Source organism: Paraburkholderia sp. Ac-20342 (assembly GCF_017104985.1).
Lineage (GTDB): Bacteria > Pseudomonadota > Gammaproteobacteria > Burkholderiales > Burkholderiaceae > Paraburkholderia.
Genome location: NZ_JAAGPQ010000063.1, coordinates 1 through 51,101 on the forward strand (window position 1 = coordinate 1; position 51,101 = coordinate 51,101).

At 65.3% G+C, this 51,101-nt stretch carries 48 protein-coding genes; 36 read left to right on the forward strand and 12 right to left on the reverse strand.

Annotated elements, in window-relative coordinates; translation table 11 throughout:
- The coding region (gene lpdA, locus G3N58_RS23160; RefSeq protein WP_206000316.1) for a dihydrolipoyl dehydrogenase at positions 1-1,485 on the forward strand (1,485 nt) is incomplete at its 5' end.
- A gap of 303 nt (positions 1,486-1,788) precedes the next feature.
- On the opposite strand, the gene G3N58_RS23165 is transcribed toward lpdA, so the two are convergent.
- Positions 1,789-2,361, reverse strand: coding sequence for a phasin family protein (locus tag G3N58_RS23165; protein ID WP_085480624.1), 573 nt, complete (start codon positions 2,359-2,361; stop codon positions 1,789-1,791).
- Positions 2,362-3,130: 769 nt separating this feature from the next.
- Here G3N58_RS23165 and pbpG point away from each other — a divergent pair.
- Complete coding sequence (gene pbpG / locus G3N58_RS23170; protein ID WP_206000317.1) at positions 3,131-4,333, forward strand: D-alanyl-D-alanine endopeptidase; 1,203 nt, start codon at positions 3,131-3,133, stop codon at positions 4,331-4,333.
- Between the two features lie 151 nt (positions 4,334-4,484).
- Here pbpG and G3N58_RS23175 read toward each other — a convergent pair whose 3' ends face one another.
- Complete coding sequence (locus tag G3N58_RS23175) at positions 4,485-5,297, reverse strand: IclR family transcriptional regulator (protein WP_167285560.1); 813 nt, start codon at positions 5,295-5,297, stop codon at positions 4,485-4,487.
- A gap of 178 nt (positions 5,298-5,475) precedes the next feature.
- On the opposite strand from G3N58_RS23175, the gene G3N58_RS23180 reads away from it, so the two are divergent.
- Complete coding sequence (locus tag G3N58_RS23180) at positions 5,476-6,201, forward strand: (Fe-S)-binding protein (RefSeq protein WP_206000318.1); 726 nt, start codon at positions 5,476-5,478, stop codon at positions 6,199-6,201.
- 101 nt (positions 6,202-6,302) lie between these two features.
- Positions 6,303-7,718 (forward strand): lactate utilization protein B, encoded by a 1,416-nt coding sequence (locus G3N58_RS23185; RefSeq protein WP_206000319.1) that lies wholly within the window; start codon positions 6,303-6,305, stop codon positions 7,716-7,718.
- Between the two features lie 108 nt (positions 7,719-7,826).
- Here the strand turns inward: G3N58_RS23185 and G3N58_RS23190 are convergent, their stop codons facing one another.
- Positions 7,827-8,348 carry a hypothetical protein gene (locus tag G3N58_RS23190; protein ID WP_206000320.1) on the reverse strand — a complete coding sequence of 174 codons (522 nt, stop codon included), beginning with the start codon at positions 8,346-8,348 and terminating at the stop codon, positions 7,827-7,829.
- A 277-nt stretch (positions 8,349-8,625) separates the two neighbouring features.
- On the opposite strand from G3N58_RS23190, the gene G3N58_RS23195 reads away from it, so the two are divergent.
- The 10 genes from G3N58_RS23195 to iscX all read left to right on the forward strand — a co-directional run bounded on the left by G3N58_RS23195 (position 8,626) and on the right by iscX (position 15,881).
- Positions 8,626-8,865, forward strand: coding sequence for a hypothetical protein (locus G3N58_RS23195; protein ID WP_167049875.1), 240 nt, complete (start codon positions 8,626-8,628; stop codon positions 8,863-8,865).
- A gap of 160 nt (positions 8,866-9,025) precedes the next feature.
- The gene (locus tag G3N58_RS23200) at positions 9,026-9,523 is read left to right on the forward strand and encodes a low molecular weight protein-tyrosine-phosphatase (protein WP_167049877.1); all 498 of its coding nucleotides are present in this window, start codon (positions 9,026-9,028) and stop codon (positions 9,521-9,523) included.
- A 189-nt stretch (positions 9,524-9,712) separates the two neighbouring features.
- Entirely contained in the window at positions 9,713-10,243 is a 531-nt protein-coding gene (gene iscR, locus G3N58_RS23205; protein ID WP_167049879.1) for a Fe-S cluster assembly transcriptional regulator IscR, read from the forward strand.
- Positions 10,244-10,323: 80 nt separating this feature from the next.
- Positions 10,324-11,547, forward strand: a complete 1,224-nt coding sequence (locus G3N58_RS23210) for an IscS subfamily cysteine desulfurase (protein WP_167285565.1) — start codon at positions 10,324-10,326, stop codon at positions 11,545-11,547.
- Between the two features lie 71 nt (positions 11,548-11,618).
- The gene (iscU, locus tag G3N58_RS23215; protein WP_167049883.1) at positions 11,619-12,032 is read left to right on the forward strand and encodes a Fe-S cluster assembly scaffold IscU; all 414 of its coding nucleotides are present in this window, start codon (positions 11,619-11,621) and stop codon (positions 12,030-12,032) included.
- 125 nt (positions 12,033-12,157) lie between these two features.
- A complete protein-coding gene (gene iscA, locus G3N58_RS23220) occupies positions 12,158-12,481 on the forward strand; it encodes an iron-sulfur cluster assembly protein IscA (protein WP_167049885.1) in 324 nt (107 codons plus the stop codon).
- A 129-nt stretch (positions 12,482-12,610) separates the two neighbouring features.
- The gene (gene hscB / locus G3N58_RS23225; RefSeq protein ID WP_167049887.1) at positions 12,611-13,138 is read left to right on the forward strand and encodes a Fe-S protein assembly co-chaperone HscB; all 528 of its coding nucleotides are present in this window, start codon (positions 12,611-12,613) and stop codon (positions 13,136-13,138) included.
- A gap of 106 nt (positions 13,139-13,244) precedes the next feature.
- Entirely contained in the window at positions 13,245-15,116 is a 1,872-nt protein-coding gene (hscA, locus tag G3N58_RS23230) for a Fe-S protein assembly chaperone HscA (protein ID WP_206000321.1), read from the forward strand.
- Between the two features lie 210 nt (positions 15,117-15,326).
- A complete protein-coding gene (gene fdx, locus G3N58_RS23235) occupies positions 15,327-15,668 on the forward strand; it encodes an ISC system 2Fe-2S type ferredoxin (protein ID WP_167049891.1) in 342 nt (113 codons plus the stop codon).
- 15 nt (positions 15,669-15,683) lie between these two features.
- Positions 15,684-15,881: a Fe-S cluster assembly protein IscX gene (iscX, locus tag G3N58_RS23240; protein WP_013588918.1), complete on the forward strand. Its 198-nt coding sequence runs from the start codon at positions 15,684-15,686 to the stop codon at positions 15,879-15,881.
- 162 nt (positions 15,882-16,043) lie between these two features.
- Here iscX and G3N58_RS23245 read toward each other — a convergent pair whose 3' ends face one another.
- The 5 genes from G3N58_RS23245 to G3N58_RS23265 all read right to left on the reverse strand — a co-directional run bounded on the left by G3N58_RS23245 (position 16,044) and on the right by G3N58_RS23265 (position 23,301).
- Positions 16,044-16,787: a glycine zipper 2TM domain-containing protein gene (locus G3N58_RS23245; RefSeq protein WP_206000322.1), complete on the reverse strand. Its 744-nt coding sequence runs from the start codon at positions 16,785-16,787 to the stop codon at positions 16,044-16,046.
- Between the two features lie 398 nt (positions 16,788-17,185).
- On the reverse strand, positions 17,186-18,727 hold the full coding sequence (gene lysS, locus G3N58_RS23250) for a lysine--tRNA ligase (RefSeq protein WP_167285569.1): 1,542 nt from the start codon (positions 18,725-18,727) through the stop codon (positions 17,186-17,188).
- A 184-nt stretch (positions 18,728-18,911) separates the two neighbouring features.
- Positions 18,912-20,016 (reverse strand): peptide chain release factor 2 gene (gene prfB / locus G3N58_RS23255; RefSeq protein ID WP_167049897.1). Its coding sequence is split into 2 segments (ribosomal slippage): positions 18,912-19,934 and positions 19,936-20,016, totalling 1,104 coding nucleotides; the frame shifts between segments, so codons are not numbered across the junction.
- Between the two features lie 191 nt (positions 20,017-20,207).
- Complete coding sequence (gene recJ / locus G3N58_RS23260; protein WP_167049899.1) at positions 20,208-21,914, reverse strand: single-stranded-DNA-specific exonuclease RecJ; 1,707 nt, start codon at positions 21,912-21,914, stop codon at positions 20,208-20,210.
- 112 nt (positions 21,915-22,026) lie between these two features.
- Positions 22,027-23,301, reverse strand: a complete 1,275-nt coding sequence (locus tag G3N58_RS23265; RefSeq protein WP_206000323.1) for a regulator — start codon at positions 23,299-23,301, stop codon at positions 22,027-22,029.
- A gap of 474 nt (positions 23,302-23,775) precedes the next feature.
- Here G3N58_RS23265 and G3N58_RS23270 point away from each other — a divergent pair, with 474 nt between their 5' ends.
- The 9 genes from G3N58_RS23270 to ftsB all read left to right on the forward strand — a co-directional run bounded on the left by G3N58_RS23270 (position 23,776) and on the right by ftsB (position 34,986).
- Positions 23,776-25,029: a lipoprotein-releasing ABC transporter permease subunit gene (locus G3N58_RS23270; protein ID WP_167049903.1), complete on the forward strand. Its 1,254-nt coding sequence runs from the start codon at positions 23,776-23,778 to the stop codon at positions 25,027-25,029.
- Positions 25,022-25,777, forward strand: coding sequence for a lipoprotein-releasing ABC transporter ATP-binding protein LolD (gene lolD / locus G3N58_RS23275; RefSeq protein WP_205193384.1), 756 nt, complete (start codon positions 25,022-25,024; stop codon positions 25,775-25,777). Before G3N58_RS23270 ends, lolD begins: the two co-directional genes overlap by 8 nt.
- Positions 25,778-25,814: 37 nt before the next feature.
- Positions 25,815-26,603 (forward strand): TatD family hydrolase, encoded by a 789-nt coding sequence (locus G3N58_RS23280; RefSeq protein WP_206000324.1) that lies wholly within the window; start codon positions 25,815-25,817, stop codon positions 26,601-26,603.
- A gap of 112 nt (positions 26,604-26,715) precedes the next feature.
- The gene (locus G3N58_RS23285; RefSeq protein WP_206000325.1) at positions 26,716-29,406 is read left to right on the forward strand and encodes a DNA internalization-related competence protein ComEC/Rec2; all 2,691 of its coding nucleotides are present in this window, start codon (positions 26,716-26,718) and stop codon (positions 29,404-29,406) included.
- Positions 29,407-29,463: 57 nt separating this feature from the next.
- Positions 29,464-30,267 (forward strand): alpha/beta hydrolase, encoded by an 804-nt coding sequence (locus G3N58_RS23290; RefSeq protein WP_167049909.1) that lies wholly within the window; start codon positions 29,464-29,466, stop codon positions 30,265-30,267.
- Between the two features lie 143 nt (positions 30,268-30,410).
- Positions 30,411-32,084 (forward strand): CTP synthase, encoded by a 1,674-nt coding sequence (locus G3N58_RS23295; protein ID WP_167049911.1) that lies wholly within the window; start codon positions 30,411-30,413, stop codon positions 32,082-32,084.
- Complete coding sequence (gene kdsA / locus G3N58_RS23300) at positions 32,081-32,935, forward strand: 3-deoxy-8-phosphooctulonate synthase (RefSeq protein WP_167049913.1); 855 nt, start codon at positions 32,081-32,083, stop codon at positions 32,933-32,935. The genes G3N58_RS23295 and kdsA overlap by 4 nt, the downstream gene beginning before the upstream one ends.
- Positions 32,936-33,160: 225 nt before the next feature.
- Positions 33,161-34,444, forward strand: coding sequence for a phosphopyruvate hydratase (eno, locus tag G3N58_RS23305; protein ID WP_075301327.1), 1,284 nt, complete (start codon positions 33,161-33,163; stop codon positions 34,442-34,444).
- A 107-nt stretch (positions 34,445-34,551) separates the two neighbouring features.
- Positions 34,552-34,986 carry a cell division protein FtsB gene (ftsB, locus tag G3N58_RS23310; protein ID WP_206000326.1) on the forward strand — a complete coding sequence of 145 codons (435 nt, stop codon included), beginning with the start codon at positions 34,552-34,554 and terminating at the stop codon, positions 34,984-34,986.
- Positions 34,987-35,139: 153 nt separating this feature from the next.
- Here the strand turns inward: ftsB and G3N58_RS23315 are convergent, their stop codons facing one another.
- From G3N58_RS23315 to G3N58_RS23325, 3 genes are all read right to left on the reverse strand, one after another.
- Positions 35,140-35,529, reverse strand: coding sequence for a hypothetical protein (locus tag G3N58_RS23315; protein ID WP_205193386.1), 390 nt, complete (start codon positions 35,527-35,529; stop codon positions 35,140-35,142).
- A 271-nt stretch (positions 35,530-35,800) separates the two neighbouring features.
- On the reverse strand, positions 35,801-36,751 hold the full coding sequence (hslO, locus tag G3N58_RS23320) for an Hsp33 family molecular chaperone HslO (RefSeq protein ID WP_167049917.1): 951 nt from the start codon (positions 36,749-36,751) through the stop codon (positions 35,801-35,803).
- Positions 36,752-36,816: 65 nt separating this feature from the next.
- Entirely contained in the window at positions 36,817-37,341 is a 525-nt protein-coding gene (locus G3N58_RS23325) for a gamma carbonic anhydrase family protein (protein ID WP_167049920.1), read from the reverse strand.
- Between the two features lie 454 nt (positions 37,342-37,795).
- Here G3N58_RS23325 and G3N58_RS23330 point away from each other — a divergent pair, with 454 nt between their 5' ends.
- From G3N58_RS23330 to G3N58_RS23375, 10 genes are all read left to right on the forward strand, one after another.
- On the forward strand, positions 37,796-38,716 hold the full coding sequence (locus tag G3N58_RS23330) for a ferritin-like domain-containing protein (protein ID WP_241017215.1): 921 nt from the start codon (positions 37,796-37,798) through the stop codon (positions 38,714-38,716).
- A gap of 69 nt (positions 38,717-38,785) precedes the next feature.
- The gene (locus tag G3N58_RS23335) at positions 38,786-39,670 is read left to right on the forward strand and encodes an alpha/beta hydrolase (protein ID WP_206000327.1); all 885 of its coding nucleotides are present in this window, start codon (positions 38,786-38,788) and stop codon (positions 39,668-39,670) included.
- A gap of 306 nt (positions 39,671-39,976) precedes the next feature.
- Positions 39,977-40,807 carry a 3',5'-nucleoside bisphosphate phosphatase gene (locus tag G3N58_RS23340; protein WP_206000328.1) on the forward strand — a complete coding sequence of 277 codons (831 nt, stop codon included), beginning with the start codon at positions 39,977-39,979 and terminating at the stop codon, positions 40,805-40,807.
- Between the two features lie 212 nt (positions 40,808-41,019).
- Positions 41,020-41,655: an L-threonylcarbamoyladenylate synthase gene (locus G3N58_RS23345; RefSeq protein WP_167049926.1), complete on the forward strand. Its 636-nt coding sequence runs from the start codon at positions 41,020-41,022 to the stop codon at positions 41,653-41,655.
- Between the two features lie 47 nt (positions 41,656-41,702).
- The gene (locus G3N58_RS23350; protein WP_167049928.1) at positions 41,703-42,365 is read left to right on the forward strand and encodes a site-2 protease family protein; all 663 of its coding nucleotides are present in this window, start codon (positions 41,703-41,705) and stop codon (positions 42,363-42,365) included.
- Positions 42,366-42,371: 6 nt separating this feature from the next.
- The gene (locus G3N58_RS23355; RefSeq protein ID WP_167049930.1) at positions 42,372-43,574 is read left to right on the forward strand and encodes a tryptophan--tRNA ligase; all 1,203 of its coding nucleotides are present in this window, start codon (positions 42,372-42,374) and stop codon (positions 43,572-43,574) included.
- A gap of 28 nt (positions 43,575-43,602) precedes the next feature.
- Positions 43,603-44,205, forward strand: coding sequence for a class I SAM-dependent methyltransferase (locus G3N58_RS23360; RefSeq protein ID WP_167285660.1), 603 nt, complete (start codon positions 43,603-43,605; stop codon positions 44,203-44,205).
- 43 nt (positions 44,206-44,248) lie between these two features.
- Positions 44,249-45,166: a 4-hydroxy-tetrahydrodipicolinate synthase gene (gene dapA / locus G3N58_RS23365; RefSeq protein WP_167049932.1), complete on the forward strand. Its 918-nt coding sequence runs from the start codon at positions 44,249-44,251 to the stop codon at positions 45,164-45,166.
- 130 nt (positions 45,167-45,296) lie between these two features.
- Entirely contained in the window at positions 45,297-46,436 is a 1,140-nt protein-coding gene (gene bamC / locus G3N58_RS23370) for an outer membrane protein assembly factor BamC (RefSeq protein WP_167049934.1), read from the forward strand.
- A gap of 7 nt (positions 46,437-46,443) precedes the next feature.
- Complete coding sequence (locus G3N58_RS23375) at positions 46,444-47,217, forward strand: MBL fold metallo-hydrolase (RefSeq protein WP_167049936.1); 774 nt, start codon at positions 46,444-46,446, stop codon at positions 47,215-47,217.
- A gap of 134 nt (positions 47,218-47,351) precedes the next feature.
- Here G3N58_RS23375 and G3N58_RS23380 read toward each other — a convergent pair whose 3' ends face one another.
- Positions 47,352-48,050, reverse strand: a complete 699-nt coding sequence (locus tag G3N58_RS23380) for a Bax inhibitor-1/YccA family protein (RefSeq protein WP_205990572.1) — start codon at positions 48,048-48,050, stop codon at positions 47,352-47,354.
- Between the two features lie 298 nt (positions 48,051-48,348).
- On the opposite strand from G3N58_RS23380, the gene ndk reads away from it, so the two are divergent.
- From ndk to G3N58_RS23395, 3 genes are all read left to right on the forward strand, one after another.
- Positions 48,349-48,774: a nucleoside-diphosphate kinase gene (gene ndk / locus G3N58_RS23385; protein WP_042322811.1), complete on the forward strand. Its 426-nt coding sequence runs from the start codon at positions 48,349-48,351 to the stop codon at positions 48,772-48,774.
- Positions 48,775-49,017: 243 nt separating this feature from the next.
- A complete protein-coding gene (gene rlmN, locus G3N58_RS23390) occupies positions 49,018-50,169 on the forward strand; it encodes a 23S rRNA (adenine(2503)-C(2))-methyltransferase RlmN (protein ID WP_167049940.1) in 1,152 nt (383 codons plus the stop codon).
- Positions 50,170-50,384: 215 nt separating this feature from the next.
- The coding region (locus G3N58_RS23395) for a helix-turn-helix transcriptional regulator (RefSeq protein ID WP_206000329.1) at positions 50,385-51,101 on the forward strand (717 nt) is incomplete at its 3' end.

Here is a 51,101-nt window from a genome sequence, read left to right on the forward strand (position 1 = left end):
GCCGCGCCTGCACCCGCTGCCGCACCGAAGGCCGCCGCGCCTGCGCCGCAGGCCGGCAGCTATGCCGGCGGCGCCGACATCGAGTGCGACATGCTCGTGCTCGGCTCGGGCCCGGGCGGCTATTCGGCGGCGTTCCGTTCCGCCGACCTCGGTATGAAGACCGTGCTGGTCGAGCGTTATTCGACGCTCGGCGGCGTGTGTCTGAACGTCGGCTGCATTCCGTCGAAGGCGCTGCTGCACACCGCGCTCGTCATCGACGAAGCGGCTGATCTCGCCTCGCACGGCATCACGTTCGGCAAGCCGCAGATCGATCTCGACAAGCTGCGCGACTTCAAGTCGGGCGTCGTCAAGAAGCTGACCGGCGGCCTCGCAGGCATGGCGAAGGCGCGCAAGGTCGAAGTCGTGACGGGCACCGGCGCGTTCGTCGATCCGTACCACATGGAAGTGCAGACCGAGGGCGGCAAGAAGGTCGTCAAGTTCAGGCAGGCGATCATCGCCGCGGGTTCGGAAGCGGTGAAGCTGCCGTTCATTCCGGAAGACCCGCGGGTGGTCGATTCCACCGGCGCGCTCGAACTGCGCCAGATTCCGCAGCGCATGCTCGTGATCGGCGGCGGCATCATCGGTCTGGAAATGGCGACCGTGTACTCGACGCTCGGCGCGCAGATCGACGTGGTCGAAATGCTCGACGGCCTGATGGCCGGCGCGGACCGCGATCTCGTCAAGGTCTGGGAGAAGTACAACAGCAAGCGTTTCGCGAACGTGATGCTGAAGACCAAGACCACCGCCGCCGAGGCGAAGGACGACGGCATCTACGTGTCGTTCGAAGGCGAGAAGGCACCGGCCGGGCCGCAGCGCTACGACCTCGTGCTGGTGGCCGTCGGCCGTACGCCGAACGGCAAGCGCATCGGCGCGGAGAAGGCCGGCGTGGCGGTGACGGAGCGCGGCTTCATCGAAGTCGACCAGCAGCAGCGCACCAACGTGCCGCACATCTTCGCGATCGGCGATATCGTCGGTCAGCCGATGCTCGCGCACAAGGCGGTGCACGAGGGTCACGTGGCAGCTGAGGTCGCGCATGGCGAGAAGGCGTACTTCGACGCGATGCAGATTCCGTCGGTGGCTTACACCGATCCGGAAGTGGCATGGGCCGGCAAGACGGAAGACCAGCTCAAGGCCGCCGGCGTCAAGTTCGGCAAGGCGGTGTTCCCGTGGGCCGCGTCGGGCCGCGCGATCGCCAACGGCCGCGACGAAGGCTTCACGAAGCTGCTGTTCGATGAAGAGACGCATCGCGTGATCGGCGGCGGTATCGTTGGTCTCAATGCGGGCGATCTGATCAGCGAAGTGTGCCTCGCGATCGAGATGGGCGCGGACGCGACGGATATCGGCAAGACGATCCATCCGCATCCGACGCTCGGCGAATCGGTCGGCATGGCTGCGGAGTTGTATGAAGGCGTCTGTACCGATCTGCCGCCGGTGAAGAAGAAGTAAGACGGTTCGGCTTGCCTCGTCGCGATCGCGCGAGGCGGGTCGAAGCGGTCAATAAAAAAAGCGCGCTCCTTGCGGAGTGCGCTTTTTTTCATGGCTGGGGAATGCGGCAGAGCAGGGCGCAAGCGTTGCGTGAACTGCACGCATGCATCGTTTTCCGCATTCACCCGGCGGCGACGGCGGGAAAAAAAATCCCGGCAGTTGCGCCGGGCAAACGATACGTCATTTCAACGTATCGGAGCGTTCGGCCAATCAAACCGTGAAAGCGACGCCCCGACGAATGCGGGGCGTGGACGGATGTGAAACTTAGACCGTCTTCTTGGCTGCGCGCGAAGCTTGCGCGGCGGCTTGCGAAGCGGCCTTCGACGCGGCCGTTGCAGCTGCGTTGAAGTTGCTTTCAGCGATTTCGACAGCCTGGCGGGTTGCCTTGTGGACCGTTTCGTACGTCGTGTTGGCAGCGGTGATCGCCGACTTCATCACGGCGACAGCGGTTTCCGAACCAGCCGGTGCGTTCTTCGCAACGTTTTCGACGAGTGCCTGGACCTTGCGGTTTTGTTCTTCGAATTGGGCTTCAGCGACGCGGGTGAATTCGCCTTGCGTTGCCGAGACGATTTCGTACACGTGACGGCCATACGACAGCGCCTTTTCAGCCACCGGCTGCGCGAGGCTCGCTTGCAGGGCCAGCAGTTCTTGTGCGTCCTTCACCGACAGCGCGCGCTGGGTGTTTTCCTGGCTTTCCGCGAGCGTCGACTTCACGACTTGCAGGTTCAGTTCAACCAGCTTTTCGACGCCTTCGAATGCTTTGGTCGTCAGGCCGAACAGGGTTTCGAAATTGGCTTTCTGGGCTGCGGCGAATTGCTCGGGGGTCAGCAGAGTCATGGTTTACGCTCCTGGATCGCGGTCTGTCTGTGCGGACCGCATTGGGTTAGTGGCGAGACGCAGGTGATCGTCTGCCTGGACCGCGATGTATTGTGCATCGCAGCAATGGTTCCCATTTTAAGATCGCTTCAAAGATTGTCAAGTATTTTTTGTGCGTCGCACAATATTAAGAAAGTGCTGATAAAACAATACGTTATGCGGTAGGCATGTCATACATGTGACGCAGAATGATTTGATCGTTGCACCGCGTCGATGCGAGATAAAGCACTCCATGCCCTCGTTTCGCGGAATTATTTTTCCTGCGGCCGGTGACGATGCTGGTGGGGGAGCGAGCATGCGCCCGCAAAAACCGGCAAAATTGCGTTCGATGTAAACCACAAACTGCTACGGAACGTTAAGCGTTCATGACAGTCGAACGCGCGTTGTCAGCTTCGGCAGATGCTTAAGAAATATCTGTCGCCAAGCCACAACGCCCTCGCGGCACGGCGCTGCGGTACGCGCCGATGCCTGACCGTATTTCCCCGGATCAAGGTTGTCTCGAAATTGTCGTTATGCTGCAAGAATCTCCTCGATTCTTGCGCATGGCCGCAATGGCGGGACATGGCTAGCGACGATCGTTTTTTTCGATCGAGTCGCGGCACTTATTTGCGTTTTCGCGATCGGAGCTTACAAGCCGGTTTAAGGAGCGCGTATAAGTGCTTCAAATTGCTAATTTTTCGTTGCTTTACTACACTTGCGGAAACCTCTCGCCGCTCCCTATCGAACACCCATGAAAACCGACATGTTTTCGTCGCTGAAAGTGATCCACGGCGCGGCGCGCAGCACCGCTCTGTCGGTGGCCGTCTCCCTGGCCGTCGCAACGGCGTTTGCCGCGCCTGTCAACACTTTTGCAGCTACGACTGCCGCAACCGCAAAAACTTCCAAACACGTCAAAACGGCTAAAACCGCCAAAAAGCCGGCCCCGGCAGCCGCCACCGCGAAGGTGTCGAGCCGCTCGGTCAAGGCAGGCAAGGGCGCGGTCGTCAAGGCGGCCGCCGCCGAGGACGAAGCACCGCGCGCGGGCGCGCACCGCAAGCGCGTGACGTTCGCGGCGAACGGCCGCCATCACTCGGCCGTGCGTCGCGTCGCGTATGAGCCGCGTTCGCCTTCGGTCGGGCAGGCTTTCGGTCTGCACGAAACGCCCGACGCGCTGATGCTGCGCTCGAGCGTCGCCTACGTGATCGACCAGAATAGCGGCGAGCCGCTCTTCGACAAGAACTCGCGGGCCGTTGTGCCGATCGCATCGATCAGCAAGCTGATGACCGCGATGGTCGTGCTCGATTCGAAAGAGCCGATGACCGATCAGATCGAAGTCACCGACGAAGACCGCGACTACGTGAAGAACACCGGCTCGCGTCTGTCGGTGGGCTCGGTGCTGTCGCGCGAAGACATGCTGCATATCGCGCTGATGGCGTCGGAAAACCGTGCCGCGGCCGCGCTGTCGCGCTATTACCCGGGCGGCCGCCCGGCGTTCCTCGCCGCGATGAACGCGAAGGCGAAGCAGCTCGGCATGACCGACACGCATTTCGAGAGCCCGACCGGCCTGACGAGCATGAATGTGTCGACCGCGCGCGATCTCGTGAAGATGGTCAACGCGGCGTATCAGTACCCGCTGATCCGCAAGTTCTCGACCGATCACAGCTACGAGGTGTACACGGGCAAGCGCACGCTCGCCTACAACAGCACGAACGCGCTCGTGCGCAACCCGACGTGGGACATCGGTCTGCAGAAGACCGGTTTCATCAACGAGGCGGGTGAGTGCCTCGTGATGCAGGCGACCATTCATGGCCGTCCGATGGTGATGGTACTGCTCGACTCGTCGGGCAAATACTCGCGTTTCGCGGACGCGGCACGTCTGCGCACGTGGATCGACAACGGCGGCGGCGAGCAGCCGCGCATTACGAGCGCCGATGCCGGCGGTTCGGGTATCTGATGTCTGAACGATTGCCGTAGCCGGTTTTCGGACCGGCAGCGCGTACCGGTAGCGGTGATCCTGCAAGAAAAAAGCCTCGCGAATGCGAGGCTTTTTGCATGGCGCCGGGAAAGGTGCCGCGGACGGCGCGGCCGCGTTTCGTCGACTCCCGCTACGTATGCTGGCCGTGCGAGTGCGAATGACCCTGCTGCGGGTGCGGCCGATAACCCAGCGCTTCCGAAATCATCAGTGCGGTCTGACTCAGTTGCCCGAGCCACGAGTCCTGCAGGCGATCCGCCGGCGCCGATAGCGACAGCCCCGCGACGAGCTTGCCGGTATCGTCGTAAATGCCGGCTGCGATGCAGCGCACGCCGAGCTCCAGCTCCTCGTTATCGCGCGCGCAGGCCTGCTGGCGCACATGCGACAACTCGCGTTCGAGTTTCGCCAGATCGGTGATGCTGTTCTGCGTATGGCCGGAGAGGCCGGTACGCGTGGCATACGCGCGCACGCGGGTCGCTTCGTCGGCAGCGAGGAACAGCTTGCCGACCGAGGTCAGATGCAGCGGCGCGCGTCCGCCGATGGCCCGCACCACCTGCATGCCCGAACGTTCCGAATACGCACGCTCGATATAGACGATCTCGTCGCCCTGACGCACCGACAGATTCACGGTCTGCCCGGTCTGCCGATGCAGTTCGCGCATCGGCGTGAGCGCCGCGTCGCGCACCGAGAGGCGCGCCTTCACCAGATTGCCCAGTTCGAGCAGGCGCATGCCGAGGCGGTAGGTGCCGGGGTCCGACCGGTCGACGAGGCGGCACATCACCATGTCGTTCAGGATGCGGTGCGCCGTGGACGGGTGCAGCTCCGTGCGGATGGCGAGTTCTTTCAGGCTGACCGGGTCGCTATGCGCCGCGAGTGCATCGAGCAGGCGCATCATGCGTTCGATCACCTGGATCGAAGTTTTGGGATCCGGGTTCGTATCGCTCATATGAGAATCGGTAGATGCGTCAAACAGCGAAAGCCGATTGTATCTCGTATGGTGAAAAAAGCGAACGCGCTTCGAAGCGCTCCTCGAATCCGCCGCGCGCCGCGTCCTATGCCTTCTGGCCGTTGGTGTTGCGCGGCAAACAGCGGATAATCAGGGACGTTTCCCCGAAGGAGGGTCCATGCGAGTCGGATTGTTCGTCACCTGTCTGATCGACCTGATGCGTCCCGAAATCGGTTTTTCGGTCATCAAGCTGATCGAAGGCGCCGGTTTCGAGGTCGCGGTGCCGCCCGCGCAAACCTGCTGCGGCCAGCCCGCGTATAACTCGGGCGACCGCCGTCTCGCGCGCGATCTCGCCGAGAAGACCCTGCGCGAATTCGAGCAGTTCGACTACGTGGTGGTGCCGTCGGGCTCGTGCGGCGGCATGATCCGCGCGCACTACGGCGACCTGTTCGGCGACGATCCCGAACTGATGAACCGCTTCGGCCGGCTGCGTGCGAAGGTGTTCGAGCTGACCGATTTTCTCGCCAACGTGGCGAAGGTGCAGTTGCAGCCGGGCCGGTTCGAGGGGCAGGTGACCTATCACGACTCGTGCTCGGGCCTGCGCGAACTCGGCGTGAAAGCGCAGCCGCGCGAGCTGCTCGCGCAGGTGGGCGTCGCGGTGACGGAGATGCAGGGCTGCGAACATTGCTGCGGCTTCGGCGGCACCTTCGCGGTCAAGTACGGCGACATCTCGACGGCGATCGTCGACGAAAAATGCGCGAACATCGCCGCGAGCGGCGCAGGCACCGTGGTGCTCGGCGACCTCGGCTGCATGCTCAATATCGAAGGGCGCCTGCGTCGCAACGGGGATTCGACGACGCGCGTGCTGCATATCGCGCAGGTGCTGGCCGGCGACGTGCAATGAGCCGCGGGCCGCGGCGCGCCGCCCGCCATGTGCCGCTTACGCTTCTTTTTGGCGCGCGTGTTTGAGGCGTGCGCCTCGCTCCGATTCCGTCCAAGGCTGCCATGCAAGTTCAATCGATGCAGTTCAAGGCTCGCGCCGGTCAGAAACTTGCCGACCAGCGCCTGCAGCAGAACCTGACCAAGCTGTCCACGAAGTTCGTGTCGGCGCGCGCCAGCGCGATGACCGAGATCGACTTTTCCTCGACCCGCGCCGCGCTCAAGGAGCGCCGCAATCGCGCGCTCGATAATCTCGACGTGTGGCTCGAAACCTTCGAGCGCGAGGCGGCCCGCCGCGGCGTGACGGTGCTGTTCGCCGAGACGACGCAGGAGGCCGCGCGGCTCGTCGGAGATATCGCGCGCCAGCATGACGTGAAGAAGGTGATCAAGACCAAGTCGATGGTCACAGAAGAAATGCGCCTGAACGAAGTGCTCGGGCAGATGGGCGTGCAGTCGATCGAAACCGATCTCGGCGAATACATCCTGCAGATCAACGACAACGAGCCGCCGAGCCACATCATCGCGCCGGTCGTCCACAAGGATAAGGACGAGATCGCCGACCTGTTCGCGAAAACGCACGGCCGCCCGCGTCTGACCGAGATTCCCGACATGACGCGCGAAGCGCGCGAGATGCTGCGCCCGCACTTCCTGAGCGCGGACATGGGCGTGACGGGCGGCAACTTTATCGTCGCCGAAACGGGCTCGGTCGTCGTCGTCACGAACGAGGGCAACGAAGGCATGTGCACGGTGATGCCGCGCGTCCATGTGGCCGTCACCGGTATCGAAAAAGTGCTGCCGACGCTCGAAGACCTGGCGACCGCGATGCGTCTGCTGCCGCGCTCGGCGACGGGGCAAACCACGTCGAACTATTTTTCGATGCTGACGGGGCCGCGCGGAGCAGGCGATCAGGACGGGCCCGAGCATATGTCCGTGGTGCTTGTCGACGGCGGGCGCACGGGGCTCATCGGCGGCGACTTTCAGGAGATGCTCCGCTGCATCCGCTGCGGGGCGTGCATGAACCATTGCCCGGTTTATCAGAAGGTCGGCGGCCATGCCTATGGCTGGGTCTATCCGGGGCCGATGGGCTCGGTATTGACGCCGAGCTATGTCGGCATCGACAAGGCGCTCGATTTGCCGCAGGCGGCGACGCTATGCGGGGAGTGCAATAGCGTGTGCCCGGTCGGCATTCCGCTCTCCGACCTGTTGCGCAAGTTGCGCGAGAAACAGACGGAGCGGCGTCTGCGGCCGTGGAAGGAGCGAGCGGGGCTGGCCGTGTGGGGTTGGCTGGCGTTGCATCCCGATGTCTATGCGCTCGTCACCAGGCTTGCGGTGCGCGTGCTCGAACGCATGGGTGGACGCAAGCGCTCGATTGCCAAACTGCCGCTCGGCGGCGCGGGCTGGACCGATACGCGCGATATGCCGGCGCCGGTGGGACGTACGTTCAGGGAGTTGTATGCGGCGCAGCGCAGCCATATCGGCTGAGCGGGCTGTCGTGATGGGCCGGGAGTTTGCCTGACGCTTGTTCTGTTCTGGCCGTTCAGCCGTTGCGGCGGCGCTGGCGCGCATAAGCGCCAGCCGCCGGCCTGACCTTCAGTGGTCGTTCATCTGCCCGGAGTGACGCGGGGAGTTTCTGCCCCACGAGCCGCCGCCATGTCCGCCGCCGTTGCCGCCTTGCTGCTGGGCTTGCGGTTGCCCCGGCGGCGGGCCGCCCGCGCCCGGACGGGGGCCATTCCATCCACCTGGTCCGCGGGGGCCGCCAGCCGCGCCTTGCGGCGGCGGTCCGCCGTGCGGCTGGCCCGGGCCGCCACCATGGTCGCCATGGTCGCCATGATCGCCATGGTGCCAGTCGTTGTCGTTCGGTCGGCCTCGGTCCGGATATCCGTGATAGCCCGGGCCCGGCCCATAGTAGCGTTCCGGTCCCGGGTAATTGCCATATCCCATGTAGACATTGGTTTGCGGCACGACGGCTGCGCCGGGCGCGTAGCCGTCATAGCCTTCGTAGCCGCTATAGCCGTATCCGTTGCCGTACATCGGCGTGCCGTCCGGATAGACCGCGCAGCCGCCGAGCAGGGCGGCCACCACGAGGCCGGCGAGAGGTGCAAGACGTTTCATTGGTTGGATCACGTGCAAGGTACCAGGAAATGCTGATGTAAGAATGAGACCCGTATTATCGCCGCCTGTCACGCGAGCTTTGTATGTATTTGTAAGGTCTTCTTTTTCATGCCTTTATGTTCGATCGTGGGGCGAAAGAACCAGCAACTGACTGTTCTATTTCAAGCAACGATCTATCTCGCCAGATCCGGTTTTTCCCGATTGTGAATTTCTATAGCATTTGGGCTGGGAATAGTGGGTCACGAGCCCATGTGTCCCTTAATCGGAAAACGACATCATGAAAAAGACAATATCGGTGTACTGGCCCCTCGTCATTGTTGTGTCTCTCGCCGCGCTCGCCTATCTGCACATTTGCAGCAACGCCGCCTCGCGTGCGTCGCAGTCTCCGCTCGATGCGAACCATCTGACGGCGGAACTCGCGCGCGCGGTTTCGTACGGCATGATCGACGCTGCGTCGGCGTTGCCGGTCAAGCCTGTGCCTGCCGCGACGGCGATACCGCTCTCCGAGGCATCGTAAGCGCGCACCGTCGCAAGCGCTGCGGCTCGCAGCAGGGCGCATGGCTTGCATGGCATGTATCACGCCCGGCGCGATTGTGTCGAGGTTTGTATAATCGCGACGCAATTTGCTCAACGCTATCGGCCCCGCGCGTGGCGCAGTCGCACTTGAATATCCGCAGATGAAAACTGTGTCCGTGTGTTTCGTTTGTCTCGGCAATATCTGCCGTTCGCCGACGGCGGAAGGCGTGATGCGTCACCTCGTCGACGAAATGAAGCTCGCGGACCGGATCCTGGTCGACTCGGCCGGCACCGGCGACTGGCATATCGGCGAGGCGCCCGACGAACGCGCTCAGCAGGCAGCGCGCCAGCGTGGCTACGAGTTGGCGACATTGCGCGGCCGGCAGATCACGGTCGCGGACTTCGAGCGCTTCGATCTGCTGATCGCCATGGACGAGCGCAACGTCGCCGCGCTGCATCAGCTTTGTCCCCCGGCGCAGCGCGACAAAATCCGTCTGCTGCTGGAATTCGTGCCGCAGACCGAGAGCCGCTGGGCCGGCGCGCGCGAAGTCGTCGATCCCTACTTCGGTGGCGCGGCAGGTTTCGAGCAGGTGCTCGATCAGTGCGAGGCGGCCTGCCGCGGCTTGATCGCCGCGCTGCGCCCGCAACTGCTCGCCTAGGAATTGCCAGCGTAAGTCGGGCAGCGCCCGCCGCGCACCTTGGCGCAAGCCGGCAAAGACCGCACCGGGCGGCAAAAAATACGTCGCTCAATTAAGCAAACGACACAAATCGCGTCAGCCATACTTGACTAAATCGCTCATGTATTTATACTTGACAAAACTTGTCGAGAATCGCGGTTCCCACATCATATGAGACTCACCACGAAAGGCCGTTTCGCCGTCACGGCGATGATCGACCTGGCGTTGCGCCAGGAGCAGGGCCCGGTGACGCTTGCGGGTATCAGCCAGCGCCAGCACATCTCCCTGTCTTATCTCGAGCAGCTGTTTGGCAAGCTGCGCCGTCACGAAATCGTCGAGTCCGTGCGCGGGCCGGGCGGCGGCTACAATCTCGCGCGCCGTGCCGAAAACGTCACGGTGGCCGACATCATCATCGCGGTCGACGAACCGCTCGACGCCACCCAGTGCGGCGGCAAGGGCACGTGCGAAGGCACCAAGCAGCACGACGGCCATTGCATGACGCATGAGCTGTGGTCGACGCTGAACCAGAAAATGGTCGAGTACCTCGATTCGGTTTCGCTGAAGGATCTGGTCGACCAGCAGCGCTCGCGCGAAGGCGCGCCGGCGGTGCTGCGCGACAGGCGTACCGATGCGCCGGCGGTCGAGCCGGTCCGCGTGGCGCCGAAAGGGCCTAATTCCGTTTTCAACATGGCCGGTTCCTGAAGGCGCGGCAGCGAAATACGACACCCGCCGTCCCATAGAGAACCCAGAAGCCAGAGCACATGACGTCCCCGGAGCAATTGATGAACAACGACTCTCTCCATCTGCCCATTTACATGGACTACAGCGCCACGACGCCGATCGATCCGCGCGTCGTGGACAAGATGATTCCGTATCTGCGCGAGCAGTTTGGCAACCCGGCATCGCGCAGCCACTCGTACGGCTGGGACGCGGAGCGTGCGGTCGAGGAAGCGCGCGAGCAGGTCGCCGCGCTCGTGAACGCCGACCCGCGCGAGATCATCTGGACCTCGGGCGCGACGGAGTCGGACAACCTCGCGATCAAGGGTGCCGCACACTTCTACAAGAGCAAGGGCAAGCACATCATCACGGTGAAGACCGAGCACAAGGCCGTGCTCGACACCTGCCGCGAACTCGAGCGCGAAGGCTTCGAAGTCACGTATCTGGACGTGAAGCCCGACGGTCTGATCGACCTCGACGTGTTCAAGGCCGCGCTGCGCCCGGACACGATTCTCGTCTCGGTGATGTCGGTGAACAACGAGATCGGCGTGGTCCAGGACGTCGAGGCGATCGGCGAGATCACGCGCGAGAAGGGCATCATTTTCCACGTCGACGCGGCGCAGGCCACCGGCAAGATCGAGATCGACCTGCAAAAGCTCAAGATCGATCTGATGTCGTTCTCGGCGCACAAGACGTACGGCCCGAAGGGCATCGGCGCGCTCTACGTGCGCCGCAAGCCGCGCGTGCGCATCGAGGCGCAGATCCACGGCGGCGGCCACGAGCGCGGCATGCGCTCGGGCACGCTCGCGCCGCACCAGATCGTCGGCATGGGCGAGGCGTTCCGTCTCGCGCGCGAAGAGATGGCGACCGAAAACGAGCGCGTGCGCATGCTGCGCGACCGGCTGCTGAAAGGCCTCTCGGAAATCGAGGAAGTGTATGTGAACGGCGACATGGAAAAGCGTATCGCGCACAACCTGAACATCAGCTTCAATTTCGTCGAAGGCGAATCGCTGATTATGGCGGTGAAGGACGTCGCGGTGTCGTCGGGTTCGGCGTGCACGTCGGCTTCGCTGGAACCGTCGTATGTGCTGCGCGCGCTCGGCCGCAACGACGAACTCGCGCACAGCTCGATCCGCTTCACGGTGGGCCGCTTCACGACCGAGCAGGATGTCGACTACGTGATCAACCTGCTGAAGACGAAGATTTCCAAGCTGCGCGACCTGTCGCCGCTGTGGGAAATGCACAAGGACGGGATCGATCTGTCGACCATTCAATGGGCCGCGCATTGACGCGCCAGTTGGGCGATGTGGGATACCCCGTTCATCGGATTGCAGGTTGAAACGAATCAAGGAGTGTAATCATGGCTTATAGCGACAAGGTCCTCGACCACTACGAAAACCCGCGCAACGTCGGTTCCTTCGCGAAGGACGACGACGCGGTCGGTACCGGCATGGTCGGCGCGCCGGCCTGCGGCGACGTAATGAAGCTGCAGATCCGCGTCGGCGCGGACGGCATCATCGAAGACGCGAAGTTCAAGACCTACGGCTGCGGCTCGGCAATCGCATCGAGCTCGCTCGTCACCGAATGGGTGAAGGGCAAGACGCTCGATCAGGCCATGTCGATCAAGAACACGCAGATCGCCGAAGAACTGGCGCTGCCGCCGGTGAAGATCCACTGCTCGATCCTCGCGGAAGACGCGATCAAGGCCGCGGTCGCCGACTACAAGCAGCGTCACGGCGAAGCAGCGGTTGCCGAAGACGGCAAGGCTGCCTGAGTCTCGCGAGAGTCGTTGAACCGCTGAGTCACCGTGTGTCAGGCGCGCGTTGCATGCGCGCCTGACACACGGTGCGCGCGGCGCGGCACCCGCGTCGCGCACGCATTGCGCAATTGAGAAACGCTATGGCAATTACGTTGACCGAAAAGGCAGCACAGCACGTCCAGAAGTATCTGATCCGGCGCGGTAAGGGCATCGGGTTGCGCGTCGGCGTGCGCACGACCGGTTGCTCGGGCCTCGCCTACAAGCTCGAGTACGTGGACGAACTCGCGCCCGAAGATCAGGTGTTCGAGACGAGCGGCGTGAAGGTCGTGGTCGACCCGAAGAGCCTCGCCTATATCGACGGCACCGAACTCGACTTCGCGCGCGAAGGGCTGAACGAAGGCTTCAGGTTCAACAACCCGAACGTGAAGGACGAATGCGGTTGCGGCGAGTCGTTCCGCGTGTAGGTTCGGCGGTTTTCCGCGTGCAGCGGATGAAAGGCGGCGCGGGCCGCCTTTTTAGTTTGATCCGCGTACTTCCCGAGCGTGTTTTCAGATCGCACTCCGGTGCGCTTTCATCAACGGACTTTTAATCCGATGGCCTCGCTGAACGACAGCCACTTCGACCTGTTCGATCTGCCCGCGCAATTCGCGCTCGATGCCGCCGCGCTCGATCACGCGTATCGCACCGTGCAGGCGCAGGTGCATCCGGACCGCTTCGCGGCGGCCGGCGACGCGCAAAAGCGCATCGCCATGCAATGGGCGACCCGCACGAACGAGGCGTATCAGACGCTGCGTGATCCGCTTAAGCGCGCGACTTATCTGCTGTCGCTGCGCGGCATCGACGTCGGCGCGGAGAACAACACGGCGATGGAGCCGGCCTTCCTGATGCAGCAGATGGAATGGCGCGAGAACATCGAGGACGCGGCCGCGGCGAAGAACGTCGACGCGCTCGACGCGCTGCTCGCCGAGCTGCGCGACGAAGAGCGCCGGCGCCTCGACAAGCTCGGCGCGTCGCTCGACAGCGGCGCCAATCAGGCGGCGGGCGAAGCCGTGCGGCAGTTGATGTTCATCGAGCGCGTCGCGTCGGAAATCGGCGCGCAGATCGAGCGGCTCGAGGGATAGCGCGGTTTCGCGCACCACAGAAAAACCAGAGCGGCCGCGAGCCGCGGTATCACACCCCAGCAACGCGAAATTCAGGACGGGGCACCACGTCCCCGAGAAGATCCAGATGGCCTTACTGCAAATCTCCGAACCCGGCATGGCGCCGGCGCCCCACCAGCGGCGTCTCGCAGTCGGTATCGATCTCGGCACCACCAACTCCCTCGTCGCCGCTGTGCGCAGCGGCGTGCCCGATGTGCTGCCCGACGAAGACGGGCATGCGCTGCTGCCCTCGGTGGTGCGCTATCTCGAACAGGGCGGCCGTCGCATCGGCCGCAAGGCGAAGGCCGAGGCGGCGAGCGATCCGCGCAACACGATCGTCTCGGTCAAGCGCTTCATGGGCCGCGGCAAAGCGGAAGTGGAGGGCGCCGAAAACGCGCCGTACGATTTCGTCGACGCACCCGGCATGGTGCAGATCCGCACCGTCGACGGCGTGAAGAGCCCGGTCGAAGTGTCGGCCGAAATTCTCGCGACGCTGCGCCAGCGCGCCGAAGACACGCTCGGCGACGAGCTGGTCGGCGCGGTCATCACGGTGCCCGCGTATTTCGACGACGCGCAGCGCCAGGCCACCAAGGACGCTGCGCGTCTCGCGGGCCTGAACGTGCTGCGGCTGCTCAACGAGCCGACCGCGGCCGCGATCGCCTATGGTCTCGACAACGGCTCCGAAGGCCTCTACGCCGTGTACGACCTCGGCGGCGGCACCTTCGACCTGTCGATCCTCAAGCTCACGAAAGGCGTGTTCGAAGTGCTCGCGGCCGGCGGCGATTCCGCGCTCGGCGGCGACGATTTCGACCACGCGCTCTATCGCCACGTGCTCGCGCAGGCGGGCATCGCGCCGCAAACGCTCGCGCCGCAGGACGTGCGTCTGCTGCTCGACGGCGTGCGCGACGCCAAGGAGGCGTTGTCGAGCGCGCCGCAGGCCAGCCTCAAGGCAACGCTTGCGAACGGCACCGCGCTCGATCTGACGATCGACGAGGCCATCTTCGAGACGATCACGCAGGAGCTGGTTCAGCGCACCTTCGGTCCGACGAAGAAGGCGCTGCGCGACGCGAAGGTTGCGACGAAAGACATCAAGGGCGTCGTGCTGGTCGGCGGCGCGACGCGCATGCCGGTGATCCGCCGCGCGGTCGAAGCGTTCTTCGGCCAGCCGCCGCTCGTCAATCTCGACCCGGACCAGGTCGTCGCGCTCGGCGCGGCGATCCAGGCCGATCTGCTGGCCGGCAATCGCGGCGCGGAAGGCGACGAGTGGCTGCTGCTCGACGTGACCCCGCTGTCGCTCGGCGTCGAGACGATGGGTGGCCTGACCGAGAAGATCATCCCGCGCAACTCGACGATTCCGGTCGCGCGCGCGCAGGATTTCACGACCTTCAAGGACGGACAGACCGCGATGGCGATTCACATCGTGCAGGGCGAGCGCGAACTCGTGAGCGACTGCCGCTCGCTCGCGCGCTTCGAATTGCGCGGCATCCCGCCGATGGCGGCCGGTGCGGCGCGCATTCGCGTCACGTATCAGGTCGATGCGGACGGCCTCCTGTCCGTGTTCGCGCGCGAGCAGACCTCGGGCGTGGAGGCATCGGTCGTGGTCAAGCCATCCTACGGTCTCGCCGATGACGACATCGCGCGCATGCTCGAAGACAGCTTCTCGACCGCCGAGGTCGACATGCGCGCGCGCGCGTTGCGCGAGGCGCAGGTCGAAGCGCAGCGTCTTGTCGAGGCGACCGACGCGGCGCTTGCCGCCGACGCCGAACTGCTCGACGACAGCGAACGTGCGGCGCTCGACGCGCTGCTCGCCGCCTTGCGCAACGTCGCGCAAAGCGACGACGTGAATGCGGTCGAAGCGGCCACCAAGGCGCTCGCCGAAGGCACGGACGAATTCGCCGCGCGCCGCATGAACAAGGGCATCCGCCGCGCACTGTCGGGTCGCAAGCTCGACGAGATCTGAGCGCGGCGTGAGCGGTGTGAATGGCGGCACGCGGCGGGCGAGCCCGTCATGCGCCGCACCCGCGAAGTCCCGTGGAACCATCCTCGGGCGACTGGAACAACCGAAGCGCGCCTTGCGGACTTAAAAAGTCCGCAAGGCGCCAGTAGAATGGCACGGAGCCTGCACGGCATCGCTGGCAGCCACCGTGCCTCAGACCCAAACGGAAACCGTATGCCTCAAATCGTTGTGCTGCCTCACGTCGAACTGTGTCCGGATGGCGCCGTGATCGACGCCGTTCCCGGCAAGAGCATCTGCGACAACCTGCTCGATCACGGCATCGAAATCGAGCACGCGTGCGAGAAGTCCTGCGCGTGCACGACCTGTCACGTGATCGTGCGTGAGGGTTTCGCCGCCTTGACGCCGTCCGAGGAAGACGAGGACGATCTGCTGGACAAGGCGTGGGGGCTCGAACCGGCTTCGCGTCTGTCGTGCCAGGCGATCGTGCCGGACGAGCAGGATCTGGTCGTCGAAATTCCGCGTTACTCGATCAATCACGCGAAGGAAAACCACTAACAGGAGGACGCAGCCATGAAGTGGACCGATACGCAAGACATCGCGATGGCCCTGACGGACAAGCACCAGGACGTCGATCCTCAGCAGGTGCGCTTCACCGATCTGCACCGCTGGGTGACCGAGCTCGAAGGCTTCGACGACGATCCGAACCGTTCGAACGAAAAGATTCTCGAGGCGATCCAGGCGGCATGGATCGAAGACGCGGATTATTGAGCGCGTTGAATGCGTTAAGTGCTTGTGAGGGGGCGCGGTTCCGTACCCGCTTCCGTGCACTGTGGCGATGATGTTGCGATTAGCCGAAAAAGGCGATTCCAGTCGGAATCGCCTTTTTCGTTGCCGCGGCGGAAAAATAGCCTCGAACCCTAGCTGCGGCCATCAGCCCGCGACCAGCGCGCCGTTTTCGATCCGCACGCGTTGACCTTGCTGGAACGGCGGCGCTTCGTGATACGTGAAGTAGCGCGTCTTGCCGTTCTCCATCCGCACGCGCACCGAATACGCGGTCGAGCTGCGCAGATGCTTTTCGACGGAGTTGCCCGCGAACCCGCCACCGAGCGCGCCGAGCACCGTCATCGCGGCGCGGCCGCCGCCGGCGCCGAACTGGTTGCCGATCACGCCGCCGGCCACCGCGCCGCCGACCGCGCCGATCCCGGTGCCATGGCCCTCATGACGAACGGCCGAAATTGCGACGACCGTGCCGCAGGTCGAGCAATAGGCGGGCTGCGGCGCCGGCTGCTGGGCGTACTGTGGCGCGGCCTGCGCCTGCTGCGCCTGCTGCGGCTGCGCATATTGCGGCTGCTGTGCCGGGACGGCCGGCACAGGCTGCGGGATCTGTGCTGCCTGAGGCGCTTGTCGTTGAGCCGGCGCGTCGACCGGCGCCGCCGAATCGACGATGCCCGGTTGTTGACCTTCCTGCTGCGCTTGCTGTTGAGCTTGCGCTGTGACCTGCGCGGCTTGCGTCTGATCGCTCTGCGCGCCGTTGCTCGACGCTTTCGGGAATACGCCGGTAATCGCCGCCGTGGCGACCAGACTTGCGACGAGCACCGCGCCCGCGGCGGTCGCAATCAGCGGATGAAGACGACGCGGTTGCGTCGGTTGCGTCGGTTGAGTGGGGTTGTCCATATTGGCCTCCGTTTCTGACAGAGCCGGCTTTTCTTGATGCTCGCTCTCGGGTGCTTTCGTTGCTGCGCTTGATGAGATCGAGTGTCAGGCAATTCGCTCGAGGCGGCGTTTCAATTTGTAACCCGGGCGGCGCGGGCAGCGCGCGAGGGCAAGTGGCTGGCGCACGGCGGGCCTTGGGCTGCGCAAGTTTCGAAAACCGGCCTCGCCCGAACTGCCGGGGCGGCATCGCGCAGCTTTTACTACTGGTTACAAACCATCGGTAGCAGAAAACGGTCCTGTTCCCTTTCGAGCGGATGCGAGTGAGTAATACAAAACGCCCGGCAGGGCCGGGCGTTTTCGGAGACGTCTGCGCGGGTCGCATGCCACGAACGGCAACGACCCGCAACCCGCAACGGCAATCAGTCCTCGCGGCGCAGATGCGGGAACAGGATTACGTCGCGGATGCTCGGGCTGTCCGTCAGCATCATCACGAGACGGTCGATGCCGATACCGCAGCCGCCGGTCGGCGGCATGCCGTATTCGAGCGCGCGGATGTAGTCGGCGTCGTAGTACATCGCTTCTTCGTCGCCGGCGTCTTTCTGGTCGACCTGCTTCCTGAAGCGCGCGGCCTGGTCTTCCGGATCGTTCAGTTCCGAGAAGCCGTTGGCGATCTCGCGGCCGGTGATGAACAGCTCGAAACGCTCGGTGATGCCTTCCACCTTGTCCGACGCGCGCGCGAGCGGCGACACCTCGATCGGGTAGTCGATGATGTAGGTCGGCTCCCACAGTTGCGACTCGGCGGTCTCTTCGAACAGCGCCAGTTGCAGCGCGCCGACGCCCGCATTGAGGAACTGCGGCTGCGACGCGTCGACGCCGAACTTCTTCAGCTCGGTGCGCAGGAACGCGCTGTCGGCGAGTTGCTCGCTCGTGTATTGAGGCGCGTATTTCTGGATCGCCTGCGTGATCGTGAGCCGATGAAACGGCTTGCTCAGATCGAGCTCGCGGCCCTGATACGTGATCGTGGCCGTGCCGAGCGCGTCGATCGCGGCCTGGCGGATCAGGCGTTCGGTGAAGTCCATCAGCCACGTGTAGTCGGTGTAGGCCGCGTAGAACTCGATCATCGTGAATTCCGGGTTGTGGCGCACGGAGACGCCCTCGTTGCGGAAATTACGGTTGATCTCGAACACGCGCTCGAAGCCGCCGACCACGAGCCGCTTCAGATACAGCTCGGGCGCGATGCGCAGGAACATCTGCATGTCGAGCGCGTTGTGGTGCGTCGAGAACGGCTTGGCCGCCGCGCCGCCCGGAATCGGGTGCAGCATCGGCGTTTCGACTTCCATGAAGTTCGCATCGGCCATGTACTTGCGGATCGACGAAATCGCCCTGGTGCGCGCGATGAAGGTCTTGCGCGTTTCCGGCGTGACGATCAGATCGACGTAGCGCTGGCGGTACTTCATTTCCTGGTCGGCGAGACCGTGGAATTTGTCGGGCAGCGGACGCAGCGACTTCGACAGCAGACGCAGCTCCGTGCAGCGCACCGACAGCTCGCCCTTGTTGGTGCGGAACAGCACGCCGCGCGCGGCGACGATGTCGCCCATGTCCCACTTCTTGAACGCGTCGTAGGTCTCCTGGCCGACGTCGGCCGGGGTGATGAAGAACTGGATCTGACCCGAGCCGTCGCGCACGGTCGCGAAGCTCGCCTTGCCCATCACGCGCTTGAGCATCATGCGGCCGGCGATCGCGACTTCGAGCGGATTCGCTTCGAGCGCGTCCTTGTCGCTGTGCTCGTATTGCCGCTGCAGGTCGTCGGCGTGATGGGTGGGGCGGAAGTCGTTCGGATAGGCGACGCCGTGCTCACGCAGCTCGCGCAGCTTTTCGCGGCGCTCGGCGATGATCTTGTTGTCGTCCACCTCGGGCGCGGTGTTCGGCTGGGCCGAATTAGGCTGGGTCGGTTCGGTCATGATGATGTGGTGTTCGGTGGCCCGCGGCGGAGTGCTCCGCGCGGGAGGCCAGTCAGTGTAAAAACCTCAGGCGGTACTGGGAAAACGGGGCAAGCAAACGGACTGCGAGCAAAGACGGCAATCGGGGACCGCAGGCCGGCGGCGAGCCAGCGGCGCAGGCCATGCCATGCCATGCCGCCCGCGCTTAGACGCCCTGTTTCAGGCTCGCGCTGATGAACGGATCGAGGTCGCCGTCGAGCACGCTCTTCGTGTTGCTGATTTCGACGTTGGTGCGCAAATCCTTGATGCGGCTGTTGTCGAGCACGTACGAGCGGATCTGGTGACCCCAGCCCACGTCGGTCTTGCCGGCTTCGAGCTTGTCCTGCTCGGCCTGACGCTTGCGGATTTCCGCTTCGTACAGGCGCGATTTCAGCATCGCCATCGCTTCGGCGCGGTTGCGGTGCTGCGAGCGGTCGTTCTGGCATTGCACGACGATGCCCGACGGCATGTGCGTGATCCGCACCGCGGAGTCGGTCTTGTTGATGTGCTGACCGCCCGCGCCCGAGGCGCGATACGTGTCGATGCGCAGATCGGCCGGGTTGATGTCGACTTCGATCGAGTCGTCGATTTCCGGGTACACGAACACCGACGAGAACGACGTATGGCGGCCGCCCGACGAGTCGAACGGCGACTTGCGCACGAGCCGGTGCACGCCGGTTTCGGTGCGCAGGAAGCCGTAGGCGTATTCGCCTTCGATCTTGATCGTCGCGTTCTTGATGCCGGCCACGTCGCCTTCGGTCTGTTCGAGCACTTCGGTCTTGAAGCCCTTGCGCTCGCAGTAGCGCAGATACTGGCGCAGCAGCATCGAGGCCCAGTCGCACGCCTCGGTGCCGCCGGCGCCGGCCTGGATGTCGAGAAACGCGTTGTTGGGGTCAGCCGGGTTCGCGAACATCCGGCGAAATTCCATGTCGGCGACGCGCGCCTCGATGGCTTGGGCATCGCCCTCGCAGGCGGCGAGCGTGTCGTCGTCGCCTTCCTCGCGCGCCATCTCGAACAGGTCCTGGGCGTCGCGCACGTCGTTCGTGATCGACGTGAGCTTGCCGACCGTGTCGTCGAGCAGCTTCTTTTCCTTACCGAGTGCCTGGGCGTGCTTCGAGTCGTTCCAGACGTCCGGGTCTTCGAGTTCGCGGTTGACTTCGATTAGACGCAGTGCTTTGTCGTCGTAGTCAAAGATACCCCCGTAGGTCGTCCGCGCGCTTGCGCAGGTCGGCCAGAGAGGCTTCGATCGCGTTGAGACGTTCCGCTTCCATGTCGATCTTTTATAGCTTCGTAAAAAAGGTGAAATTATAGCCGATCGGCACGCCGCGCCGGAGCCTTCGGGGCAATCCGGCGCGTGTTCGCAGTTGATTTTGCGGAGATTTTTCGCGGTTTCGCGAAGGACGGCGTGATCTGCCGGGGCGAGCGCGCCATGGGCGGCGGTGGCCGGCGTGCGCTGGCGGCGTCAGCTTGCCGCATGCTCGACGATCAGCTGCACGCGCGACACGCCGTTCCACGTATCGCTTGCGAGCCGGTAGGCGACGGTCGTGCGCGCGGGCAGCGTATCGGTATGGTTGAACCAGATCGCGTTGAAGCGCTGGCGGCCGCGCAACAGCTGCAGCTTCAGGTGCTTGTCCTTCACGAGCGCCTGCGAGGCGACCTCGAACTCGCCCGAAAACACCGGCGCCGGGAAGCCCTGGCCCCACACGGCCGCGTCGAGCATCTCGACGAATTGCGGCGTGAAGTACGCGTCTTCGAGCTCGCCGTCGGTTTCGACGGTGCGCGCGAGCGCCTCTTCGGACAGCCATTCGCGGCCGACCGCTTCGAACGCGGCCGTGAAGCGCGGCACGTCGGCGGCGGCGAGCGTCAGGCCCGCGGCCATCGCGTGGCCGCCGAACTTGACGAGCAGGTCCGGCTCGCGCTTCGAGATCAGATCGAGCGCGTCGCGCAGGTGAAAGCCCGCGATCGAGCGGCCCGAGCCCTTGACGGTGAGGCCGCTGTCGTCGGCGGGCGCGAACGTGAACGAGGGGCGGTGGAACTTCTCCTTGAGCCGCCCCGCGACGATGCCGATCACGCCCTGATGCCAGCCCGGATTGAACAGCGTGATCGTGGCCGTGCCCTCGGGGTTGACCGTCGAGAGATCGTCGAGCGCCTGCTGCTGCATGCCGGCTTCGATCTCGCGGCGCTCGCGGTTCATCGTGTCGAGTTGCTGGGCGAGTTCCCAGGCGCGGCCGACGTCGTCGGTGGTCAGGCATTCGATGCCGAGCGACATGTCCGACAGCCGGCCCGCCGCGTTCAGGCGCGGCCCGAGCGCGAAGCCGAGGTCGAAGCCCGAGGCGCTGCGCGCATCGCGCGCGGCGGCGCGAAAGAGCGCCGCGATGCCGGGCTGCATGCGGCTTTTGCGGATGCGCTGCAAACCCTGCGCGACCAGCACGCGGTTGTTGCCGTCGAGCTTCACGACGTCGGCGACGGTGCCGAGCGCGACCAGATCGAGCAGGCCGTCGAGGCGCGGTTCGGGCAATGCCTCGCCGAACGCGCCGCGGCGGCGCAACTCCGCGCGCAGCGCGAGCAGCACGTAGAACATCACGCCGACGCCGGCAAGGCACTTGCTCGGGAACGTGCAGCCCGGCTGGTTCGGATTGACGATTGCGCGCGCGGCGGGCAGTTCGTCGCCGGGCAGGTGGTGGTCGGTGACGAGCACGTCGATGCCGAGCGCGTTGGCGGCCGCGACGCCGTCGACGCTCGCGATGCCGTTGTCGACCGTGATCAGCAGATCGGGCTTGCCGGCCGCGCCGCACGTTGCCAGATCGACGATCTCCGGCGTGAGTCCGTAGCCGTGCTCCATGCGGTTCGGCACGAGATAGTCGATGCGGCCGCCGAACATGCGCAGCCCGCGCACCGCGACCGCGCAGGCGGTTGCGCCGTCGCAGTCGTAATCGGCGACGACGAGCATGCGGCGCTGTTGCTGGATCGCGTCGGCGAGCAGCGCGGCGGCCGCTTCGCAGCCCTTCAGTTCGGCGGGCGGCACGAGCCGCGCGAGGCCGGTTTCGACGTCCTCGGGCAGGCATACGCCGCGTGACGCGTAGAGGCGTGCGAGCACCGGATGCAGGCCGTGGCGGGTGAGGACTTCGGCGTCGACGGGAGAGCAGGCGCGCGTAACGATTCGGGTCATGCGAAAGGGCCGTAGGGGATTCGAAGGGGCTGGCGGTGGGGCGTGTGCCGGGTCAGGCGGGGGCTTATCCGGTGGCGCATGGCATGGTTCAGGGGATGGCTCATGCGGTGGCTCACTCGATGAACAGCGAGGCCAGCACGCGCCGTCGCCAGAATTTGCGCAGATCGCCGCGCGTGACCGTCAGCGTCACGGAGCCGGTGTCGCCGCACAGCGTGAGGCCGAGTTCGGCGAGTTCGCCCGCCTGCAAGGCCGCGAGCGCGGGCTCGAACCAGTCGGTCTGCAGCGCGGCGAAGGCCTGGTTCCAGCGCGCCCAGTCCTGTTCGATGTAGGGCGCGGAGAACGGATCGAGTTCGACGAGCGTGGCGCCTTGGCCCGGGCTGCCGGTGCCGCCGACTTTGTCGTTGGCGCTGGCGCCGCCATCATTGCCAGGATTGCCGCCTGAACCGCCTGAACCGCCTGAACCGCCTGAACCGCCTGAACCGCCTGAACCGCCGGTCGACGCGGCGTCAGCGGCGTTTGCCATGTCCGCATGCTTGCCTCTCGTCGCACCGCACCGCGCCGCCGTCAATTCGCCGAACGAAGCGGGCGGTGTGCCCGTCGCCGCGCCCGCGCTTAGCGCGAGGCCGCGCGTGGCCGTGGCATCGGACAACACCTGCGCGAACGGACTGCGCACCGGCCGCGCCGCGCCCTGCGCGTGAAACCAGATCGAATTGACGGCCGGCAGCCCGCGCGCCTCGCGCGCTTCGTTGACCGGATGCTCGAACCATGCCATCTGCACTTCGTTCTGCAGCTTCATCCACGCGCGCGAGCGCTCGCCCGAATGCGCTTCGTGCGGCAGCCAGATTTCGATGTTGCGGCCGCTCGCGCGCAGCGGCGAGGCGCCCGCGAGCGTACCGAACGCGTCGCTCGACAGATACCAGCGCGCCGGCTTCGGCGCCTCGATGCGCACGCCGAGTTCCTCGATCAGTGGACGCGCGACCGCGAGCAGCGCGCTCGCTTCGTCGTCGGACAGGTCGAGCGAAGCGGGATCGATCAGCACGAGGTGGTCATGCGCGATGCGCACGTGCACCGGCTGCACGCAGGCCCATGTCGCGTTGCCGGGTTCGCCGCCGTCGGCGCGCAGCATGTAGGGCGCGAGCGGCGCTTCATCGGCGGCGGACGTCGCGCCGTCGGGCAGCGCGCCGAATTGCCGGGCGACCCAGCGCTCGTGCGGCAGCGTGCGCTGAAAATCCTCGCCGACCATGCGTTCGACGAGCGTCGCGCGCGCGATCAGCTTGTCGAGCGCCGGGCAGCGGATGTCGTGGAGGGCGGTGGAGGCGTCGGCCGCGGCGGGCAGCGCGAACGGCAGCAGAAGGTGGAGGCGGTCGGCAGGCATGATGTTGCGCATTGTAGGGTAAAGAGTGCGAATATTTCGACCGGAACGCTCACCGCGAGGCGGCCACGGGGCAGGTTGTAAGGCAGGACGATGCCGGATCGGATCGATATCGGACGGGCATGCCGGACGCACATAAGCGGGGTCAGTCAGCCGGGCGGTCCGGGCGCCTCGCGTGAGCCGGGCGAACCGGAGCGAACCCCGGCCCGCCCGTGCCGCGCTTGCAGGACTAGCAGGACAGGCGCGCGCCATACGGTTCTGCGCCACGGGACACGACCGGCACGGCCGTTGCGGGCCGTTGCATTATCCGGCGCCATTTGTATGGCAAACTTCGCGCTTGATCGCAGAAGGCGGTGGCCGCGCTTCGCACCCCACGCGGAACGATCCGCGCCGCCGCGAGCCCAACGATCACGACGCCCGGGCCGCACGGCGGGCGCCACGCGCCGGTGGTGCACAGCACTCAGTCGAAGAACGCAGAAAAGGATTCGCTTGAAATTTCCCTACGAATGGCAGATTGGCTGGCGCTACACGCGCGCCGGCAAACGCACGACCGGTAACGGCTTCATCTCGTTCATCGCGCTGGTGTCGATGTCGGGCATTGCGCTCGGCGTCGCGGCGCTGATCGTCGTGTTGTCGGTGATGAACGGCTTTCAGAAAGAGGTGCGCGACCGCATGCTGTCGGTGCTCGCGCACGTCGAGATCTTTTCGCCGACCGGCTCGATGCCCGACTGGCAACTGACCGCGAAGGAAGCGCGGCAGAACAAGGAAGTGATCGGCGCGGCGCCGTACGTCGAGGCGCAGGCGCTGCTCACGCGCCAGGACGCGGTGAGCGGCGTCGCGCTGCGCGGCGTCGAGCCGACGCTCGAACCGGAAGTGTCCGACATCGGCAAGGAAATGAAAGGCGGCAAGCTGACCGACCTCGTGCCGGGCGACTTCGGCATCGTGCTCGGCGCGGACCTCGCCGCCAATCTCGGCGTGCAGGTCAACGACAAGATCACGCTGGTCGCGCCCGAGGGCACGATCACGCCGGCCGGCATGCTGCCGCGCCTGAAGCAGTTCACGGTGGTCGGCATCTTCGAGTCGGGGCATTACGAATACGACAGCACGCTCGCGCTGATCAACATCAAGGACGCGCAGGCGCTGTTCCGGCTGCCCGCGCCGAGCGGCGTGCGGCTGCGCCTGACCGACATGCAGCGCGCGCCCGAGGTCGCGCATCAGCTCGCGCGCACCCTGTCGGGCGATCTCTACATTCGCGACTGGACGCAGCAGAACAAGACCTGGTTCTCGGCCGTGCAGATCGAAAAGCGCATGATGTTCATCATCCTCACGCTGATCATCGCGGTCGCGGCGTTCAACCTCGTGTCGTCGCTCGTGATGACCGTGACCAACAAGCAGGCCGACATCGCGATCCTGCGCACGCTCGGCGCGCAGCCCCGCTCGATCATGAAGATTTTCGTCGTGCAGGGCGTGACGATCGGCTTCATCGGCACGGCGACGGGCGTCGCGCTCGGCTGCCTGATCGCGTGGAGCATTCCGTGGCTCGTGCCGATGATCGAGCATCTGTTCGGCGTGCAGTTCCTGCCGCCGTCGGTGTACTTCATCAGCGAGCTGCCGTCCGAGCTGATTCCGGCCGACGTCGCGCGCATCGGCATCATCGCGTTCGTGCTCTCGGCGCTGGCCACGCTCTACCCGAGCTGGCGCGGCGCGAAGGTCCGTCCGGCGGAGGCGCTGCGCTATGAATGACCGCCTTGCCCATTCTTCAACCGAATCGTCCATGACCGCTCAGGCCCCCGCGTCGTATCCGTACGTGCTCGAAGCAACCGGCATTTCCAAATCGTTCGTGCAGGGCGGGCTGAACGTGCGGGTGCTCGACAATACGCAGCTTTCCGTGCGGCGCGGCGAGAAGCTCGCGATCGTCGGCGCGTCGGGCTCCGGCAAGAGCACGCTGCTGCACGTGCTCGGCGGTCTCGACGATCCGAGCGCGGGCCAGGTGTCGGTGCTCGGCAAGCCGTTCACGAAGCTCTCCGAGCGCGAGCGCAACGATCTGCGCAATCGCGCGCTTGGCTTTGTCTATCAGTTTCACCATCTGCTGCCGGAATTTTCCGCGCTCGACAATGTCGCGATGCCGCTGCGGATTCGCCGCGAGACGACCGAGGCCGCGCGCCGCGAGGCGCTTGCCGTGCTCGAACAGGTCGGCATGGGACATCGCGCCAAGCATCGGCCGGGCGAGCTGTCGGGCGGCGAGCGCCAGCGCGTCGCGATCGCGCGGGCGCTGGTCACGAAGCCCGCCTGCGTGCTCGCCGACGAACCGACCGGCAACCTCGACGGCGGTACCGCCGACACGGTCTTCAACCTGATGCTCGAACTGTCGCGCACGCTCGAAACGAGCTTCGTGATCGTCACGCACGACCCGGAACTGGCCGGGCGCTGCGACCGCATCATGCGGCTGCGCGACGGCGTGCTGCACGAGGAGCCGCCGGTACCGGTTTGAGTGCGCGGGGGCGCGCCCGCCGCTTGCGAGACGACTCATGTGGATCGATACGCACTGCCATCTCGATGCTGCCGAATTCGACGCCGATCGCGACGCGGTCGCGGCGGCCGCGCGAGGCGCGGGCGTCTCGCGCATCGTGATTCCGGCGATCGGGCGGCAGAATTTCGCGGCGGTGCGCAAACTCGCGCATCGCGTCGAGGGCGGGGCGTACGCGCTCGGCATTCATCCGCTCTGCACGCCCGGCGCCGACGATGCCGACCTCGACCTGCTGCGCATGGAGATCGAGGCGAGTCTCGACGATCCGCGCTTCGTCGGCATCGGCGAGATCGGGCTCGACTATTTCGTCGAAGGTCTCGACGACGCGCGCCAGCAATTCTTCTACAACGGCCAGTTGCAGCTCGCGCGCGAATTCGATCTGCCGGTGATCTGCCACGTGCGCAAATCGCAGGATCAGGTCATCAAGGGGCTGCGGCGGCATCAGATCCATCGTGGCATCGCCCACGCATTCAACGGCAGTTTCCAGCAGGCTCAGGCGTATCTCGACCAGGGGCTGCATCTCGGCTTCGGCGGCAATCTGACGTTCGAGCGCGCGCGGCAAATCCGGCGTCTCGCCGAGCAACTGCCGTTCGATGCGCTCGTCGTCGAGACCGACGCGCCGGACATCGCGCCGTCGTGGATGTACAGGCAGCGCAACTCGCCCGAGCAGATTCCGGCAATCGGCGCGAGCCTCGCGCAGCTGCGCCATGTCACACCCGACTCAGCCGCCCTAGGCACAACGGCTAACGCGCTCGCCGCGCTGCCGCGACTCGCGCTTTCCTCTGCATAATCGATTCCATTGATCGAAGGGTTCGCGCCGGGCGACACCCCCGCCCGGCGGGCTTGCTGTCGCCTGTTCGCCGCGCGTGGGTTCGCCTCGCGTGGGGCGGAGCGGAGGGCGGATGCGAGCAGTGTGGTGTGGTTTTGCGTTGGGTGTGATCGGCTTGCAGCGGCAGGCGGCATTGCCGCGGATGGCCGGCTGGTGGACGCTGGTTTTGCTGGGTGGCGCGGCGCTGGGTGTGGCGATTTGGGGCTTGCGGGAACGCGCCGCGACGCCCCTTGCGTACAGGTGCGCGTTGCCGCTCGCACACGGGTGTGCGTTGCCGGATTCGCCGGCGTGGCGGTGGGCGTGTTGCGTGTGCCGCATGTACGACGAGGCGCGCGTGCGGCGGGTGATCGGCTGGAGCGCCGTGTGGTGCGCGGCAATCTGCGCGGGCTTCGGTTATGCCGCCGTGCGCGCGCACACGCGGCTCGCGGTGAGCCTGCCGCACGCGTGGGAAGGGCGCGATATCGAGGTCGCCGGCAGCATCAAGGGTTTGCCGTCGCATGACGAGAAAGGCGCGCGATTTCTGTTCGAAGTCGAGACGAACGATGCCGGGCTCGCCGCTTTTCCGCAGGTGATTCAACTCTCGTGGATCGCTCGCGACACACCGGCGCCGCCGCTCGAACCCGGTCAACGCTGGCGTCTGCCCGTGCGGTTGAAGCGTCCGCACGGCAATGCGAACTTCGGCGTGCGCGATGCCGAAGCGAGTCTGCTCGCGCGCAACGTGCGGGCGGTTGGTTACGTGAGCGCGGCGGATCGCGCGGTGCGTTTGCCGGGCTATGCGCGCGGGCTTGCGGTGTGGGTCGACCGTTCGCGTGCCGCGTTGCGTGCGCGGATCGACACGGTGCTCGCCGATGCGCCGCATCGCGGGATCGTCGTCGCGCTCGCGACCGGCGCGCAGGACGAAGTGAGCACCGCCGACTGGCAATTGATGCGCGGCACCGGCACGAGTCATCTGGTGGCGATTTCGGGGCTGCATATCGGCTTCGTCGCGGGACTGGCCGGCTGGCTGGCGGCCGCGGTATGGCGGCGCTCGGGCTGGCTCGGGCGCGGCTGGCCGTTGCGGCTGCCCGCGCAAATCGTCGGCGTGACGGCCGGTGCGCTGTTTGCCGCCCTGCATGCGGCGCTCGCAGGCTTCAACGTGCCGGCGCAGCGCACGCTGTGGATGGCGGCGGTCGTCGCGCTGGCATTCGTCGGCGGGCGCAATCTGGCGCGCTCGACGGTGCTTGCGTGGGCGCTCGGGCTCGTGCTGCTGATCGATCCGTGGGCGGTCGTGTCGGCGGGATTCTGGCTGTCGTTCTGCGCGGTCGGCGCGATTCTGTTTGCGATGTCGGGGCGGCCGCGCGTGCGCAGCCGTCTGCGCGGGCGGGGCGATGAACGTTGGGGCGAACGCGGCGATGAATGCGGCGGTGAATGCAACGAGGCCGCCCCCGGAACCGGCCTGCGGGCGCTGCGCGCCGCTTCGAGTCGGCGTTTGCGCGCGCTCGTCGAACGCCTGCGCGGCGCCGCGCACGTGCAGATCGCGGTGACACTCGCGCTCGCGCCGCTCACCGTCTACTGGTTCGCGCAGATTCCGCTCGTCGGGCCGCTGGCGAACGCGTTCGCGATTCCGTGGGTGAGTCTGCTCGTCACGCCGGCGGTGCTCACGGGCGTTGCGTTGCCCGCGCCGCTCGACGCATTCGCGTGGCACGTCGCCCATACGTTGCTCGACGTGCTCGCGCTCGGCCTGCAGGGGTTGACGGGGCCGCGCTGGACGCTCTGGTGGTTGCCGCAACCCGCTGCATGGGCGCTTGCCGCGGCGGCGGTCGGCGTGCTCTGGTGCCTCGCGCCACGCGGCTGGCCGCTGCGCTGGGCCGCGCCGCTGACGTGGCTGCCGTTGCTGATGCCCAGCGCGGACGGCGCGCTTGCCGCGCCGGCGGGCGCGTTCCGTCTGACGGCGCTCGACGTGGGGCAGGGCGCGTCGATCCTCGTGCAAACCGCGCATCACGCATTGCTGTTCGATGCCGGGCCGGGCGCGGAATCGACGCACGCGGGCGAGCGCGTGGTCGTGCCGTTCCTGCAGGCGCAGGGCGTGACGACGCTCGACACGCTGATCGTCAGCCACGCCGATTCCGATCATGCGGGCGGCGTGCCTGCCGTGCTCGATGCGATCGAGGTGCGTCAGATGGTGGGCTCGCTCGCGCCGGACAATGCGCTGTGGCCGTACGCGCAGCGGCACGGCGCGCGGACGCTGCCGTGCGCGGCCGGGCAGCGCTGGCAATGGGACGGCGTCGAATTCGCGATACTGTGGCCGGATGCCGGGCCCGCGAGCGGCAAGAACAACGATCGTTGCTGCGTGCTCAGGGTCAGCACGCTGCCGCGCGCGGGGCTCGCCGCGACATCGCGTGCTCGCACAGAGACGACGCGTTTCGCGGCCCTGCTGACCGCCGACATCGAGGCGCCGGTCGAGCGCACGCTGCTCGCGCGCGATCGCGGCGCCTTGCGCGCCCAGGTGCTGATGGCGCCGCATCATGGCAGCAGGACCTCGTCGACCGAGCCGTTCCTCGACTCTATCGAGCCGTCCATCGCGCTATTTCAGGTAGGCTACGAAAATCGTTTTCATCATCCGAATGCGGGCGTGTTCGAGCGCTACGAGGCTCGCCATATCGAACTCGGGCGCAGCGATCGGGACGGCGCGGTGCGGGTGGACGTCGATCCCGGCGCGGACGGCCCCGCGCTCACGCTCGAGCGCTATCGCGAGACGCGGCGGCGCTACTGGATGGCGCGTTGAGCGCGCGAGACGCCTGTCAAAGGCGCACGCAAAAAACAGAAACGGAGATAGCCGCAGTTGAAAAACATCATTCATTTCTCTCATGCGAACGGCTTTCCGGCTTCCACCTACCGGACGATCTTCGCCGAACTTTCCGACGACTACGAGGTGCGCTTCATCGAGCGTATCGGCCATGACACGCGCTTTCCGGTCACGCAGGACTGGCCGCATCTGGTCGAGCAGTTGCTCGAAGACATCGGCCGCGCGTACGAGCAGCCGGTATGGCTCGTCGGACATTCGCTGGGCGGCTATCTGTCGCTGATGGCCGCGCTGAAAAAGCCGCAGTGGGTGAGGGGCGTGGTGATGCTCGACTCGCCGGTGATCGCCGGTTGGCGCAGCAGCATGCTACGCGTCTCGCAATGGACCGGGCTCGACGAACGGCTCTCGCCGGCCGCCGCGACGCGCACCCGGCGCACGCAGTGGGCAAGCCGCGACGAAGCGTGGCGGCACTTCCATTCGAAGCCGGCGTTCGCGCGCTGGGACGAGCGCATGCTGTCCGACTACATCGACTTTGGCATTCCGCAGAGCGCGCCGGACGGCACGCGCGCGCTCGCGTTCGACCGCCGCACCGAATACCGGATCTACCGCACGCTGCCGCACACGCTCGGCGCGCGGCTCGCGCACGGCGCGCCGGTGCCGGTCGGTTTCATCGCCGGCACGCGCTCGAAGGAAATCCGCCAGGCCGGTCTCGATGCGACGCGCCGCGCGACCGGCGGCCACCTTGAGTGGATCGAAGGCAGCCATCTGTATCCGATGGAGCGGCCGATCGAAACGGCGCGCGCGGTGCAGCGGATGTTGCGCGAACTTGAGCGGCTTGCCTGAGGCGCTGCGCGTGCGACTTGCGTGGCAAATGGCGGCGCCGGGTTGCACGCGAGGAGGGGGCGGCGCGCGCCGGGCCGGTCGTTTTTTGCTGGGTCGGGACCATCCTTTACGGTATAATCCGTTTTTCCCGCGAGCATCCAGCGATGACCAAATATGTTTTCGTCACCGGCGGCGTAGTTTCTTCCCTCGGCAAGGGTATTGCCGCCGCTTCCCTCGCCGCGATCCTCGAATCGCGCGGTCTCAAAGTCACCCTCCTCAAACTCGATCCGTACATCAACGTCGACCCCGGCACGATGAGCCCGTTTCAGCACGGCGAAGTGTTCGTGACGGAAGACGGAGCGGAAACCGACCTCGACCTCGGCCACTACGAGCGCTTCATCAGCACGAAGATGCGCAAGGCCAACAACTTCACCACGGGCCAGATTTACGAATCGGTGATCCGCAAGGAACGCCGCGGCGATTATCTCGGCAAGACGGTGCAGGTCATCCCGCACATCACGAACGAAATCCAGGCATTCGTCGAGCGCGGCGCGGCTTCCGCGACGTGCGGCGAGCCCGATGTCGCGATCGTCGAAGTGGGCGGCACGGTGGGCGACATCGAATCGCTGCCGTTCCTCGAAGCCGCGCGTCAGATGAGCTTGCGCCTCGGCCGCAACAGCGCGTGCTTCGTGCACCTGACGCTCGTGCCCTGGGTTGCCACGGCGGGCGAACTGAAGACCAAGCCCACCCAGCACAGCGTGCAGAAGCTGCGCGAAATCGGCATCTCGCCGCACGTGCTGCTGTGTCGCGCCGACCGTCCGATTCCGGACGATGAGCGCGCGAAGATCTCGCTGTTCTCGAACGTGCCCGAAGACGCGGTGATTTCGGTGTGGGACGCGGACAGCATCTACAAGATTCCGCAGATGCTGCACGACCAGGGGCTCGACGCGATCATTTGCGAAGAGCTCAGGCTCACGCCGAAGGCCGCGGACCTCGCGATGTGGTCCGACCTCGTCGAGAAGCTGCAGAATCCGAAGCACGAAGTGACGATCGGCATGGTCGGCAAGTACGTCGATCTGACCGAGTCGTACAAGTCGCTGATCGAAGCGCTGCGCCATGCGTCGATGCACACGTCGACGCGCGTGAACATCGAGTACATCGACTCCGAAGAGATCGAGACGCAAGGCGTCGAGAGCCTCAGGCATCTCGACGCGGTGCTCGTGCCGGGCGGCTTCGGCCGTCGCGGCACCGAGGGCAAGATCGCCGCGATCCGCTATGCGCGCGAAGCGAAGGTGCCGTATCTCGGCATCTGCCTCGGCATGCAGCTTGCCGTGATCGAATTCGCCCGCGACGTGGTCGGCCTGAAGGACGCGAACAGCACCGAGTTCGATCAGGAAACGAAGAACCGCGTGGTCGCGCTGATCACCGAGTGGTACGACCGCGAAGGCCGCGTCGAGAAGCGCACCGAAGAGTCGGACCTCGGCGGCACCATGCGCCTCGGTTCGCAGCGCTGCCCGATCAAGCCCGGCACGATGGCCGAGGAAATCTACGGCCGCGACGTGAACGAGCGCCATCGTCACCGTTATGAAGTCAATAACCGTTTCGTGCCCCAACTCGAAGCCGGCGGCCTCATCATTAGCGCCCGTACGCCGAGCGAGGACCTGCCGGAAATGATGGAACTGCCGCGCAGCATGCACCCGTGGTTCGTCGGCGTGCAGTTCCACCCGGAATTCACGTCCACGCCGCGCGATGGCCATCCGCTGTTCAAGTCGTTCGTCGAGGCGGCGCTGGCGCATCAGCAGTCGCGCACCGCGAACGCAGTCAGGGAGAAAGCATGAAGCTGGGCGATTTCGAAATCGGTCTCGACAAGCCGTTTTTCCTGATCGCCGGTACCTGTGTCGTCGAATCGGAACAGATGACGATCGACACGGCCGGCCGGCTCAAGGAAATCTGCGCGAAGCTGAACATTCCGTTCATCTATAAATCGTCGTACGACAAGGCCAACCGCAGCAGCGGCAAGTCGTTCCGCGGTCTGGGCATGGACGAAGGTTTGCGCATCCTGTCGGAAGTGAAGCGTCAGCTCGGCCTGCCGGTGCTGACCGACGTTCACGCCGAACACGAAATCGAACAGGTCGCGTCGGTCGTCGACGTGCTGCAAACGCCGGCGTTCCTGTGCCGGCAAACGGACTTCATTCACGCCTGCGCGCGCTCGGGCAAGCCGGTCAATATCAAGAAGGGCCAGTTTCTCGCGCCGCACGACATGAAGAACGTGATCGACAAGGCGCGCGATGCCGCGCGCGAAGCGGGTCTGTCGGAAGACCGCTTCATGGCGTGCGAGCGCGGCGTGTCGTTCGGCTATAACAACCTCGTGTCGGACATGCGTTCGCTCGCGATCATGCGCGAGACCAACGCGCCGGTCGTGTTCGACGCGACGCACTCGGTGCAGTTGCCGGGCGGCCAGGGCACGAGCTCGGGCGGCCAGCGCGAATTCGTGCCGGTGCTCGCGCGTGCCGCGGTCGCGGTGGGCGTTGCGGGTCTCTTCATGGAAACGCATCCGAACCCGGCGCAGGCGAAGTCGGACGGGCCGAACGCGGTGCCGCTCAAGCGCATGGCCGATCTGCTCGAGACGCTCGTCACGCTCGACCAGGCCGTCAAGCGCGGGCCGTTCCTCGAAAGCGATTTCAACTGATTCAAGCATGCGCCGCGTGTCGCGATTTTCACGATCCACCTCGATAATCGGCGCGCGGCGTTTTCGCATAATGGCCGTCGAACGTATCGGCGCGCGAGTTGTCTGTCGGGGAGACCGGCGGGTGCTTTGCAGGGGACAGGAGTCGGCACTTAAGCGCCAACTCCGGATCGGCAGCGCGATACAGTGTCACAGTAAAGAATTCAACGTCATTTCTTTGAGGAAACCATGAGTGCTATCGTAGACATCATCGGTCGAGAGATTCTCGATTCGCGAGGCAACCCCACCGTCGAATGCGACGTGCTGCTCGAATCGGGCACGATGGGCCGCGCAGCGGTGCCGTCGGGCGCGTCGACCGGCTCGCGCGAAGCGATCGAACTGCGCGACGGCGAAGCCGGCCGTTACGGCGGCAAGGGCGTGCTGAAGGCCGTCGAGCACATCAACACTGAAATCTCCGAAGCGATCATGGGCCTCGACGCTTCCGAACAGGCTTTCCTCGACAAGACGCTGCTCGAACTCGACGGCACCGACAACAAGTCGCGCCTCGGCGCGAACGCGATGCTGGCCGTGTCGATGGCCGTCGCGAAGGCCGCCGCTGAAGAAGCCGGCCTGCCGCTGTATCGCTACTTCGGCGGCTCGGGCGCGATGCAACTGCCGGTGCCGATGATGAACATCGTCAACGGCGGCGCGCACGCGAACAACAGCCTCGACATCCAGGAATTCATGATCGTGCCGGTCAGCCAGCCGACCTTCCGCGAAGCACTGCGCTGCGGCGCCGAAGTGTTCCACGCGCTGAAGAAGATCCTGTCGGATCGCGGCATGAGCACGGCCGTCGGCGACGAAGGCGGCTTCGCACCGAACTTCGGCAGTAACGAGGAATGCTTGTCCACGATCCTGCAGGCGATCGAGAAAGCAGGCTATCGCGCCGGTGAAGACGTGCTGCTCGCGCTCGACTGCGCGGCGAGCGAGTTCTACCACGACGGCAAGTACCAGCTGGCGGGCGAAGGCCTGCAACTGTCGTCGACGGAATTCGCGGACTACCTCGCGAACCTCGCCGACAAGTTCCCGATCGTGTCGATCGAAGACGGCATGCACGAAGGCGACTGGGAAGGCTGGAAGGTGCTGACCGACAAGCTCGGCAAGAAGGTGCAGCTGGTCGGCGACGACCTGTTCGTAACCAACACGCGCATCCTCAAGGAAGGCATCGAGAAGGGCATCGCGAACTCGATCCTGATCAAGATCAACCAGATCGGCACGCTGACGGAAACCTTTGCGGCGATCGAGATGGCGAAGCGCGCGGGCTACACGGCCGTGATCTCGCACCGCTCGGGCGAAACCGAAGATTCGACGATCGCCGATATCGCCGTGGGTCTCAACGCTGGCCAGATCAAGACCGGTTCGCTGTCGCGTTCGGACCGTATCTCGAAGTACAACCAGCTGCTGCGCATCGAGGAAGATCTCGGCGATATCGCGAGCTACCCGGGCAAGTCGGCGTTCTACAATCTGCGCTAAACAGCAGTTTGTTCGCGCTGATCGATGAGACGGTTATCCTTCGTTTCTGATTGACCTCGCCGCCCTGCGTATAGCGCAGGGCGGCGCGTATTTATTGTGCTTACTTCATGCGGCTTGTCACTGCTGTCCTGATCGTTCTGCTGGCGCTGATCCAGTACCCGCTCTGGTGGGGGCATGGCGGCTGGCTGCGCGTGCATGAGTTGCAAGGGCAACTCGCGCAGCAACTGCAAAAGAATGCCGACGCGAAGGTGCGCAACGAGCGCATTCAGGGCGAGGTGCAGGATCTGCAGAACGGCACGGCCGCGGTCGAAGAGCGGGCGCGCTACGAGATGGGCATGGTCAAGGACGGCGAGGTGTTCGTGCAGTTCGTGTCGCCGAACCAGCCGTTGCCGGCGTCGAACGGTCCGTCGGTGAATACGTCGACGCGCGGCGAGGTATCGGCCGCGCCGCTGCACGTGGTGCCGAATCCGGAGTCGCGCGCGAAGCCGGATCGCAAGCGTGGCGGGAAGGCGGTAGCGAAGGAGAAGAAGCCGGCGCATTGAAGTTGGATGCGTTGTCCCGGCCTGGTGGGCTCTCAACGGGCTCAATGGGCTCGGCTGAGTCAGTCACGAAGGACGCAAAAAAAGCGCGGTTCATTTTGAACCGCGCTTTTTTATTGCCCTGTTCCTTTGTACTTTGTACTGTCGCCGTCGATCCTACCAACCCCAGTACGGCCCGAAGCCGACGCCAATGCCTGTGCCCCATCCGCGCCGTCCCCAACTGCCGGTCGAAAAGCCGCCGGTCACGGTGATGGGCGGCGCTGGCGAGCCATAGCGCGACCACGCCTGAGCGGCGGCTTCTGCGGCCATCGACTGATTCTGCTCGTACATGACCTGGCGATCGATCGCGTCATAGCGCGCACGCTCTTCCGGTGTCAGCGTTTGACCGGTGCCGGCCGCTGGGGCCTGATCGGACGGCAGGCGGCTCAGAATCGGCATTGGGCCAGGCGGGTCGATCGTGCAGCCGGCGAGTGCGGCGCTACCCGCGACCACGGCCAGTACGGTCAACGTGCGCGCATGACGTATCAGCAAAAGAGGGGGCTTCATGTTCGAATCTCCATCGGTTCGACGCGTTGGCGGGCGAGGCCGACATGTGCCGTGAGCGGCGCGAATGGTTCAACGCACATTCACCACGGCGATCAGGCTCGGCGGTCAGAAAGGCCGCGGCCGGAGAAAGCCAGTGCGCCGCCCGAGCCATGACGGCAGTGGGCGGCGCGGTGGCGGCTGCCGTTATGAAAAGCGACGAAGCACCTATCACGCACGGCAGCCAGGGCAAGCTCGGACGTTCACGCAACCTGCCCAGGCACGCGTTGGCGCCTCAGTGCCGCTGATCGGTAGCCGGCGTCACGCCTTGTGAAAGTCCGCTTGCCACGAAAAGTTGTGCGACGTCGACCGGGTCGAACTCGTAGCGCTGGTTGCAGAACTCGCAGTGAATCTCGACGTGGCCGCGTTCTTCGATCACGCCGTCCACTTCGTCGCGGCCGAGCATCTTCAGCATCGCGCCGACCTTTTCGCGCGAGCACGTGCATTCGAAGCGCGTTGTGACCGGCTCGAAATGCAGCACGTTTTCCTGCCAGAAGAGCCGGCGGAAAACCGTCTCCGGTTCTTCCTTCAGCAGTTCGTCCTGCGACAGCGTGCCGCCGAGCGTGCAGACGCGCTCCCACGTGTCCGCATCGAGCTGGCCCGGATGCGGGACGATGCCGCCGTCGCCGGGCAGCTTCTGCAACAGCATGCCGACCGCGCGCTCGGTGTTCGCCGCGAGCCACATGCGCGTGTCGAGCTGCTCCGAGTGATGCATGTAGTGTTCGAGCACCTCGGCGATCGACTTGAGCGGCCCGTCGACGCCCGAGAGCGGCACGATGCTCTGGTACGGCTGCTGGCCGGGCTGTTTGTCGGCCGGGTCGAGCGTGATGACGCAGCGGCCGTGGCCGCTCGCGTTGACGAGATCGACGAGCGAGGTCGTGTCTTCGAGCGCCGGGCCGTTCTCGCCCGAGAGCTTCGCGGTGGCGCGCATCGTCAGGTTCGAACTGCACTGCACGACCAGCATCTTGACCGGGCCATCGCCGAAAATCTGCATGACGAGCGTGCCGTCGAACTTCAGGTTCGCCGACAGCAGCGCGCACGCGGCCATCATTTCGCCCAGGATCGTTCGCACGGGCGCCGGATAATCGCGCCGCGTCAATACTTCCTGCCACGTATTGCGCAACGAAACGATCTCGCCGCGCACCGGCGCCGCGCTGAACATGAATTTTTGCAACTGGTCGCTCACAACTTTTCCTCGATGGAGTGACGCGGCGCGATGCCGCGTCATTGCGCACCGCGCGCGCCGGCCGTCTAGCCGATGCGCACGAGCTGCGCCTTGAAATACTCGCGGCGCTCGACATAACTTGCCGCGCCGCGCCGCATGTTGGCGATATCCGCTTCCGTCAGTTCGCGCACGACCTTGGCGGGCGCGCCGAGAATCAGCGTATTGTCGGGAAACACCTTGCCCTCGGTGACGACGGCACCCGCTCCGACCAGACAGTTGCGGCCGATCACCGCGCCATTCAAGACCACGGCCTGAATGCCGATCAGCGAACCTTCCTTGATCGTGCAGCCGTGCAGCATGACCTGGTGGCCGATCGTCACGTTCGGCTCGACCGTCAGCGGATAGCCGGGGTCGGTGTGCAGCACCGCGCTTTCCTGCACGTTGCTGCCGGCGCCGATCGTGATCGGCTCGTTGTCGCCGCGCAGCGTCGCGCCGAACCACACGCTCGCGTTTTCCTCGAGCGTCACGTTGCCGATGATGTTCGCCGAATCCGCGACGAACACGCTTTCATGGATGTTCGGGGCGGCTTCGCCCAGCTTGTAAATCGTCACAATGTCTCCTGTTGATCGGTCGCCGCATGCGGCGCCTGGCCGCTGTCGCGCGTTGCCGGCCTGACTTCGCGGGCCTGACGGACGCGCCCGCAGGCGCGCCGGATGGTCGAATCGGGTATTGTAAACGGTTGTGTGGCCGGGCCGCTCGGCGCGCGCGCCAAGGTGCGCGCTTGCGATTTCGCGGTGATTGCCGGCGAGAACGTGAGAGAAGCAGCGCCGTGGTGTCCGGTTCGTCGCCGCATGGGCTTGTTGTGCGTAGCGGTTACGCATGGCCACTCGTCGCGTGGGCCGCATGCCGTGGCGCTTCTGCGCGTTTTGTCGCGCGTTGGCGGTACGAGCGGGGCTCGACTCGGCCACGTTTACCGCAGCGTCTCCGGCCGCTTTATCCGTTGCCTCAGTTGATTTCGTTGCCGATCCGCTTCCCATGACGTCCGCCGCTTCGCCTGTTTCATCCATGTCCTGCGCATCGGATTCCCGCGACGAGCCTTCGTGCGCGCGCCGTGCCGCGCTCGCCGCCTTGCGCGACAGCGATCCGGCCATCAAGGCGGATGCGGCTCGCGCACTGTATGCCGCCGTGCTCGACGGTCGCGCCGTCTGTCACGCCGATCTCGAACTGGCCGAGCCGGCCGGCCTGCCGGGCCGTCCCGTGCGGCCCGAACTCGTCGAGCCGCGCCAGCTCGGCCGGCGCAGCATGCAGTCGCCGCAGGGCCGCGCGGTGTTGCTGCATGCGCTCGCGCACATCGAGTTCAACGCGATCAATCTCGCGCTCGACGCCGTATGGCGCTTCTCCGGCATGCCCGCCGGGTTCTATGCCGACTGGCTCAAGGTCGCCGCCGAAGAGGCCTATCACTACTCGCTGCTCGCCGCGCGGCTCGCCGAATACGGCCATGCCTACGGCGACTTCCCGGCGCACGGCGGCCTGTGGGACATGTGCGAGCGCACCCGCGGCGACGTGCTCGCGCGCATGGCGCTGGTGCCGCGCACGCTCGAAGCGCGCGGCCTCGACGCCTCGCCGCCGATTCGCGCGCGTTTGCAGCAGGCGGGCGATCAGGCGTCGGCGGCGATTCTCGACGTGATCCTGCGCGACGAGATCGGCCACGTGCTGATCGGCAACCGCTGGTTCCGCCACCTGTGCGGGGCGCACGGGCTCGATCCGCACGAGACCTATCAGCGTCTCGCCGATCAGTACCACGCGCCGAAGTTACGCGGTCCGTTCAATTTCGAAGCGCGTCGCGACGCCGGTTTCGACGAAGCCGAACTCGCCGCGCTCGCGGGGCTCGACGCGCAGCCGCAGCCGCAGCCGCAGGGGCAGGGGCAGGGGGCGGAGTCGGCGCCGGACCCGACCGACGCGGACGACCGAACACCGCTTCGATAATCGCTCTCCCCGTATCAGCCGGCGGTCTCTATAATCGAACGATCATTCTTTTTTGTGGGTGCGCCGCTCATGAATACTTCCCGCTCCGAGTTCGTCGCCGTGCGCGGCGTCCGTCTGCACGTGCGGCGTTGGGGCCGTCCCGACGCGCCGATCCTGTTCATGCTGCATGGCTGGATGGACGTGGGGGCCTCGTTCCAGTTCGTCGTCGAGGCGCTCGGCGGCGACTGGCAGGTGATCGCGCCCGACATGCGCGGCTTCGGCCTGTCCGACTGGCCGGTTGCCGAGCGCGGCGGCGGCAGCTACTGGATTCAGGACTATCTCGGCGATCTCGACGCGCTCGTCGACCACTACGCGCCAAAAGGCGAGGTCAATCTGGTCGGCCACAGCATGGGCGCGAACATCGTGTGCGTGTACGCGGGCGTGCGGCCGGAGCGGGTGCGGTGCGTGGTCGATCTCGAAGGTTTCGGGCTCGCGCCGTCGCATCCGGCGCAGGCGCCCAGGCGCTTGCTCAACTGGCTCGACGAATTGCGCGATCCGCCGCAGCTGAGGCGCTATGCGTCGCTCGACGAGGTGGCCGCGCGCCTCACCAAAACCAATCCGCGGCTCGATCTGCGGCGCGCGAAGTTTCTCGCGCAGCACTGGTCGAAGCCGGATGGCGAAGGGCGCTTCATGCTGCTCGCCGACCCCGCGCACAAGGTGCGCGGGCCGACGCTGTATCGCCTCGACGAGGTGATGGCCGTATGGCGCAAGGTGAGGGCGAGGGTGCTGCACGTCGAGGCTGCCGGGTCGCCGACGCTCGCGCAGATCGCCGGCGAGATTCCGCTCGACGAATTCAAGGCGCGTTTTCAGGCGTTTCCCGACTGGCGCGAGAAGATCATCGACGAGGCCGGGCACATGGTGCATCACGACCAGCCGGAGCAGATCGCGGCGCTGATCGAGGGGTTTTGCGCTTAGGCGGCTTTATTAGGCGGCTTCATTGCGAAGGTCTGGAGAGGTTTTAGGGGGCGGCGTTTGTTGCCAGTGTTGGGCCGTCTGCGCGCAGGCGCGCTTGCCTGTATTCGAGCTTCTATCCGCGCCCGCAACCGAGCCCGCGGCCCGTATCCGCCGTGACGCGGCGCGGCACGCGTCCGGCGCCGGCGCATGCAGCAAGTGCCGGCAGCAAGCGTGCACAGCAAGCGCCCGCAGCCGCCACCGCAAGATAGCCCTGCGGGCCCTTACTGCGTTGCAGTAAAATGGCTGGAGAATCTCTCCAGGACCACGATGAACGCCGATCTTCACTGCCACTCCACCGTTTCCGACGGCCAGTTCGCGCCGGCCGACGTCGCGCGCCGCGCGCACGCGAACGGCGTGACGCTGTGGGCGCTCACCGATCACGACGAAGTCGGCGGTCAGCACGAAGCGCGCGCCACCTCCGAAGCGCTCGGTATGCGCTATCTGAGCGGCGTCGAGATTTCGGTCACATGGGCGGGGCGCACCGTGCATATCGTCGGGCTCGGTATCGATCCGACCAGCCGGATTCTGATCGACGGTCTCGCGCGCACGCGCGACGGCCGTGCCGCGCGCGCCGAGGCGATCGGCGAGCAGCTGGCCGTGCTCGGCATTCCCGGCGCGTACGAGGGCGCGCTCGAATACGTCTCGAATCCCGACATGATGTCGCGCACGCACTTCGCGCGCTTCATGGTCGAGCACGGCCACTGCGGCACTACGCAGGAAGTGTTCGACCGCTATCTCGGCGACGGCAAGCCGGCCTACGTCGCGCACCGCTGGGCGAAACTCGCCGACGCGGTGGGCTGGATCCAGGCCGCGGGCGGCGAGGCGATCGTCGCGCATCCGGGTCGCTACGCGTATTCACCGCTCGAATTCGACGCGTTTTTCGGCGAATTCATCGACCTCGGCGGCAAGGCGATCGAGGTGGTGACGGGCAGCCACACACCCGACCAGTATCGCGAATACGCGGACGTCGCGCGCCGCTTCGGCTTCGAGGCCTCGCGCGGGTCCGATTTCCACGCGCCCGGCGAGGGCCGCATCGAACTCGGCGCGCTGCCGCCGCTGCCCGCCGATCTCAAGCCCGTCTGGGAACGCTGGCTGTGACCGCGCGCCGTGCCATGACGGCACGTCACGCGCGCGGGCTGGCCCGATCAGGCGAGCGCGTGCGCACCAGCCCCCTGGCGGCGCCGTGCCATGCGGATGCCTCTTCGAGGCATTGCATTCCGCGGGCCAGCCGTCCTCCATTCGCAGGGCACGTGCGATCCGTTTGCCGCATGCCAGCCGCAGCCGTTCATCCGCCGTCATCGTGAACCACCATGTCCCAATACTTCCGGCTTCATCCCGACAATCCGCAGCCGCGCCTCGTCAAGCAGGCCGTGCAGATCATCAACGACGGCGGCGTGGTCGCGTTGCCGACCGATTCGACCTATGCGCTCGCCTGCCATCTCGACGACAAGGATGCGGTCGAGCGTCTGCGGCGCATTCGCGGGCTCGATGAAAAGCAGCTGCTGTCGCTGCTCGTGCGCGATCTGTCGGAGCTCGCCAATTTCGCGATGGTGGACAACCGGCAGTACCGGCTGCTCAAATCGGTGACGCCGGGCCCGTACGTGTTCGTGCTGCAGGCGACGAAGGAAGTGCCGCGGCGCGTCTCGCATCCGTCGCGCAAGACGATCGGCCTGCGCGTGCCGGATCATGCGATCACGCTCGCGATTCTCGAGGAACTCGGTCAGCCGCTGCTCGGCTCGACGCTGATCATGCCCGACGAAACCGAGCCGCTGAACGATCCCGAGGACATTCGCGCGCGGCTCGAAAAGCAGCTTGATCTCGTGATCGACGGCGGCCCTTGCGTATGCGAGCCGTCCACCGTGATCGACCTGACCGGCGCGGAGCCCGTACTGGTGCGGGCAGGGCGGGGTTCGCTCGCGCCGTTCGGCCTCGCGGAAGCGGCATGAGCGAAAGCGGGCAGACGCGCGCAAGCGCATTGTTACAATAACGGCATATGGATTCTTCCCTGATACAGACCGTCGCGGTCTACGCGCTTCCGGTTATTTTCGCGATCACGCTGCACGAAGCGGCGCACGGCTACGTCGCGCGCTGGCTCGGCGACAACACCGCCTACGTGCTCGGCCGCGTGTCGCTGAACCCGATGCGCCATATCGATCCGCTCGGCACGATCGCGATTCCGCTCCTGCTCTATTTCGCGACGAGCGGCGCGTTCATGTTCGGCTACGCGAAGCCGGTGCCGGTCGCGTTCGGCAATCTGCGCAATCCGCGCTGGGGCAGCCTGTGGGTCGCGGCGGCCGGTCCCGTGTGCAACTTCATCCAGGCGCTGGCGTGGGGCGTGTTCGGCGTCGTGCTCGCGGTGCTCAATATCGACGAACCGTTTTTCACGCGCATGGCCGGCGCGGGCGTCGGCGTGAATCTGGTGCTCGGCGTGCTGAACCTCTTTCCGCTGCCGCCGCTCGACGGCGGCCGCGTGCTGATGGCGCTGTTGCCGCCGAAGCAGGCGATTTCGCTCGCGCGGCTCGAACCGTACGGCTTTTTCATCGTCATGGCGCTCGTCATGACGGGCACGCTCACGCGTTTCTGGTTAAAGCCGCTCGTCACGCTCGGCTATAGCGCGATTACCGCAATTCTGACTCCACTTGTTTCGCTTTTCTAGATAACCATGTTCCCAGACCGTATCTTCTCTGGCATGCGGCCCACCGGGTCGCTGCACCTCGGCCACTATCACGGCGTACTGAAAAACTGGGTGCGGCTGCAGTCCGAGTACCCGTGCTTCTTCTGCGTGGTCGACTGGCACGCACTGACGACGCACTACGAAACGCCCGAAGTGATCGAAAAGAACGTCTGGGACGTGCTGGTCGACTGGCTTGCTTCCGGCATCGATCCGGCCCAGGCGACGCTGTTCATCCAGAGCAAGGTGCCCGAGCATGCCGAGCTCGCGCTGCTGCTCGGCATGAGCACGCCACTCGGCTGGCTCGAACGCGTGCCGACCTACAAGGAGCAGATGGAAAAGCTCAAGGACAAGGACCTGTCTACCTACGGCTTCCTTGGCTACCCGGTGCTGATGGCGGCCGACATCCTGCTGTATCGCGGCTCGCTCGTGCCGGTCGGCGAAGACCAGGTGCCGCACGTCGAAATGACGCGCGAAATCGCGCGCCGCTTCAACTACCTGTACGGCCGCGAGCCGGGTTTCGAGGAAAAGGCCAACGAGGCCGCGAAGAAGCTCGGCGGCAAGCGCTCGAAGCTCTATCACGAGCTGCGCAACGCGTATCAGCAGGAAGGCGACGACGAGGCGCTCGAACGCGCGCGGGCGCTGCTGCAGGAATCGCAGAGCCTGTCGATGAGCGATCGCGAGCGTCTGTTCGGCTATCTCGAAGGCTCGCGCAAGATCATCCTCGTCGAGCCGCAGGCCATGCTGACCGAAGCGTCGCGCATGCCGGGTCTCGACGGCCAGAAGATGTCGAAGTCGTACGGCAACACGATCGGCCTGCGCGAAGACGCGGAAACGATCACGAAGAAAGTCCGCACGATGCCGACCGACCCGGCGCGCGTGCGCCGCACCGATCCAGGCGATCCGGACAAATGCCCGGTGTGGCAACTGCACCAGGTCTACACCGACGAAGCGACGCACGAGTGGGTGCAGAAGGGCTGCCGCTCGGCGGGCATCGGCTGTCTCGACTGCAAGCAGCCGGTTATCGAAGGCATTCTGCGCGAGCAGCAGCCGATGCTCGAGCGCGCGCAGAAGTACATGGACGACCCCTCGCTGCTGCGTGCGATCGTCGCCGACGGTTGCGACAAGGCGCGCCGCTTCGCGACGGAAACGATGCGCGACGTCCGCGAGGCGATGGGGCTGTCGTACAACTGATGGGCCATCGAGCTACCGCCGCGCAGCAATGAGCACACCCACTGCCGCCGGCATGCACGGCCTCGGTGAAGCGTCGCGCTGGGTGCGCGACTGGGCGCATCTGGTCGCGCCGGGTGGCGCGGTGCTCGACGTCGCCTCGGGCGCGGGGCGTCATGCGCGGTTTTTCGCGTCGCGCGGGCATCCGGTGACGGCGCTCGACCGCGACGCGGCCGCGCTCGGCATGTTGCGCGACGCGCCGCTCGTCACCCCGCTCGTGGCCGACCTCGAAGGCGCGCCGTGGCCGCTTGCCGACACCGCCGGATTTGCTGCGGTCGTCGTGACGAACTATCTGCACCGGCCGCTTTTCCCATCCCTTCTGCGCGCGCTCGCGCCGGGCGGCGTACTGGTTTACGAGACCTTCGCGCAAGGCAACGAAAGCGTCGGCAAACCGTCCAACCCGGCGTTTCTACTGGCGCCGGGCGAGCTTCTCGAGAGGGTGCGCGGCCAGTTGCGGGTAGTCGCATTTCAGGATGGATTTCTCGCGGAACCGCGCCCGGCCTACGTTCAGCGCATCTGCGCGATTCGCGAGCCGGCGCCCGCGCATGATCCCCCCCAGGCAACAGCCCCGCCTTGTTACGAGTTGGCGGGCTAATCCGCTACAATCGCGGTTTACCTGATCATATTCATGGCTTTTCATGACTAACGGCAACCAGAGCGGCGCCAACGGCGGCGTGCAGATTCGCGGCAGCATTCCTGCCATCATCACCCCGATGTTCGAAGACGGCAGCCTCGATCTGCCGGCGTTCCGAAAACTGGTCGACTGGCACGTCGCGGAAGGGACGGACGCGCTCGTCGTGGTCGGCACGAGCGGCGAATCGGCCACACTGTCGGTCGAAGAGCACGTGCTCATGGTCAAGACCGCGGTCGAGCACTGCGCGGGCCGCATTCCGGTGATCGCTGGCGCGGGTGCCAATTCGACGTCCGAGGCGATCGAACTGACGCGGCATGCGAAGGACGTCGGTGCCGACGCGACGCTGCAGGTCGTGCCGTATTACAACAAGCCGACGCAGGAAGGCATCTACCGCCATTTCGCGAAGATCGCCGAAACCGTCGACCTGCCGGTGATCCTCTACAACGTGCCGGGCCGCACCGTTGCCGACATGAGCAACGAGACCATCCTGCGCTGTGCGCAGGTGCCGGGCATCGTCGGCGTGAAGGAAGCGACCGGCAACATCGACCGCGCCGCGCATCTGATCAAGGCGGCGCCGGCCCACTTCGGCATCTATAGCGGCGACGATCCCACCGCGATCGCGCTGATGCTGCTCGGCGGCCACGGCAATATCTCGGTCACGGCCAACGTCGCGCCGCGCGCCATGAGCGATCTGTGCAAGGCCGCGCTCGCCGCGGATGCGAAGACCGCGCGCGAAATTCATCTGAAACTGCTGTCGCTGCACAAGTATCTGTTCGCCGAGGCGAATCCGATTCCGACGAAATGGGCGCTGCAGCAACTCGGGCGTGTGCAGGGCGGTATCCGTTTGCCGCTTACGCCGCTCGACGCGCAATACCACGATGTGGTGCGCGGCGCGCTGCGCGAAGCGGGCCTGCTAGGTTAAGCGGGCCGGCCCGACAGTTCGCCCGTATCTACGCCAGGCCGCCACCGGCATTTCCTTAACCGACGTCGCTTCAGCCCACGTTCCCGGCAGATCGAACGAGGCATCGCGTTCCAGCATCACGAAGGACCTCATGAAACGTTCCGCACTTTCCCTCCACGCAACCCGCATGGCGGCGCTGGCGCTTGCCCTGACGACGCTCGCCGGCTGTGACACGCTGAACGACTGGTTCGCTTCCGATCGCGTCAACTACAAGACGACGTCGAGTGCGCCGCCGCTCGCCGTGCCGAGCGATCTGAGCAGCACGCCGACCGACCAGCGCTATGTGGCGCCGCCCGCCAATCTGGCGCTGGGCGGCGCGACCGCACGCGCGGTGACGGCGGCTGGCAATACGACCGAAGGCCAGCCGAATGCGCAGGACCCGCTCGGCATGCACATCGAGCGCGACGGTGACCGCCGCTGGCTGGTCGTCGACGGCCGCTCGCCGGAGCAGCTGTGGCCGCAACTGCAGGAGTTCTGGCAGGAAAACGGCTTCGTGCTGAAGACCGACGCGCCGGCAACCGGCATCATGGCGACCGACTGGGCTGAAAACCGCGCAAACATTCCCGACGACTGGTTCCGCCGCACGGTGGGCAAGGTCATCGACTTCGCGTATTCGTCGGGCACCCGCGACAGCTTCCGTACGCTCGTCTCGCGCGGGCCGGGCGGTGCCACCGATATCTCGATCACGCATAGCGCGATGGAAGAAGTGCTGACGGGGCAGGACAAGACGTCGTCGCGCTGGGAAGAGCGTCCGCGCGATCCGGCGCTCGAAGCGATGTTTCTCGCCAAGCTGATGCAGAAGTTCGGCCTGACCGAGGCGCAGTCGAAGCAACTGCTGACCGACGCGCACCCGGCCGTGGCGCCGGCTACGATCGAGCAGAGCGCGGGCGCGTCGACGCTCGATCTGCAGGAGTCGTTCGACCGTGCATGGTTGCGCGTGGGCCTGGCGCTCGACCGCACCAACTTCACCGTCGACAACCGCGATCGCGAAAAGGGCATCTACTACGTGCGCTACGCGGATTCGATGCAGGAGCTGAAGCGGGAAGGGCTGTTCGGCAAGCTGTTCTATAGCGGCAATTCGGCGCGCAAGCCGGGTCAGGAATTCCTCGTCAACGTGCGCGCGAAGGGCGATACGGTGACGCAGGTCGCGGTGGTGGACGCGAACGGGCAGATCGACACCTCGTCGGACGCGCAGCGCATCGTGTCGCTGCTGCACGCGCAGTTGAACTAGGCGGGCCGTGCGGTTCGCCAGTCTTGGCAGCGGCAGTGAGGGCAACGCGCTGCTGGTGGAAGCGCAAAGCGGCGTGACCACTACGCGCGTGTTGCTCGATTGCGGTTTTTCCGCGCGTGAAGTCGAACGGCGTCTGACGCGGCTCGGCGCGAGCGTCGAAGGTCTCGACGCGATTCTTATCACGCATGAGCATAGCGACCATATCGGCAGCGCGCTGACGCTGGCCCGCAAGTGGTCGATTCCGTTGTACATGAGCTGGGGCACCGCGCGCGCGGTCGGTGCCGACGAAGCCGATGTCGATCTGCAGGTGCTGTGGGGCGATGAGGCGGTGACGATCGGCGACCTCAGCGTTCTTCCTTATACCGTTCCTCACGACGCCCGCGAGCCGCTGCAATACGTGTTCTCGAATGGTGCGAGCCGGCTCGGCGTGCTGACCGACGTCGGGACGTCCACGCCGCATATCAGCGCGGTGCTGAGCGGCTGCGACGCGCTCGTGCTCGAATGCAATCACGATGTGCAGATGCTGGCGGGCAGCCGCTACCCGGCGTCACTGAAGGCGCGTATCGGCGGCAATCATGGGCATCTGAACAATGACGCGGCGGCCGACATCCTGGCCTCGCTCGATCGTTCCCGCCTGCGGCACCTCGTTGCCGCGCACCTGAGTCAGCAGAACAATCTGCCGGAGTTGGCGCAGGCCGCGCTGGCTGGCGTGCTCGGCGCGGTGTCCACTGACGTGGTCGTCGCCTCGCAAAGTGATGGCTTTGCGTGGCTTTCGGTTTGACGCGATTCCGTTTGCCTTGACGCGTACACTTATTGTCGCGTGCGACGCAATGAAAAAAGCCCATAACGAGCAAACGTCATGGGCTTTTCTTTTGAGCGCGGCACCTGAAGAGCGCGCCGCGCGATCAGTCGGACTTAATTGCGGTTGCCGCCGAAAATGCCGAGCAGCGCGAGCAGGTTGACGAACACGTTGTACAGATCCAGGTAGATCGCGAGCGTGGCGGTGATGTAGTTCGTTTCGCCGCCGTTCACGACGCGCTGCACGTCGAACATGATGTAGGCGGAGAAGATCACGATGGCCATGACCGAAACCGTCAGCATCAGCGCCGGCAGTTGCAGGAACATGTTCGCGACCGACGCGAGCAGGATCACGATCACGCCCATGAAGAGCCACTTGCCGAGCCCGGAGAAGTCGCGCTTGCTGACTGTTGCGATGGTTGCCATCGCCGCGAAGATCACACCAGTGCCACCGAACGCGAGCATGATCAGCGACGGGCCGTTCGAGAAACCGAGCACGAACGCGAGGATGCGCGACAGCATCAGGCCCATGAAGAACGTGAAGCCGAGCAGCACGAACACGCCGGCGGCGCTGTCCTTGGTGCGCTGGATCGCGAACATGAAGCCGAAGGCGATCGCGAAGAACGCCAGCATGCTCATCGCGGGGCTGGTGGCGGCGAACAGCGAGAAGCCCGTGGCGAGACCGACCCATGCGCCGAGTACGGTCGGAATCATCGACAGCGCGAGCAGCCAGTAGGTGTTCCGTAGCACGCGGTTGCGCGTTTCGGCCGTGGTCACCGCGCCGTTGCGGCCAAACATATACGGATGTTCGTTCATGGTCTCTCCTTACCTCAGAAGCGTGTTGCGTAATGGGCGATGCGGGATGATGCGGCAATTCGCGAAGCGCCGGCGGACATCCGTTGCGCGGGGCGCGCCGCATTCATTCCTAAGATTAGCGCGGCGGCCGGGAGTTTCAATACCCCGGACTTCGCGCACAGGCTTACGCTACCAGTATTTTGAACCCTTCGGGTGGATTCTTTCAATACTGTAAGGGTTCAATCGCAATCATACACGGGAACATGCTACAATAGCGGATTCATTTAAATCTGTAACCTCTTAATTTTTTGGAGTTTTTATGGCGATCGAACGCACCCTGTCGATTATCAAGCCGGACGCAGTGGCGAAGAACGTGATCGGTCAGATCTACACCCGCTTCGAAAACGCTGGTTTGAAGATCGTGGCATCGCGCATGGTTCATCTGTCGCGTGCCGACGCCGAGAAGTTCTACGCCGTGCATGCCGCACGTCCGTTCTTCAAGGATCTCGTCGAGTTCATGATTTCGGGCCCGGTCGTCGTGCAAGCGCTGGAAGGCGAAAATGCGATCCTGAAGCATCGCGATCTGATGGGTGCAACGGACCCGAAGAAGGCGGAAAAGGGTACGATCCGCGCCGACTTCGCCGACAGCATCGACGCTAACGCAGTGCACGGTTCGGACGCAGCGGAAACGGCTGCTGTCGAAATCGCATTCTTCTTCCCGCAAGTCAACGTCTACTCGCGTTAAGCGCCGCGCGCTCGAGCTAGGTGTTCGCTTCGGGCGTCCAGGCGCGAACGGGCGCCTGCAGGCGTGTTTGAAGCGGTTTCTCGCGTCGCGCGGTTCGTGCAGCCGAACAGTTTTATCGCACGAATCGCACGCGGGGCCCGGCAAAGTAGTAAGGTAAAAGCAGCAGGAATGGGCGCGAACGGCATTGCGTTCATGCAGCTTGTTGCATGAACGCAGTCTCGCACTGAAATGGCAGGATTCGATATGACGAGCAGTCCCACCGTCAACCTTCTCGACCTCGACGCCCAAGGGCTTGTCGCCTATTGCGACAGCCTGGGCGAGAAACCGTTTCGCGCCAAACAGTTGCAGCGCTGGATTCATCAATACAACGCTGCCGACTTCGACGGCATGACCGATCTGGCGAAGTCCTTGCGCGAAAAGCTCAAGGGGCGCGCCACGATCTCGATGCCCGGCATCGTCAGCGACCATGTTTCGACCGATGGCACACGCAAGTGGCTCATCGACGTCGGCAACGGCAATGCCGTTGAAACCGTGTATATCCCCGAAGAAACGCGCGGCACGCTGTGTGTGTCGTCGCAAGCCGGGTGCGCGGTCAACTGCCGGTTCTGCTCGACCGGCAAGCAGGGGTTCTCCCGCAATCTCACCACCGGCGAAATCATCGGCCAGTTGCGCATGGCCGAGTTTGCGCTGCGCGCGTCGCGCGGCGATGCGGCCGGTCGCGCAATGGGCGGCGACAGCAAGGGCGAGCGTGTCGTCACGAACGTCGTGATGATGGGCATGGGCGAGCCGCTGCTCAATTACGAAGCGGTCGTGCCGGCCATGCGCCTGATGCTCGACGACAACGCATACGGCCTGTCGCGCCGGCGCGTGACGCTGTCCACTTCGGGCGTCGTGCCGATGATGGACAGGCTCGGCGCCGATCTGCCGGTGGCGCTCGCGGTGTCGCTGCACGCGCCCAACGATCCGTTGCGCGACATGCTGGTGCCGCTGAACAAAAAGTATCCGTTGCGCGAATTGATGGCGGCGTGCGAACGCTATCTGAAGGTCGCGCCGCGCGATTTCATTACGTTCGAATATTGCATGCTCGACGGCGTGAACGACAGCGAGGCGCATGCACGCGAATTGCTGGCGGTTACGCGCAACGTGCCGTGCAAATTCAATCTGATCCCGTTCAATCCGTTCCCCGAATCGGGCCTCGTTCGCTCGAAGCCGGAACAGATCAAGCGGTTTGCGCAAGTGTTGATGGACGCGGGTGTCGTCACGACAGTGCGCAAGACTCGCGGCGACGATATCGATGCTGCCTGCGGTCAGCTGGCCGGTGCGGTGAAGGACCGCACGCGTCTTGCTGAGCGTTCCGGGAAGGCGGCGAAGGTGATCGAGGTTCGCGCCGTGTAAGCATCCGGGGCGGAATGGCGCCGGCGTTCGCGCGGAAACCCCTGCGAGCGAGGAAAGGCCCCCATGCCGCCCTCGGCTGAAAAGAAAGTTTGCAGAATCGATCGGAAGCGGCGCACGAAGCCGCGCATTTTGTTATAAACGGTCTGCGATTTGGACGTGAGGCTCGAGCCCGTCCGGTTGCACGAGTAAAAAGAATCGACGCGAAAGGATTTGGGATGAGTGAGCCGCAGCACCCGCAGCCGCACGAAACAGACACGAACGAAGGCCACCCGGCACCTGTTGCGCGGGCGGCGGTGCAGCCCGCCGTGCAACCGGCGCTCGATTCGTTGGCGGCCGTTGGCGCGCGCTTGACCCAATTGCGTGAATCGAAGAGCTGGACGATCGAAGACGTGTCGGCGCGGCTGAAAGTGTCGGTCGTCAAGCTCGGCGCGCTCGAAGCGGGCGACATCAGCCATTTGCCGGACACGACGTTCGCGCTCGGCGTGGTGCGCAGCTATGCGAAGATGCTCGGCGCCGATCCGGCGCCGTTCACGGCGGCGCTGCGTCGCGAGAAGGGTGTGCCGGCGCCGAATCTGTCGATGCCGGCGTCCTCGGGCAAGGACCTGCCGCGCGGCAAGGTTTCGTTAACACTGGGTGACAGTGGTCACAAGAGCCGTTCATGGCTGTGGGGAATCGCGGCGATCGTCGTTGCGGTCATCGCGCTGGGCATGTGGCGCACCAACGTCGGCGATTCGTCCGCGTGGCTCGCGCGTCTGAAAGCGAGCGCGAGCGGTTCAGCGAGTAACGAGACCGGCGCATCGGACGCTGTGGCGCAAGGCCAGGTGCCCGCGCAGGACGCCGCGTCGGCGCCGGAAGCGGCCGCCACCGCCGAAAATTCGGCGAGTGCCGACAATGCGGCTTCGGGTACGCCGATGCCCGCGCCGCTCGCCACC

Bases quoted from the DNA above. Each gene is read 5' to 3' on its own strand.
- iscU (WP_167049883.1), top strand. From the start codon at position 11,619: ATGGCTTATAGCGACAAGGTCCTCGACCACTACGAAAACCCGCGCAAC.
- G3N58_RS23265 (WP_206000323.1), bottom strand. From the start codon at position 23,301: ATGCGCAACATCATGCCTGCCGACCGCCTCCACCTTCTGCTGCCGTTC.
- G3N58_RS23185 (WP_206000319.1), top strand. From the start codon at position 6,303: ATGCAAGTTCAATCGATGCAGTTCAAGGCTCGCGCCGGTCAGAAACTT.
- lolD (WP_205193384.1), top strand. From the start codon at position 25,022: ATGAATGACCGCCTTGCCCATTCTTCAACCGAATCGTCCATGACCGCT.
- iscR (WP_167049879.1), top strand. From the start codon at position 9,713: ATGAGACTCACCACGAAAGGCCGTTTCGCCGTCACGGCGATGATCGAC.
- iscA (WP_167049885.1), top strand. From the start codon at position 12,158: ATGGCAATTACGTTGACCGAAAAGGCAGCACAGCACGTCCAGAAGTAT.
- G3N58_RS23245 (WP_206000322.1), bottom strand. From the start codon at position 16,787: ATGGACAACCCCACTCAACCGACGCAACCGACGCAACCGCGTCGTCTT.
- G3N58_RS23355 (WP_167049930.1), top strand. From the start codon at position 42,372: ATGTTCCCAGACCGTATCTTCTCTGGCATGCGGCCCACCGGGTCGCTG.
- G3N58_RS23165 (WP_085480624.1), bottom strand. From the start codon at position 2,361: ATGACTCTGCTGACCCCCGAGCAATTCGCCGCAGCCCAGAAAGCCAAT.
- G3N58_RS23360 (WP_167285660.1), top strand. From the start codon at position 43,603: ATGAGCACACCCACTGCCGCCGGCATGCACGGCCTCGGTGAAGCGTCG.
- G3N58_RS23285 (WP_206000325.1), top strand. From the start codon at position 26,716: ATGCGAGCAGTGTGGTGTGGTTTTGCGTTGGGTGTGATCGGCTTGCAG.
- rlmN (WP_167049940.1), top strand. From the start codon at position 49,018: ATGACGAGCAGTCCCACCGTCAACCTTCTCGACCTCGACGCCCAAGGG.
- G3N58_RS23345 (WP_167049926.1), top strand. From the start codon at position 41,020: ATGTCCCAATACTTCCGGCTTCATCCCGACAATCCGCAGCCGCGCCTC.
- lysS (WP_167285569.1), bottom strand. From the start codon at position 18,727: ATGACCGAACCGACCCAGCCTAATTCGGCCCAGCCGAACACCGCGCCC.
- G3N58_RS23175 (WP_167285560.1), bottom strand. From the start codon at position 5,297: ATGAGCGATACGAACCCGGATCCCAAAACTTCGATCCAGGTGATCGAA.
- G3N58_RS23330 (WP_241017215.1), top strand. From the start codon at position 37,796: ATGTCCTGCGCATCGGATTCCCGCGACGAGCCTTCGTGCGCGCGCCGT.
- dapA (WP_167049932.1), top strand. From the start codon at position 44,249: ATGACTAACGGCAACCAGAGCGGCGCCAACGGCGGCGTGCAGATTCGC.
- G3N58_RS23195 (WP_167049875.1), top strand. From the start codon at position 8,626: ATGAAAAAGACAATATCGGTGTACTGGCCCCTCGTCATTGTTGTGTCT.
- eno (WP_075301327.1), top strand. From the start codon at position 33,161: ATGAGTGCTATCGTAGACATCATCGGTCGAGAGATTCTCGATTCGCGA.
- ftsB (WP_206000326.1), top strand. From the start codon at position 34,552: ATGCGGCTTGTCACTGCTGTCCTGATCGTTCTGCTGGCGCTGATCCAG.
- hscA (WP_206000321.1), top strand. From the start codon at position 13,245: ATGGCCTTACTGCAAATCTCCGAACCCGGCATGGCGCCGGCGCCCCAC.
- G3N58_RS23295 (WP_167049911.1), top strand. From the start codon at position 30,411: ATGACCAAATATGTTTTCGTCACCGGCGGCGTAGTTTCTTCCCTCGGC.
- G3N58_RS23200 (WP_167049877.1), top strand. From the start codon at position 9,026: ATGAAAACTGTGTCCGTGTGTTTCGTTTGTCTCGGCAATATCTGCCGT.
- G3N58_RS23315 (WP_205193386.1), bottom strand. From the start codon at position 35,529: ATGAAGCCCCCTCTTTTGCTGATACGTCATGCGCGCACGTTGACCGTA.
- ndk (WP_042322811.1), top strand. From the start codon at position 48,349: ATGGCGATCGAACGCACCCTGTCGATTATCAAGCCGGACGCAGTGGCG.
- recJ (WP_167049899.1), bottom strand. From the start codon at position 21,914: ATGACCCGAATCGTTACGCGCGCCTGCTCTCCCGTCGACGCCGAAGTC.
- hscB (WP_167049887.1), top strand. From the start codon at position 12,611: ATGGCCTCGCTGAACGACAGCCACTTCGACCTGTTCGATCTGCCCGCG.
- G3N58_RS23280 (WP_206000324.1), top strand. From the start codon at position 25,815: ATGTGGATCGATACGCACTGCCATCTCGATGCTGCCGAATTCGACGCC.
- G3N58_RS23335 (WP_206000327.1), top strand. From the start codon at position 38,786: ATGAATACTTCCCGCTCCGAGTTCGTCGCCGTGCGCGGCGTCCGTCTG.
- iscX (WP_013588918.1), top strand. From the start codon at position 15,684: ATGAAGTGGACCGATACGCAAGACATCGCGATGGCCCTGACGGACAAG.
- G3N58_RS23190 (WP_206000320.1), bottom strand. From the start codon at position 8,348: ATGAAACGTCTTGCACCTCTCGCCGGCCTCGTGGTGGCCGCCCTGCTC.
- bamC (WP_167049934.1), top strand. From the start codon at position 45,297: ATGAAACGTTCCGCACTTTCCCTCCACGCAACCCGCATGGCGGCGCTG.
- G3N58_RS23340 (WP_206000328.1), top strand. From the start codon at position 39,977: ATGAACGCCGATCTTCACTGCCACTCCACCGTTTCCGACGGCCAGTTC.
- fdx (WP_167049891.1), top strand. From the start codon at position 15,327: ATGCCTCAAATCGTTGTGCTGCCTCACGTCGAACTGTGTCCGGATGGC.
- G3N58_RS23380 (WP_205990572.1), bottom strand. From the start codon at position 48,050: ATGAACGAACATCCGTATATGTTTGGCCGCAACGGCGCGGTGACCACG.
- G3N58_RS23350 (WP_167049928.1), top strand. From the start codon at position 41,703: ATGGATTCTTCCCTGATACAGACCGTCGCGGTCTACGCGCTTCCGGTT.
- G3N58_RS23210 (WP_167285565.1), top strand. From the start codon at position 10,324: ATGAACAACGACTCTCTCCATCTGCCCATTTACATGGACTACAGCGCC.
- G3N58_RS23180 (WP_206000318.1), top strand. From the start codon at position 5,476: ATGCGAGTCGGATTGTTCGTCACCTGTCTGATCGACCTGATGCGTCCC.
- kdsA (WP_167049913.1), top strand. From the start codon at position 32,081: ATGAAGCTGGGCGATTTCGAAATCGGTCTCGACAAGCCGTTTTTCCTG.
- pbpG (WP_206000317.1), top strand. From the start codon at position 3,131: ATGAAAACCGACATGTTTTCGTCGCTGAAAGTGATCCACGGCGCGGCG.